This window comes from Streptomyces sp. NPDC088387 (genome assembly GCF_044753385.1).
Lineage (GTDB): Bacteria > Actinomycetota > Actinomycetes > Streptomycetales > Streptomycetaceae > Streptomyces.
Window position 1 is genome coordinate 222,000 of sequence record NZ_JBIVNC010000011.1, and the last position, 55,715, is coordinate 277,714.

At 72.1% G+C, this 55,715-nt stretch carries 51 protein-coding genes and 1 pseudogene (1 of these 52 only partly in view); 28 read left to right on the plus strand and 24 right to left on the minus strand.

Annotated features, from left to right (window positions below):
• The first annotated feature begins 110 nt into the window (after positions 1–110).
• Positions 111–1,574, plus strand: coding sequence for a PAS domain-containing protein (locus ACIQAC_RS28200; RefSeq protein ID WP_402195536.1), 1,464 nt, complete (start codon positions 111–113; stop codon positions 1,572–1,574).
• Positions 1,575–1,714: 140 nt separating this feature from the next.
• Here ACIQAC_RS28200 and ACIQAC_RS28205 read toward each other — a convergent pair whose 3' ends face one another.
• Positions 1,715–2,470 (minus strand): SIS domain-containing protein, encoded by a 756-nt coding sequence (locus ACIQAC_RS28205; protein WP_402195538.1) that lies wholly within the window; start codon positions 2,468–2,470, stop codon positions 1,715–1,717.
• A gap of 253 nt (positions 2,471–2,723) precedes the next feature.
• Between ACIQAC_RS28205 and ACIQAC_RS28210 the strand changes: the two genes are divergently transcribed.
• Positions 2,724–3,416, plus strand: coding sequence for a metal-dependent transcriptional regulator (locus ACIQAC_RS28210; protein ID WP_020130217.1), 693 nt, complete (start codon positions 2,724–2,726; stop codon positions 3,414–3,416).
• A 572-nt stretch (positions 3,417–3,988) separates the two neighbouring features.
• The gene (locus ACIQAC_RS28215) at positions 3,989–4,864 is read left to right on the plus strand and encodes an alpha/beta fold hydrolase (protein ID WP_402195540.1); all 876 of its coding nucleotides are present in this window, start codon (positions 3,989–3,991) and stop codon (positions 4,862–4,864) included.
• 117 nt (positions 4,865–4,981) lie between these two features.
• Here the strand turns inward: ACIQAC_RS28215 and ACIQAC_RS28220 are convergent, their stop codons facing one another.
• The 3 genes from ACIQAC_RS28220 to ACIQAC_RS28230 form a co-directional block, all read right to left on the minus strand.
• Positions 4,982–6,589, minus strand: a complete 1,608-nt coding sequence (locus ACIQAC_RS28220; protein ID WP_402195541.1) for a transporter — start codon at positions 6,587–6,589, stop codon at positions 4,982–4,984.
• Positions 6,586–7,356 carry an ABC transporter ATP-binding protein gene (locus ACIQAC_RS28225; RefSeq protein WP_402195543.1) on the minus strand — a complete coding sequence of 257 codons (771 nt, stop codon included), beginning with the start codon at positions 7,354–7,356 and terminating at the stop codon, positions 6,586–6,588. The genes ACIQAC_RS28220 and ACIQAC_RS28225 overlap by 4 nt, the downstream gene beginning before the upstream one ends.
• 153 nt (positions 7,357–7,509) lie before the next feature.
• Complete coding sequence (locus ACIQAC_RS28230; RefSeq protein ID WP_402195545.1) at positions 7,510–8,163, minus strand: bifunctional DNA primase/polymerase; 654 nt, start codon at positions 8,161–8,163, stop codon at positions 7,510–7,512.
• Between the two features lie 329 nt (positions 8,164–8,492).
• On the opposite strand from ACIQAC_RS28230, the gene ACIQAC_RS28235 reads away from it, so the two are divergent.
• Together ACIQAC_RS28235 and ACIQAC_RS28240 are read left to right on the plus strand one after the other, a co-directional pair.
• Positions 8,493–9,878: a transcriptional regulator gene (locus tag ACIQAC_RS28235; protein ID WP_402195546.1), complete on the plus strand. Its 1,386-nt coding sequence runs from the start codon at positions 8,493–8,495 to the stop codon at positions 9,876–9,878.
• Between the two features lie 201 nt (positions 9,879–10,079).
• Positions 10,080–12,008, plus strand: a complete 1,929-nt coding sequence (locus ACIQAC_RS28240; protein WP_402195547.1) for a hypothetical protein — start codon at positions 10,080–10,082, stop codon at positions 12,006–12,008.
• Positions 12,009–12,033: 25 nt separating this feature from the next.
• Here the strand turns inward: ACIQAC_RS28240 and ACIQAC_RS28245 are convergent, their stop codons facing one another.
• A complete protein-coding gene (locus tag ACIQAC_RS28245) occupies positions 12,034–13,344 on the minus strand; it encodes an ABC transporter substrate-binding protein (RefSeq protein WP_402195549.1) in 1,311 nt (436 codons plus the stop codon).
• A 117-nt stretch (positions 13,345–13,461) separates the two neighbouring features.
• Between ACIQAC_RS28245 and ACIQAC_RS28250 the strand changes: the two genes are divergently transcribed.
• Together ACIQAC_RS28250 and purU are read left to right on the plus strand one after the other, a co-directional pair.
• Positions 13,462–13,962 (plus strand): hypothetical protein, encoded by a 501-nt coding sequence (locus ACIQAC_RS28250; protein ID WP_402195551.1) that lies wholly within the window; start codon positions 13,462–13,464, stop codon positions 13,960–13,962.
• A gap of 67 nt (positions 13,963–14,029) precedes the next feature.
• The gene (gene purU, locus ACIQAC_RS28255) at positions 14,030–14,911 is read left to right on the plus strand and encodes a formyltetrahydrofolate deformylase (RefSeq protein WP_402195552.1); all 882 of its coding nucleotides are present in this window, start codon (positions 14,030–14,032) and stop codon (positions 14,909–14,911) included.
• Between the two features lie 361 nt (positions 14,912–15,272).
• On the opposite strand, the gene ACIQAC_RS28260 is transcribed toward purU, so the two are convergent.
• Both ACIQAC_RS28260 and ACIQAC_RS28265 read right to left on the minus strand, forming a co-directional pair.
• Positions 15,273–16,751 (minus strand): zf-HC2 domain-containing protein, encoded by a 1,479-nt coding sequence (locus ACIQAC_RS28260; RefSeq protein ID WP_402195555.1) that lies wholly within the window; start codon positions 16,749–16,751, stop codon positions 15,273–15,275.
• The gene (locus ACIQAC_RS28265) at positions 16,748–17,326 is read right to left on the minus strand and encodes a sigma-70 family RNA polymerase sigma factor (RefSeq protein ID WP_402195557.1); all 579 of its coding nucleotides are present in this window, start codon (positions 17,324–17,326) and stop codon (positions 16,748–16,750) included. Before ACIQAC_RS28265 ends, ACIQAC_RS28260 begins: the two co-directional genes overlap by 4 nt.
• 380 nt (positions 17,327–17,706) lie before the next feature.
• Between ACIQAC_RS28265 and ACIQAC_RS28270 the strand changes: the two genes are divergently transcribed.
• The gene (locus tag ACIQAC_RS28270; protein WP_402195558.1) at positions 17,707–18,111 is read left to right on the plus strand and encodes an STAS domain-containing protein; all 405 of its coding nucleotides are present in this window, start codon (positions 17,707–17,709) and stop codon (positions 18,109–18,111) included.
• Positions 18,112–18,276: 165 nt separating this feature from the next.
• Positions 18,277–18,789, plus strand: coding sequence for an EF-hand domain-containing protein (locus tag ACIQAC_RS28275; protein ID WP_402195560.1), 513 nt, complete (start codon positions 18,277–18,279; stop codon positions 18,787–18,789).
• On the opposite strand, the gene ACIQAC_RS28280 is transcribed toward ACIQAC_RS28275, so the two are convergent.
• The gene (locus ACIQAC_RS28280) at positions 18,773–20,287 is read right to left on the minus strand and encodes a class I adenylate-forming enzyme family protein (RefSeq protein WP_402195561.1); all 1,515 of its coding nucleotides are present in this window, start codon (positions 20,285–20,287) and stop codon (positions 18,773–18,775) included. The genes ACIQAC_RS28275 and ACIQAC_RS28280 overlap by 17 nt on opposite strands.
• Positions 20,288–20,432: 145 nt before the next feature.
• Between ACIQAC_RS28280 and ACIQAC_RS28285 the strand changes: the two genes are divergently transcribed.
• From ACIQAC_RS28285 to ACIQAC_RS28300, 4 genes are all read left to right on the plus strand, one after another.
• Positions 20,433–21,629: an amidohydrolase family protein gene (locus ACIQAC_RS28285; protein WP_402195563.1), complete on the plus strand. Its 1,197-nt coding sequence runs from the start codon at positions 20,433–20,435 to the stop codon at positions 21,627–21,629.
• The gene (locus ACIQAC_RS28290) at positions 21,629–22,762 is read left to right on the plus strand and encodes an acyl-CoA dehydrogenase family protein (protein ID WP_402195566.1); all 1,134 of its coding nucleotides are present in this window, start codon (positions 21,629–21,631) and stop codon (positions 22,760–22,762) included. Before ACIQAC_RS28285 ends, ACIQAC_RS28290 begins: the two co-directional genes overlap by 1 nt.
• A gap of 44 nt (positions 22,763–22,806) precedes the next feature.
• Positions 22,807–23,700, plus strand: a complete 894-nt coding sequence (locus ACIQAC_RS28295; protein ID WP_402195569.1) for an acyl-CoA dehydrogenase family protein — start codon at positions 22,807–22,809, stop codon at positions 23,698–23,700.
• Between the two features lie 508 nt (positions 23,701–24,208).
• A complete protein-coding gene (locus ACIQAC_RS28300) occupies positions 24,209–24,700 on the plus strand; it encodes an ATP-binding protein (RefSeq protein ID WP_402195711.1) in 492 nt (163 codons plus the stop codon).
• A 401-nt stretch (positions 24,701–25,101) separates the two neighbouring features.
• Here ACIQAC_RS28300 and ACIQAC_RS28305 read toward each other — a convergent pair whose 3' ends face one another.
• Positions 25,102–26,028 carry a cyclase family protein gene (locus tag ACIQAC_RS28305; protein WP_402195571.1) on the minus strand — a complete coding sequence of 309 codons (927 nt, stop codon included), beginning with the start codon at positions 26,026–26,028 and terminating at the stop codon, positions 25,102–25,104.
• A gap of 84 nt (positions 26,029–26,112) precedes the next feature.
• On the opposite strand from ACIQAC_RS28305, the gene ACIQAC_RS28310 reads away from it, so the two are divergent.
• The 4 genes from ACIQAC_RS28310 (at position 26,113) to ACIQAC_RS28325 (ending at position 30,285) form a co-directional block, all read left to right on the plus strand.
• Positions 26,113–27,024, plus strand: a complete 912-nt coding sequence (locus ACIQAC_RS28310; protein ID WP_402195573.1) for an SDR family NAD(P)-dependent oxidoreductase — start codon at positions 26,113–26,115, stop codon at positions 27,022–27,024.
• Between the two features lie 306 nt (positions 27,025–27,330).
• Positions 27,331–28,473, plus strand: coding sequence for an acyl-CoA dehydrogenase family protein (locus ACIQAC_RS28315; RefSeq protein WP_402195575.1), 1,143 nt, complete (start codon positions 27,331–27,333; stop codon positions 28,471–28,473).
• A 12-nt stretch (positions 28,474–28,485) separates the two neighbouring features.
• Positions 28,486–29,535 (plus strand): Zn-dependent alcohol dehydrogenase, encoded by a 1,050-nt coding sequence (locus tag ACIQAC_RS28320; protein WP_402195577.1) that lies wholly within the window; start codon positions 28,486–28,488, stop codon positions 29,533–29,535.
• 159 nt (positions 29,536–29,694) lie between these two features.
• Positions 29,695–30,285 carry a flavin reductase family protein gene (locus ACIQAC_RS28325; RefSeq protein WP_402195580.1) on the plus strand — a complete coding sequence of 197 codons (591 nt, stop codon included), beginning with the start codon at positions 29,695–29,697 and terminating at the stop codon, positions 30,283–30,285.
• Positions 30,286–30,375: 90 nt separating this feature from the next.
• Here the strand turns inward: ACIQAC_RS28325 and ACIQAC_RS28330 are convergent.
• Positions 30,376–31,682: pseudogene (locus ACIQAC_RS28330) on the minus strand (MFS transporter).
• Between the two features lie 215 nt (positions 31,683–31,897).
• Here ACIQAC_RS28330 and ACIQAC_RS28335 point away from each other — a divergent pair.
• A complete protein-coding gene (locus tag ACIQAC_RS28335; protein ID WP_402195581.1) occupies positions 31,898–32,938 on the plus strand; it encodes a GlxA family transcriptional regulator in 1,041 nt (346 codons plus the stop codon).
• Positions 32,939–32,966: 28 nt separating this feature from the next.
• Here the strand turns inward: ACIQAC_RS28335 and ACIQAC_RS28340 are convergent, their stop codons facing one another.
• The 4 genes from ACIQAC_RS28340 to ACIQAC_RS28355 all read right to left on the minus strand — a co-directional run bounded on the left by ACIQAC_RS28340 (position 32,967) and on the right by ACIQAC_RS28355 (position 38,649).
• Positions 32,967–33,965 (minus strand): hypothetical protein, encoded by a 999-nt coding sequence (locus tag ACIQAC_RS28340; RefSeq protein WP_402195582.1) that lies wholly within the window; start codon positions 33,963–33,965, stop codon positions 32,967–32,969.
• A gap of 142 nt (positions 33,966–34,107) precedes the next feature.
• Positions 34,108–34,974 (minus strand): enoyl-CoA hydratase/isomerase family protein, encoded by an 867-nt coding sequence (locus tag ACIQAC_RS28345; RefSeq protein ID WP_402195583.1) that lies wholly within the window; start codon positions 34,972–34,974, stop codon positions 34,108–34,110.
• Between the two features lie 16 nt (positions 34,975–34,990).
• On the minus strand, positions 34,991–37,261 hold the full coding sequence (locus ACIQAC_RS28350; RefSeq protein ID WP_402195585.1) for an acetate--CoA ligase family protein: 2,271 nt from the start codon (positions 37,259–37,261) through the stop codon (positions 34,991–34,993).
• A 164-nt stretch (positions 37,262–37,425) separates the two neighbouring features.
• A complete protein-coding gene (locus tag ACIQAC_RS28355) occupies positions 37,426–38,649 on the minus strand; it encodes a flavin-containing monooxygenase (protein ID WP_402195587.1) in 1,224 nt (407 codons plus the stop codon).
• A gap of 210 nt (positions 38,650–38,859) precedes the next feature.
• Between ACIQAC_RS28355 and ACIQAC_RS28360 the strand changes: the two genes are divergently transcribed.
• Complete coding sequence (locus ACIQAC_RS28360) at positions 38,860–39,309, plus strand: DoxX family protein (RefSeq protein WP_402195590.1); 450 nt, start codon at positions 38,860–38,862, stop codon at positions 39,307–39,309.
• An 11-nt stretch (positions 39,310–39,320) separates the two neighbouring features.
• Entirely contained in the window at positions 39,321–39,749 is a 429-nt protein-coding gene (locus tag ACIQAC_RS28365; RefSeq protein WP_402195591.1) for a Zn-ribbon domain-containing OB-fold protein, read from the plus strand.
• Between the two features lie 39 nt (positions 39,750–39,788).
• Here ACIQAC_RS28365 and ACIQAC_RS28370 read toward each other — a convergent pair whose 3' ends face one another.
• The 3 genes from ACIQAC_RS28370 to ACIQAC_RS28380 form a co-directional block, all read right to left on the minus strand.
• Positions 39,789–40,454 (minus strand): pyridoxal 5'-phosphate synthase, encoded by a 666-nt coding sequence (locus tag ACIQAC_RS28370; RefSeq protein ID WP_402195593.1) that lies wholly within the window; start codon positions 40,452–40,454, stop codon positions 39,789–39,791.
• 121 nt (positions 40,455–40,575) lie between these two features.
• A complete protein-coding gene (locus tag ACIQAC_RS28375; protein ID WP_402195595.1) occupies positions 40,576–40,998 on the minus strand; it encodes a pyridoxamine 5'-phosphate oxidase family protein in 423 nt (140 codons plus the stop codon).
• Positions 40,999–41,180: 182 nt separating this feature from the next.
• Entirely contained in the window at positions 41,181–42,356 is a 1,176-nt protein-coding gene (locus ACIQAC_RS28380; protein ID WP_402195598.1) for a thiolase C-terminal domain-containing protein, read from the minus strand.
• 116 nt (positions 42,357–42,472) lie between these two features.
• On the opposite strand from ACIQAC_RS28380, the gene ACIQAC_RS28385 reads away from it, so the two are divergent.
• Both ACIQAC_RS28385 and ACIQAC_RS28390 read left to right on the plus strand, forming a co-directional pair.
• Positions 42,473–43,729 (plus strand): acyl-CoA dehydrogenase family protein, encoded by a 1,257-nt coding sequence (locus tag ACIQAC_RS28385; protein ID WP_402195600.1) that lies wholly within the window; start codon positions 42,473–42,475, stop codon positions 43,727–43,729.
• Between the two features lie 17 nt (positions 43,730–43,746).
• Complete coding sequence (locus tag ACIQAC_RS28390; protein ID WP_402195713.1) at positions 43,747–44,232, plus strand: nitroreductase family deazaflavin-dependent oxidoreductase; 486 nt, start codon at positions 43,747–43,749, stop codon at positions 44,230–44,232.
• A gap of 44 nt (positions 44,233–44,276) precedes the next feature.
• Here ACIQAC_RS28390 and ACIQAC_RS28395 read toward each other — a convergent pair whose 3' ends face one another.
• Positions 44,277–44,900, minus strand: coding sequence for a LysE family translocator (locus ACIQAC_RS28395; protein WP_402195603.1), 624 nt, complete (start codon positions 44,898–44,900; stop codon positions 44,277–44,279).
• 82 nt (positions 44,901–44,982) lie between these two features.
• Here ACIQAC_RS28395 and ACIQAC_RS28400 point away from each other — a divergent pair, with 82 nt between their 5' ends.
• Positions 44,983–45,435: an Lrp/AsnC family transcriptional regulator gene (locus ACIQAC_RS28400; protein WP_402195604.1), complete on the plus strand. Its 453-nt coding sequence runs from the start codon at positions 44,983–44,985 to the stop codon at positions 45,433–45,435.
• Between the two features lie 157 nt (positions 45,436–45,592).
• Here ACIQAC_RS28400 and ACIQAC_RS28405 read toward each other — a convergent pair whose 3' ends face one another.
• Positions 45,593–46,228: a TetR family transcriptional regulator gene (locus tag ACIQAC_RS28405; protein WP_402195715.1), complete on the minus strand. Its 636-nt coding sequence runs from the start codon at positions 46,226–46,228 to the stop codon at positions 45,593–45,595.
• A gap of 133 nt (positions 46,229–46,361) precedes the next feature.
• Between ACIQAC_RS28405 and ACIQAC_RS28410 the strand changes: the two genes are divergently transcribed.
• The 4 genes from ACIQAC_RS28410 to ACIQAC_RS28425 all read left to right on the plus strand — a co-directional run bounded on the left by ACIQAC_RS28410 (position 46,362) and on the right by ACIQAC_RS28425 (position 50,768).
• Positions 46,362–47,087 (plus strand): VOC family protein, encoded by a 726-nt coding sequence (locus ACIQAC_RS28410; RefSeq protein WP_402195606.1) that lies wholly within the window; start codon positions 46,362–46,364, stop codon positions 47,085–47,087.
• A 200-nt stretch (positions 47,088–47,287) separates the two neighbouring features.
• Positions 47,288–49,651: a PQQ-binding-like beta-propeller repeat protein gene (locus ACIQAC_RS28415; protein WP_402195608.1), complete on the plus strand. Its 2,364-nt coding sequence runs from the start codon at positions 47,288–47,290 to the stop codon at positions 49,649–49,651.
• A gap of 182 nt (positions 49,652–49,833) precedes the next feature.
• Complete coding sequence (locus ACIQAC_RS28420; RefSeq protein WP_402195610.1) at positions 49,834–50,199, plus strand: peptidase inhibitor family I36 protein; 366 nt, start codon at positions 49,834–49,836, stop codon at positions 50,197–50,199.
• Positions 50,200–50,279: 80 nt separating this feature from the next.
• Positions 50,280–50,768 (plus strand): hypothetical protein, encoded by a 489-nt coding sequence (locus ACIQAC_RS28425; RefSeq protein WP_402195716.1) that lies wholly within the window; start codon positions 50,280–50,282, stop codon positions 50,766–50,768.
• A 15-nt stretch (positions 50,769–50,783) separates the two neighbouring features.
• On the opposite strand, the gene ACIQAC_RS28430 is transcribed toward ACIQAC_RS28425, so the two are convergent.
• The 3 genes from ACIQAC_RS28430 to ACIQAC_RS28440 are packed head-to-tail and all read right to left on the minus strand — an operon-like array spanning position 50,784 to position 53,117.
• A complete protein-coding gene (locus tag ACIQAC_RS28430; protein WP_402195613.1) occupies positions 50,784–51,554 on the minus strand; it encodes an enoyl-CoA hydratase/isomerase family protein in 771 nt (256 codons plus the stop codon).
• Positions 51,551–51,961 (minus strand): Zn-ribbon domain-containing OB-fold protein, encoded by a 411-nt coding sequence (locus tag ACIQAC_RS28435; RefSeq protein WP_402195616.1) that lies wholly within the window; start codon positions 51,959–51,961, stop codon positions 51,551–51,553. Before ACIQAC_RS28435 ends, ACIQAC_RS28430 begins: the two co-directional genes overlap by 4 nt.
• A gap of 7 nt (positions 51,962–51,968) precedes the next feature.
• Positions 51,969–53,117 carry a lipid-transfer protein gene (locus tag ACIQAC_RS28440; RefSeq protein ID WP_402195617.1) on the minus strand — a complete coding sequence of 383 codons (1,149 nt, stop codon included), beginning with the start codon at positions 53,115–53,117 and terminating at the stop codon, positions 51,969–51,971.
• 91 nt (positions 53,118–53,208) lie between these two features.
• On the opposite strand from ACIQAC_RS28440, the gene ACIQAC_RS28445 reads away from it, so the two are divergent.
• The gene (locus ACIQAC_RS28445) at positions 53,209–54,774 is read left to right on the plus strand and encodes a FadD3 family acyl-CoA ligase (RefSeq protein ID WP_402195620.1); all 1,566 of its coding nucleotides are present in this window, start codon (positions 53,209–53,211) and stop codon (positions 54,772–54,774) included.
• 23 nt (positions 54,775–54,797) lie between these two features.
• Here the strand turns inward: ACIQAC_RS28445 and ACIQAC_RS28450 are convergent, their stop codons facing one another.
• Together ACIQAC_RS28450 and ACIQAC_RS28455 are read right to left on the minus strand one after the other, a co-directional pair.
• Positions 54,798–55,004, minus strand: coding sequence for a DUF397 domain-containing protein (locus ACIQAC_RS28450; protein ID WP_402195622.1), 207 nt, complete (start codon positions 55,002–55,004; stop codon positions 54,798–54,800).
• Positions 55,001–55,715, minus strand: partial view of a Scr1 family TA system antitoxin-like transcriptional regulator gene (locus ACIQAC_RS28455; RefSeq protein WP_402195624.1) — the 3' portion only. 149 nt of this gene lie beyond the right edge of the window; the window shows 715 of its 864 coding nt (coding positions 150–864); its start codon lies off the right edge, out of view; it ends in the stop codon at positions 55,001–55,003. The genes ACIQAC_RS28450 and ACIQAC_RS28455 overlap by 4 nt, the downstream gene beginning before the upstream one ends.

Here is a 55,715-nt window from a genome sequence, read left to right on the forward strand (position 1 = left end):
CGGCAATCTTGTGGGAACCAGATGTGGGCTGCGTCACGTTCGAGTTGAATGATTGCAAGTGAGCGAACCGACGCGCCGTTCGTGCGGACGCAAACCTGTAGGGGGTTCAGGTGAGTGCTTCCCGGCGTAGTGGAACCACGGACGAACTCGGTCCGGAGGGTCCTGACGGTCCCGACGGGCCGGACGGACCGGACGACTCCGGTGCCGGCGGGCCCGACGGCACCCGTGGGCCCGATCTGCTCGCGGCCCTGCTGGACGGCATGGACGCGGCGCTATGCGCGTTCGACGCGGACGGGGTCGTGACGCACTGGAACCGTGAGGCCGAGCGGATCCTCGGCTGGACCGCGGCCGAGGCGGTGGGCCGGCACGGTCTCGCCGGGTGGGCCGTGCGCAGCGCGGACGCCGAGGAGGTCGAGGGGCGGCTGCTGTCGGCGATGCAGGCGCCGGGCCGGCAGGTGCACGAGTTCGCGCTGCTGACGAAGGACGGCGGCCGGGTGCTCGTACGCACGCAGTCGGCGGCCGTGCGCGGCCCTGACGGCAAGCCCGCGGGCGTGTACTGCGCGTTCAGCGAGGTGCACGCGCAGATCGACCTGGAGCGGTCCATCGCGCTCAGTGAGGCGTTGTTCGAGGACGCGAGCTGGGGTGTGGTGCTGGTCGACGTGGATCTGCGGCCGGCCGTGGTGAACGCGCATGCCGCGCGGGCGCTCGGTACGGGGCGTACGTCGGTGCTCGGGCGGCCGCTGGGGGAGTTGCTGGCGGCGGGTGTGGAGGAGCTGGAGAGCGCGCTGACGCATGTGCTCGCGGAGGGCGCGCCGCCGGCTCCGGCCGAGATCTGGGTGAGTGTGCGCACGCCGGAGGGCGAGAAGCGGCGCTGCTGGCTGAGCGGGTTCGTGCGGCTGGCGTCGCCGCTCGCGGAGGAGCCGGTGCCGCTGGGGGTGGGCTGGCTGTTCCAGGACGTGACGGAGGCGAAGCAGGGCGAGCAGGAGGCGTCGTTGCTGCGGTTCCGGACGAACCAGCTGCACCGCGCGGCGCGGGCCGCCGCCGAGTGCGAGGACCCTGCGGAGGCGGCGACGGTCCATCTGGACTTCGCGCTGGCCGGATTCGCCGACCACGCCGTGCTCGACCGGGTGGCCGGTGGTGCGATGGCGGACGGCGCGCCGGGGCCGGTGCGGCTGGTACGGGTGGCGGAGACGCCGATGGGGGCGCCGGGGCCGAGCCGGCTGGGGGGCCGGGCGGGGCTGCCCGCGCGGTATGCGGCGGGGCATCCGGCGTTGCAGTGTGTGGAGCGGGCGGGGTCCGTGCGGGCGAGCGCCGGGTCGGTGGCGGCGGAGCAGGCGCGTACGTGGGCCGTGGCCCGGCAGTGGCCGGGGGACACGGTGCATGTGCTGTGCTCGGTGCTGCGGAGCCGGGGGCGGACGCTGGGGGTCGTGACGTTTCTGCGGGGTGGGGGGCGGAACCAGTTCGAGCGGTCGGACAGTCTGTACGCCGAGGATGTGGCCGTGCGGATCGCTGTGGCGCTGGACCTGGCCGAGGTGGTTGCCCTTGCAGGGCGGGCCGATGATGCGGGGGAGTGATCGGGCGGTCGGGCGGTCGGGCCGTGCGGGTCCGTTGTGGCTGGTCGCGCAGTTCCCCGCGCCCCTTGAAAGCGTCGGTCGGCTGCGGGTCCCCGTGCCCCTGGCAGGCGGCTGCGCCGCCTTCGGGGGGTCCGCTTGTGTCAGTGGCGGTAGAAGATCCTGTCGCCGTACTGCTGCATGACCTTGCTGTTCCATTCCAGGCCGCCGTCCACGTTGCCGGAGCGCAGGAGGGGCGGTTCGATGCCGCGTTCGGCGAGGGAGCCGGCGGCGGTGGCGAGGACGGCCTGGAGGAGGGCGGTGGTCACGACGGTGGACGCGGGGGCGAAGGGGGCCGGGACGTTGTCGAGGGTGAGTTCGGCGTCGCCGACCGGGATCCTGGAGTCGAGGACGATGTCGCAGTGGTCCTTGAGGTAGGTGCCGGAGACGTGCCGTGACGTGGTCTCGGTGGCGTAGGCGACGGAGGTCACGCCGATGACGTGGACGCCGAGCTCGCGGGCCTTCGAGGCCATCTCGACGGGCAGGGCGTTGCGGCCGGACAGCGAGATGATCACGAGGACGTCGCCCTCGCGGAGCGGCGAGGACTCGAGGACGGCACTGGCGAGTCCGTCGACGCGCTCCAGGGCGGAGCCGAGCGTGGCGGGCATCACATCGACGCCGACGACGCCGGGCACGGTGAGCAGGTTCATCAGGGCGAGGCCGCCCGCGCGGTAGACGATGTCCTGCGCGGCGAGCGAGGAGTGGCCGGCGCCGAACGCGAACAGCCGCCCGCCCGCGGCGACGGTGTCGGCGAGCAGGTTGCCGGCGGCCGCGATGGGCTCGGCGTCCTCGTCGCGTACGCGTCGCAGCAGGTCGATCGCGGCGTCGAAGTACTGGTCGGCCAGCTTGCCGTCACCCATGCAGAGCCCCTTCGCCCTTTGCGGTACCTGACGATGTGTCGCGGATCACCGTGCGGTCTGGACCAAGGCCGTGTCAATACGGCGGTGCGGGCGGTGCGCGTACGGTGGTGGGGCCGGCGGGCGAGCCCTGTGAAACCGCCTCGTTTCCCCGGCGAGGCACGCTTGTCAGTGGTATGCGTCAGAATTGAGTCCAGGGCCAGCGCACGCGCCGAAGAGCCGTCGAGCCTTCGGCAGAGCTAATCGAGGGGCACGTATGTCCGGACTGATCGATACGACGGAGATGTATCTCCGCACCATCCTCGAGCTGGAGGAGGAAGGTGTGGTCCCCATGCGCGCCCGGATCGCCGAGCGGCTCGACCAGAGCGGGCCGACGGTCAGCCAGACGGTGGCGCGGATGGAGCGCGACGGTCTGGTCTCGGTGGCGAGCGACCGGCATCTGGAGCTGACGGACGAGGGCCGTCGGCTGGCGACGCGCGTGATGCGCAAGCACCGGCTGGCCGAGTGTCTGCTGGTCGACGTGATCGGCCTGGAGTGGGAGCAGGTGCACGCGGAGGCGTGTCGCTGGGAGCACGTGATGAGCGAGGCGGTGGAGCGTCGCGTGCTGGAGCTGCTGCGGCATCCGACCGAGTCGCCGTACGGCAATCCGATCCCGGGCCTGGAGGAGCTGGGCGAGAAGGACGGCGCCGATCCGTTCCTGGACGAGGGCATGGTCTCGCTGGCCGACCTCGACCCGGGTCTGGAGGGCAAGACGGTCGTGGTGCGCCGGATCGGTGAGCCGATCCAGACGGACGCGCAGCTGATGTACACCCTGCGTCGGGCGGGTGTGCAGCCCGGTTCGGTGGTGAGCGTGACGGAGTCGGCCGGTGGTGTGCTGGTCGGCAGTGGTGGCGAGGCGGCCGAGCTGGAGTCGGACGTGGCGTCCCACGTCTTCGTCGCCAAGCGCTGAGCCGGGAGGCGGCCTGGCCGGTGGCCGGTGGCCGGTAGCCCGTTGTCAACTCCCGTGAATCGGGCGGGAGTTGTGCGGTGCCGCCGATCCGTCGATTCTGGAATCCGGCTGTGCCGAACGGCAGCGTACCGACGGTTCGCGTGCAAGGCTGTCGCCTAGGCATAGGACCGACAGGGGGCGGGCGGATGTGCCGTGAACATGGTGAGGGCCCCGGCGCCGTGCGGCGCCGGGGCCTGTCCTCCCCTTGCCGACCCGGAGCCCCGAGCTCCCAGGGTCGTCCCCCGGCGGACCGGTTTCCCCGAGCGGCCCGCCTCCCGCAGAAGGTCTCCCCTGGGCTGCGGCGATCATTCCTTCCGGTGGGTCACTCGAATGAGGGGTGTTGGCCGCGGAAGCAGCAACTTCGAATGTGCATTCGATAGTCTGCGGTTGGTGTGGCGGGCGGGGAATCGCCGTCGAAGCCGCGGGAAACCGACAGGAAAGCGGTACTTACGGCAGGCAGTACGCGGTGGACTGGACCGACCGCTTCGTGGGGAGCGGGCCGGCCGGGCGGAGCTTGGGGGGTGCCAGGACCAATGGTGCGGCGCATCGACGTGACCGGTACGGGTGGCGTACGCCTGGCCGCCTGGGAGTTCGGCGACCCCCCGAAGACCGTCCCGGGGAGCGAGGGGGTGGCCGGGGCGGGCGACTCCCCGGCGGTGCTGTTACTCCACGGCCTGATGGGCCGGGCCTCGCACTGGGCCTCCACCGCCCGCTGGCTCTGCGAGCGGCACCGTGCCGTCGCGCTCGACCAGCGCGGCCACGGCCAGAGCGACAAGCCCCCTCAGGCCGCCTACACCCGCGAGGCCTACGTCGACGACGCCGAGGCCGCACTCGAACAGCTCGGCCTCGCCCCCGTGGTCCTCATCGGCCACGCGATGGGCGCGCTGACCGCGTGGCAGCTCGCCGCGAAACGGCCCGACCTGGTGCGGGGCCTGATCATCTGCGACATGCGCGCGTCGGCGCTGGGCGCGGCCTCGCAGCGGGAGTGGGACGAGTGGTTCCGGTCCTGGCCGCTGCCCTTCGCGACGATCGCCGACGTACGGAAGTGGTTCGGCGAGGACGATCCGTGGGTGGAGCGGCCGAACGCGGCGCGGGGGGAGTTCTACGCCGAGGTCATGCACGAGTCGGCGGACGGGTGGCGGCCGGTGTTCGAGCCGGAGCAGATGCTGCGGACGCGGGAGACGTGGGTGTACGACGCGCACTGGGACGAGTTGGCGCAGGTGCGGTGTCCGGCGCTGGTGGTGCGGGGGCTGGACGGGGAGCTCGGGCGGGCCGAGGCGCAGGAGATGGTGCGGGTGTTGCCGTTGGGGCGGTATGCGGAGGTGTCTGATGCGGGGCATCTTGTGCACTATGACCAGCCGTCGGCTTGGCGGGGGGCTATTGAGCCGTTTCTTGAGTCGTTGGGGTAGGGGTGGGGGCGGGGGCGTCTGCCTTGCTGGGGTCTGAGGGCGGCTTTCCCGTCGTCGTGGCTGGTCGCGCAGTTCCCCGCGCCCCTAAAAGCCTTGCAGGCGCCCCGGAACGTCTGGTTAGGCCTTGCTTACTGCTGTGAGGATTTCTGGGAGGTGGCGGGACGTTCTGGGGGCCGCCAGGCGTAGGCCGAGGTAGGCGATGGCTGTGCCGTAGGCCGTGCCTGTGGGGAGGAGGAGCCAGGTCCAGGCGTCTCCGTCGGGGCTGGTGTGCAGGACGATCGTCAGGGCGATGACCGGCGCGCAGAGCAGCGCGGCGGCGACCATTCCGCCGAAGATCGAGACGAAGGCGAGCCCGCTCTGGCCGGGGGCCACGTTCTTGTAGCCCTCCTGCGGGATGGAGTACGGGAACCGCGCCGACGTCCACGCGCCAGTGGCCAGCATCGCGCCGAGCAGCGCGAACGACAGCCCCAGCACCTCCGGCAGCCGCGCCCAGTCGCCGAGCAGCGCGGTGGTAAGGACGGTGACGAGGGCGGCGTACGGCAAGGTGATCACCAGCAGGGCGTACGCCCGCGCGCGCAACTCGACGTAGGCGTCACGGGTCGACGAGATGGTCATCGCGACCATCCAGAACGCCGAGGTGTCCTGGCCGAACTGGTTGTACATCTGGATGCCGAGCATTCCGGCGGCGAAGCAGGCGAAGTAGATGGAGCCGGTGCCCTGGAGGGCGTTGAACACGGGGACGATCAGACCGATCGCGAGCGAGGTCACCCAGGCCGCCTTGGTCTTGGGATCGCGCCAGACATAGCGCAGGCTGCGTTCCATGACCGTCCCGGTGCGCCCGGCGGGCAGCAGCCGGCTGCGGGACGGGCGGTCGCGGACGGTCGTGTCGCCGGCGGCCTGGAGCGTGGAGCCGTCCGGCGAGGTCATCAGCCGGTCCAGATGCCGCGCCCACACGGCGACCAGCGCGGCCACCGCACCGGCGGTGAGGGCGAGTTGGAGGACGGCGATCCCGTACGACCCGTCGCTTGCCGCGTCCACCGCGGCGATCGCCGACGCGGGCGGGATCCAGCGCAGCACGTCCGCGGCCGGGTCGAGCTGCCCCAGCCCGGACGAACCGATGCGCTGCGCACCGAAGTTGACGACCTGCGCGCCGACCGCGACGACAAGTCCGCTCAGTACGGCGAGGTCCCGGCCCTTGCGGCTGGTCAGCAGCCGGATGTTGGCGGCCGCGACGGCCCGCGCGAGCGCCACGCACACCAGCAGCGCGAGCACGATCGCGAGGACCCCGACGACGTACGCCGCCGGTCCGTGCGCCACCGCGATCACCGATCCGACGAACAGGCACAGCGTGAACAGCGGCCCGATGCCCACCAGCGAGGAGACCAGCAGGGCCCGTACCAGCGGCCGGGTCCGCAGCGGGAGCATCACCAGCCGGGTCGGGTCCAGGGTCTCGTCCCCGCCGGGGAAGAACAGCGGCATGACCGCCCACCCGAGCCCGAACACGGCCACCAGCAGCACGACCACGGAGTCGGCGTGCTCGACCCCGCGCAGCGCGATCAGGCCGAGCAGTTGCAGCGCGGCGAAGAGCAGTACCACGACCGCGGAGGCGATGTAGGCGGCCCGGCGTCCGGCGGACTGACGCAGTCCGTTGCGCAGCAGCGACAGCTTCAGCCGTACGAAGGTCGAGGTCAGGGTGGTCGCCGGGCCGGCCGTGCGGCCGGTCACCGGGCGCCTCCGCCGAGCCAGTCGAGGTCGGATCCGGCGGTACGGCCGTTCGCGCCGACCAGCTGGAGGAACGCCTGCTGGAGGGTGGGGGAGTCACCGCGGACCTCGGCGAGCGAGCCGTGTGCGCGGATCCGGCCGGCGGCCATCACGGCGACCCAGTCGCACAGCGACTCGACCAGCTCCATCACATGGGAGGAGAAGACGACGGTCGCGCCGGAGGCGGTGTACCGCTCCAGGACGCCCCGGATGGTCTGCGCCGACACCGGGTCGACGCCCTCGAACGGCTCGTCCAGGAAGAGCACCTCGGGGTTGTGCAGCAGCGCGGCGGCCAGTCCGATCTTCTTGCGCATACCGGTCGAGTAGTCCACGACCAGCTTGTGCTGGGCGCCCGCCAGATCGAGTACGTCGAGCAGCTGGGTGGCCCGCTTGTCGACCTCGTCGCCCGGCAGGCCGCGCAGCCGTCCCGTATAGGCGAGCAGTTCCCGCCCGGACAGCCGCTCGAAGAGCCGCAGCCCCTCGGGGAGCACACCGATCCGTGCCTTGACCTCGACCGGGTCGCGCCACACGTCGTGCCCCACGACCTCCACGGACCCCTGGTCGGGCCGGAGCAGCCCGGTCACCATCGACAGGGTCGTGGTCTTCCCGGCCCCGTTGGGTCCGACGAGCCCGATGAACTTCCCGGCGGGCAGATCGAGATCGACCCCACCGACAGCCACATGCTCCCCAAACCGCTTCCAAAGCCCAACCACACGAACAGCAGAGGTCATATCCGCACCCTACGGTGCACCAGCGCGCCTGGAGGGGCGCGGGGAACTGCGCGCACCGACCACGCACACGCGAAGGGGCGCGGGGAACTGCGCGAGCAACCACGGACAAGGGACGGCCGCCCCTCAACAGCACCCCGGCAGACGAAACCGCGCCTACCGATCCCGCCCACAGGCGTAGGCCAACGGCGAGATCAACTCCTCCGCATCCGGCAACCACCGATTCGCGGGCGTAGGCCGACACGCCCACTGCACAGCCCCCCGAGACCCGAACCGCGTAGGAGGCGCGGCCACGAACCCACCCTCCCCCAGCGCGACCAGGTCGAGAGACCCCGGCACCCACCCCAGCTTCCGCACAAGATCCGGCACCTTCACCGACCCACCCGGCAGCACGAAGAACTGCATCCGCCGATCCGGCGTCAACGTCACCGGCCCCAGTGTCAGCTCCATCCGCTCCATCCGCGCCAGCGCGAGGAACCCCGCCGTCTCCGGCACGGAGATCGCGTCGAAGGTCCGCCCCGTCGGCAGCAGAATCGACGCGTCCGGCTGCTTCTGCCACATGCGGCGCGCGACGGTCGCGCTCCCGGTCGCCTGGGTCGCCCAGTCGGGGCGCGTCGGATGCGCCCCCGGCGCACCACAGGCCGGGTCCGCGCACGAGCAGCGCTGCACCCCTTCGACAGGTTCCAGCCAGGTGCCGGGGAACACGTCCCAGTGGCGTTCCTCTGCGTAACGTACGGCGGTCTCCAGCAGCGACTCCCCCCGCTGCTTCGGAATCTGTGCTGCCTCGGTGCCCTGGATCGTCTCTTCCACGCTGAACACAACTCCCAGGCCAACCGGGGGTTACGGGCGTATCGCGCGCCGGGGAGGGGCATCGGTCCGGCGTCCGGGGCGCATCGATGCATGGACGGGGGCGCGCAGGAGGATCCGCGGCGGGAGCTGGGTAGCCAGGTGTGGGGGCGGCATCCGCCTTTACCCCGGCAATCCACCCATGCTTCGCATTAGCGGTAAGTCCACGGGGCATTGATCTTCAAGGCCGGATCTTTTCGGCGGTCCCGGGCAGGGGGCGGCGGCTGGGTGCGGCAGGGAAGTCACGTCAACTCGGTGCGCGGGCAGGCACCGTTGTCATTGGGGGTAAGCCCATGGCCGCCAGGCCTCTCGTCGCGCGGCAGCCGAACGAACGGTTGCAGGCGCTCATCCAGGAAGCGGGCTGCTCGAACGCCGGGCTGGCCCGCCGGGTCAACATGTGCGGCGCGGAGCACGGACTCGACCTGCGTTACGACAAGACGTCCGTGGCCCGTTGGCTGCGCGGACAGCAGCCGCGGGGCCGGGCCCCGGCGATCATCGCGGAGGCGCTCGGCCGCAAACTCGGCCGTACGGTCACGATCGACGAGATCGGCATGGCCAACGGCAAGAACCTCGCGTCCGGCGTCGGCCTCCAGTTCTCGCCGACCGTGCTGGGCGCGATCGAGCAGGTCTGCGAGCTGTGGCGCAGCGATGTCGGGCGCCGGGACTTCCTGTCCGGTTCGTCCGTCGCCGCCTCCGCGCTCGTCGAGCCCAGCCGCGACTGGCTGATCTCGTCGCCGGACACGCAGGTCGCGCGCTCGGCGGGCCCGCGCGTGGGCCAGTCCGACGTGGCGGCGGTGCGGGCGATGACGCAGGCGCTCGTGGACCTGGACCACCAGTACGGCAGCGGGCACGTCCGCCCGGTCGTGGTGCACTACCTCAACAGCGTCGTCTCCGGACTGCTGGCCGGCTCCTACCGGGAGGCCGTCGGACGGGAACTCTTCGCGTCGGTGGCCCGGTTGACCGAGCTCGCCGGGTACATGGCGGTCGACACCGGGCAGCCGGGCCTCGCCCAGCGCTATTACATCCAGGCCCTGCGCCTGGCCCAGGCCGCGGGCGACCGGGGTTACGGCGGCTATGTGCTGGCGGCCTCCATGAGCCACCTCGCCGCGCAGCTCGGAAACCCGCGTGAGATCGCGCAGTTGGCGCGCGCGGCGCAGGAGGGCGCACGCGGGCATGTCACTCCGCGCGCGGAGGCGATGTTCCACGCCGCCGAGGCGCGCGGGCACGCGCTCCTGGGCGACGCGCGGTCGGCACAGGCGGCGTCCGGGCGGGCGCTGAGCGCGCTGGAGCAGGCCGAACCGGAGTCCGGCGACGACCCGGTGTGGATCGCGCACTTCGACGAGGCCTATCTGGCGGACGAGTTGGCGCACTGCCACCGCGACCTCGGCCAGGCCGACGCGGCGGCCCGGTACGCCCAGGAGGCCCTCGCCGCCCATCCGGAGACCCGGGCGCGCCGCCGGGCCATCGGTTATGTCCTGCTGGCCACCGCGCAGGTGCAGAAGCGCGAGATCGAGGAGGCCTGCCACACGGGTCTGAAGGCGGTGGAACTGCTGGAGTCGGTGCGTTCCAACCGGGGCGCCGAGTATCTGGAGGATTTCCAGCAGCGGCTGGAGCCGTATCAGGAGGAGCCCGTGGTAAGGGAGTTCGGGGCGCGGATCGATCTCCAGCCGGCCGCGTGAACGGCTGCCCTGCGGAAGTGTGAACACGCGGGAAACGCAGGCATGTCGGGTGGGAGGTGGGATTCGGAAGCCGGAGCGGGCCCGGCGCGTTAGGCCCGTCACAGGGCGCGTGGTCACGCCCTGTGCTGCGTGGCACCGGGCTCCGGGGACCCGGTAGCGTGAGCCGACGATTCCGATGGTCCCCCATTCGTAGGAGTCCCGGTGACGCAGAGTGGACAGGGCGAGGAGCCCTCGGCGCGGCGAGCGCACGAAGGCATCGTGCTGCCCTCCGACGGCGGTGAGCCCTTGCTGCCGGGCACGCTGAACCACGGAGGGGGCCCCACGCCCGTACCGCCCGGCGGCCCGATACCGGCCTCGGCGCCGCCCGGCGCCCAGGCCTGGGACCAGCCGTGGGGTCCGGAGCAGCCGACGGCCCCGCCGGCCGACCAGCCCTGGCCCTCCGCCCAGCAGGGGCAGCCCTGGAGCAACCAGCCCGAGCAGACATACGGCCCCGCCCAGCCCCACGACGGGGGCGGGCAGTCCTACGACGGTGGCGCGCAGGCGTACAACGCGGGCGGGCAGGCCTATGACGCCGGCGCGCAGGCCTACAGCGGCGGACAGCGGTACAACGGCGACGGACAGCAGCAGTACAACGGCGACGGACAGGCGTACGGCGGCGGGCAGGCGTACGGTCCTGGCGGGCCGTACGCCAACTCTGGGCCCTCGGGCCCGCAGGGGCAGGACGACGGCCGTACGCAGGGCTACGGGGCGCCCCAGGGGCCCTCGCACGCCGGTGCGATGCCTCCGGCGCAGCCGATGCCCGGTCAGGGGCACCCCGGTTCCCTGCCCCCCGTACAGCAGCACGGGCAGGCCCTGCCGCCCGCCGACGAGGGCGCCACGCAGTTCCTGCCGCCCGTTCCGGCGCACGGCGGCCCCGGTCCCCTGCCGCAGCACCAGAACCAGCACCCCGGTCCGATGCCCGAGCAGGGCGCCCCGCGGCACGGCGCCGCGCAGCCGCCGCTCGACGAGGGCGCCACGCAGTACATTCCGCCGGTGCAGTCCGAGGGCGCGACGCAGTTCCTGCCGCCGGTCGGGCCCGGGGCGCTGCCGCCCGAGGTGCCGCAGGGCGGCCGGCACGGCGGTGGGGGCGCCCAGAGACCCGCGGAGTCCACGACCTTCCTGGGCCGCACCCCGCAACAGCCGCAGCCGCATCAGCAGCCCCACCAGCAGTACCAGGGCGGCGGTCCCGACGCGGAGGCCACCCAGTTCATCCCGCCGGTGACGGACGGCGGTCCGACCGCGCCGCCCGCCGAGTTCGCCGGTCTCTTCCGCGACGAGCCCGCCGAGGGCGCGGCCTCCTCCACCCAGCAGATGCCCCGCTTCCAGCAGCCCCGCCCCGGCCGGCACGGCGGCGGCGGGTACGCGCCCCAGCCGGCGCCCTCGTACGACGGACCGGGCGGTGGCCGTGGCCGCCGGGCCGGGCACGACGACGAGGGTGGCGGCGGGCGCCGGGGCGGCCGTACGGGATCCAAGGTGCCGCTGATCGCCGCGGTCGGGGTCGCCATCGCGGTCGTCGGGGTCGGTGCGGGCGCGCTGATGAGCACCGGTGGCGGCGAGAAGAAGGAGGACCCGGCGCCGGTCTCGGCCACCGGGCCCGCGGAGAGCGAGGACGCCGCGTCGCCGGCGGCCGACCCGGCCCGCGCGCAGGCCGTGGAGCTGGACAAGCTGCTCGCCGACAGCGGGGACAGCCGTTCCGCGGTGATCAGCGCGGTGGCGAGTGTGAAGTCCTGCGACAACCTCGGCAAGGCCGCCAAGGACCTGCGGGACGCGGCCGGGCAGCGCAACGACCTGGTGACCCGGCTGTCCGGTCTCACGGTGAACAAGCTGCCGGACCACGCCGCCCTGACCACCGCGCTCACCAAGGCCTGGCAGGCGTCCGCGTCCGCCGACGACCACTACGCGGCCTGGGCCGACGAGGTCGCCGCCGACAAGAAGAAGTGCCGCAAGAAGCAGGCCGCGTCCACCGGCAACACGCAGGCCGGCAACGCCGCGAGCGGCACCGCCACCACCGAGAAGGGCAAGGCGGCGGCGCTGTGGAACGCGATCGCGAAGGAGTACGGCCTGACCGAGCGCACCCCGACCCAGCTGTGAGCGGGCCGGGGGTGCGCCGCCCGACTCAGGTGTCGGCGTTCGCCAGGGTCTTCGTCACGTCGACGAAGCCCTTGCGGGCCGCGACCAGCTGACCCTTCTTCACCTGCTGGAGGGTCACGTCGGCGTTGACCAGGCGGGGGAAGCCGACCGACGCGAGCTTGTCGGAGAACTGCCAGCGCAGGGTGGGTGTCAGCCCGCCGGTGTTGATGTTCATGCCGGAGTCCAGCGTGCGGCGCACGCTGTCGGCGGTGACCTCGCCGCCGCCGATCCTGTCGAGCACGGCCTTGAGCACGGTGTACGCGATCCAGGTGGTCTGTACCCCGGTGTCGCCCGCGTCTATCCGGGTGTCGGTGAAGGCCTGCTCGCTGATCACCTTCTTCATCGGCGCCCAGTGCGGGTCGGTCGCCACCGGGTACCAGCCGGTCACGTACGAGCCCTCGTAGGGGCCGGACCTGCCGCCCGAGGCGTCTATGACGGTCTGGTCGACGCTGCCGAGCACGGTCCCGGTGCGCACGTCGGGATAGTCCTCGCGGACCCGGCGGAAGGAGTCCATGAAGGTGCTCGTGCGGTCGCCCAGGGCGGGGACGACACAGCCGTCGTCCGTCGGGTCCGCGGTGGCCGCCTCCAGCGCCTGCGCGGACTTGCCCGCGTACTCGGTGGCGTCCTCGGGCGCACGGACGTCGGAGGCGTCGTCGCGGTCGCCCGCGTTGAGGCCCGCGTTGAGCAGGACGGGCAGTTCGTCGCCGGCGATCGTGTCGGGCCGGACCAGGGAGGTGGTGTCGCAGATCTTGGCGAGCTCGTTGCCGAGACCGGCGAGCAGCGCCGGCTGGCCGCCGTTGACGGGGTACGACAGCGGCGAGGTGAACTCCGCGGTGGTGGTGCCGTAGCCGCCCACGTACGGGATCCCGGCGCTCTCCAGGATCGGGAAGAAGGAGTTGGCGTACTGGCTGTAGGAGCCGACGACGGCGACCGCGTGCTCCTTGACCGCGCGCCGGGCGCACTTCGCGGCGCCCACACTGTCGTTGTGGTCGTTGCAGGTCAGCACGCGGAGTTTGCGGCCGCCGAGACCGCCCTCGGCGTTGATCCACCGGGCGTAGGCCTGCGCGAAGGCGGGCATTCCGGGCTTGTTGGTCGCGCTGGTCTCCTGTGGTGCCCAGGTCATCACTGTGATCTGCGCCTCGTCGTCGCCGGCCAGGCCGGGGACGACTCCGCAGCCCGCGGTGAGCGCGGCGCACGCGAACAGGGCGGCCGCGGCGCGTACGCCGGTTCTCGTCCGCCCGGTCCGGGCCGGGGGAGCGGTGGGGAATGTGCTTCGGGTGGGGCGCCTGCCGGTCATGGTTCCGCACGATTCCGGCACACCGCTAACCAAGACGTCACCTCTGATCAATGAGGGGTGGCGTGCAGGTGAATTGCGGGGGTCGGTGCGGGGTTCGGCCTACGGAACGTACGATCGGTGACCGTGCAAGGTTCGGAGAACTCTTCCCGTCGCGGCCGTCGCTCCCCCACCATGGGCGGCATGCCACAGAACGACATGCCCTGGTGGCGCTGGCGCAGCAATGTGCGCTCCGCGCTGCACATGCTCTCCGACCCCGCGTTCCAGCAGAACGTCTGGCTGGCCGGTATCGACGGATACGGGGACGTCACCGACGCCGTGTACCGCCTGGTCGAGGACACCTGGCTCGACAACTGGTCCGCCGAGAAGTACGTCGGCACGATATTCCGGGACTCGCAGGAGGCGGCACTCGTCGACACCGCCGTACTGCGGGTGCTGCGGATCATGCACCAGGTCGGCCCGGACGCGCCCGTCTCCTCCTACGTCGACCACGAGGCCTGGCCCGAGGCGGTACGGGCGGCGCGCGACGCCCACGTACGGATGGCCGTGAGCGACGGCGAGGACCCGGACACCCCGCCGCGCACGCTGGAGGTGCTCCAGATACTCACCCGCTCCGGGTGAGCCTCCGGGGCGCCTCGGTACGTGGACGCGTGCCCTCCGCTCAGCCGTGTATGGGACCCTGTCCTGCATGAATGAGCAGTCCACCCGAGCCGCGGCGCCCGCCGACCAGTACGTCCTCACGCTCTCGTGCCCGGACAAACAGGGCATCGTGCACGCCGTGTCGAGCTACCTCTTCATGACCGGCTGCAACATCGAGGACAGCCAGCAGTTCGGCGACCACGACACGGGCCTGTTCTTCATGCGCGTCCACTTCTCGGCCGAGGCCCCGGTCACCGTGGACAAGCTGCGGGCCAGCTTCGCCGCGATCGGCGACTCCTTCCACATGGACTGGCAGCTCAACCGGGCCGACGAGAAGATGCGCGTTGTGCTCATGGTCAGCAAGTTCGGGCACTGTCTGAACGACCTGCTGTTCCGCGCGCGTACCGGGGCCCTGCCGGTGGAGATCGCCGCGGTGGTCTCGAACCACACCGACTTCGCGGAACTCGTGTCCTCGTACGACATTCCCTTCCACCATGTTCCGGTGACGAAGGAGACGAAGGCGGACGCGGAGGCGCGGGTGCTGGAGATCGTCCGCGAGGCGGGTGTCGAACTCGTGGTGCTGGCCCGGTACATGCAGGTCCTCTCCGACGACCTCTGCAAGGAGCTCAGCGGACGGATCATCAACATCCACCACTCCTTCCTGCCGAGCTTCAAGGGCGCGAAGCCGTATCACCAGGCGCATGCGCGCGGGGTGAAGCTCATTGGTGCCACCGCGCACTATGTGACGGCCGATCTCGACGAGGGGCCGATCATCGAGCAGGAGGTCGAGCGGGTGGGGCACGACGTGACGCCGGAGGGGTTGGTGGCGGTGGGGCGCGACGTGGAATGCCAGGCGCTGGCGCGGGCGGTGAAGTGGCATGCGGAGCGGCGCATTCTCCTGAACGGCCGCCGAACTGTGGTCTTCGCCTAGCCGGCGGGGGTCTTCCCGCTGCGAGGGCGACCGCGGGCCCGGTGGGGGTTGGTCGCGCAGTTCCCCGCGCCCCTTGAAAGGTCGTCGGTTGGCCGCGGGCCCGGTGGGGGTTGGTCGCGCAGTTCCCCGCGCCCCTTAAAGGTCGTCGTTCGACCGCGGGCACGTCGTGGCTGGTCGCGCCGTTCCCCGCGCCCCTGAAAGCCCGCGTAGCCGCGGGCAGTCGTGCCGCTCGAGCGAAGCCGAGAGTGGGGGAGGGTGGGTGCGGCGGCAGCCCGTCGCGCCGGGGTGCGCAACGTTCTCCGGCCAGGCCCCACGCCGGGTGCAGGGCAGCGCACCGGGCCCCCTACGCCGGGGCGGCCAGTTACATGCGGCTCAAGCCTGCCGTGGCGTACAGGAGTTCTCGGATGGCGTTGCGGTCGCCGAGTTGGCCTGCCGCGGCCTCCTCCGGAGAGACATGCCCTGCGGCCAGCCGGCAGAACTCCACCCCGTCCAGCGCGACATGCGCCACCTCGTGGTCCACCGACCCCACCGCCGCCGGAGAGTCCAGCGGGATCAACCACTCCCCACCGCCCAGCCCCTCGATCTCCAGCCGCAGACTCCGCCCCGGCTCCCCGGCGGCCACCAGATGCCGCGACACCCCCGGCGCCGCCAGCCCCGACTGCCGCCGCGCGGCCAGCGCCCCCGGCAGCATCCGCGCCGCGAGATCGATCATGTCGTGCAGATGCCGCGGCGCGGGCGGCGCGTACGGATATTCCACCGCGTCCGCGATGTCCTCCGCGTGCACCCAGCACTCGAACGCCCGGTCCGTCATCGCGTCATGGAGCGGCAGCTCGAAGTCGCCGTAGGACACCCCGAGCTTTCCGGCACCGCCGCCGGTGAAGGCCACCGTCCGCACGATGCCGTGCACCTGCTCCCGCCAGCGCCCGCGCACGGACCGCGTCGGCGGGAAGTGCGCCGCGCGCCAGTACGCCTCCGTGCGCCCCGCGGGCGTCGGGTCGCCGGACGGCGCGCCGCCCAGCGGGTCGTCGAGGCCGAGCGCGAGCCCGATCAGGCCGTCCACGGCGAGGAGATGGGCGATCACCCCGGCGACGGTGGTGCGCCGGCTCGTCGCCTCCGTGTCCTCGAACCAGCGCAGCCGCACGGGCGCGTGCCACTCCGCGTCGCCGAAGTCCTGGAGCAGCGCGTCGAGCCGCGCGGTCTCCGCGTCGTACGGCTTCGCCCAGGCCGGCACCGGGATGCGCGGCGGGCGCCGGTCGAGGCAGCTCTCCAGGACGCGGGTGCGCAGCGCCGGGTCCAGGTCGAGGCTCTCCGGCGGATGCAGCAGCCCCACGGCCTCGCGCAGCCGCAGCGCCTCGTCCGCGCAGGTGCCGCACGAGCCGAGGTGCTCTTCCACGGCCATGGCCTCCTCCGGCGAGCAGGCGGCCAGCGCCCATGCGCCGAGGAGTGATTTCAGGACGTGATGCTCCAGTTCGAGTGGGGCTCCGGCTCCCGCCGGTGGCAGTTCCTCCAGGTCCGGCAGGGGGCGCCCGCTGTCCTCGACGGACGCGCGGGGCATGGGTATCCGGGGCGGCCGCCGCGGCTCGCCGCCGGCACCCTCACCGGGCGTACCGCCCGCTCCGCCCGCTCCACCCGTACCGCCCGATCCGCCCGGGCCGTCGGACCTGCCGGCGCCCGATCCGTCGGCCTCCGATCCGCCGGCCCCGGCCGGGTCGCCGTACACGAAGTCGTCGTCGCGTTTGTCGTCCCCGGGGCCCCGGAACTCCCCGCCGTCCCCCTGGTCCCCGCGATCTCCCCGGCCGCCCTGCTCGTCGTACGCCTCGAACCGTCCCGCGTCGCTCACGCCGCACCCCCGTACCCGGGTGGTGCGCCGGGGGTGCCGGCGTCGTGGGCGGTGGCGAGGAGCTGGAGGCCGAGGCGGAGGCGGCGCCGGGCCTCGTCCTCGGTGACGCCGAGGTCGGTCGCGGTCTGGCGGTAGTCGCGCCGCTGGAAGTAGGCCAGCTCCAGGGCGGCGCGCAGGGGCGCGGGCATGGACTGCACGATGTAGTCGGCGCGCGCGGCGACGGACGCGCGCCGGACCGTGCGCTCCAGGTCCTCCGCGGTGCCGCCGCCCTGCGCGAGCGCGGCGGTCTCGGTGGCGCGCAGCCGCTGCACGGCCAGGCGGTGGGTCAGGGTGGCCACCCAGGAGCGCAGGGGGCCCTGCTTGGGGTCGTAGGCGTCGGGGTGCTCCCAGACGTGGGCGAAGACCTCGCGGGTGACGCCGTCGGCGGCCCGCTCGTCGCCCAGGACGCGGTGGGCGAGGCCGTGCACGAGGGAGGCGAAGCGGTCGTAGAGCTCGCCGAGGGCGGCTGCCTCGCCGCGGGCCAGGCGCTGCTGCATCTTCCGGTCCCAGCGGGGCGGTGTGTCCCTCTGTGCCATGCGGCCCCCTCCCCGTGCTCGTTTCCGTCCCGTGACCAGCGTGCGTCCGTCCTGCTTTCGAATGTAGTCGGCACGTCTGACAACGCACGCCCCTTTGTGGCAATGCGCGCCCCCGACGGGCCGGGGGCGTCAGCGGATCTTTGTTACACCTCCCGGCCTGTCTCGCGCCTACCCACCGTCCGAATGATCAGACACATATCGAATGCGATCGAACAGGATCGAAGGCGACTGAAACAAGCCTCTTTCGACCGTTTCCCGTTTTCGGGGCGGTGTTTGTGGGAACGGCCGCTGGGCAGCCGCGCTGAAAGGAAGCGAAGGCAATGCTTCCGTTTCCGCCTGGTTCCGGGGGAATTACCCGGGCGTTCCGGCGAGCGAAGGGCATGGTGGTGACGTTCAAAGTGACCGGCGGAGAGCACGGTGAATGGGCCGTGCTCCAGGTGTCCGGCGAACTGGACCTGGTGACGTCACCCGTGCTGCGGCAGCGGGTGCACGACGCGGTGGCCGAGGGCCGCCACTGTGTGGTCGTCGACCTCTCCGACGTGGTGTTCTGCGATTCCAGCGGGGTCGGCGTGCTGATCGCCACCCGCAGACTGCTGCGCTCCTGCCAGGGCCGGCTCCGGCTGATCCTGCCCGCGCAGGGGGCCGCGTCGGGGACCAGGCCGGGAACCCACGTCAACCGGGTGATCAACGCGCTCGGCGTGCGCCGGCTGTTCGACGTGCACCCCGATCTCGACTCGGCCCTCGCGGAGGACGACTCCAGCGAGGCGGGACCCCTGTCGGCCTGAGCGGGACACCACCGCGCGGGGGGCAGGTCTCGGGCGTGCCACGCCGTTGTTCCAAATTTCCCCCTGTCTTGGCACAACCGTCGTTTTCCCGCTCCGCGAGCGCGTGCGACGTCGTACGCTCCAGCTCAGACGGCACCCACCCGACGTAAGGCGGCCCGAGGAGACATGGTCAGCAGCGAGTACGAGCGCAGGATCGCGGCCCGATTCGCCCTCTTCGACCAGGACGGCAACGGCTACATCGACCGCCTGGACTTCAGCGGCGCGGCCAAGGCAGTGCTCGCGGAGTTCGGCACGGCGGCGCGCTCCGACAAGGGACAGGCCCTGTACGGCGGCGCCGAGGCGTTCTGGCAGGGCATGGCCGGCATAGCGGACCGGGACGGCGACCAGCGGATCACCCGCGAGGAGTTCGTCAACGGAGCCGTGAAGCGGCTGCGCGACAACCCCGACCGGTTCGCCGAGATCGCCCGCCCGTTCCTGCACGCGGCCCTCGCGGTCGCCGACGCGGACGGCGACGGCTCCGCCACGGTCGAGGACACCGCGCGCGTGCTGCGCAGCCTGGGCGTCCCGGAGGACGCCGCGCGGGCGGCCGCGGGCACGCTCGACACCGACAGCGACGGCCGGATCGGCGAGGCGGAGATCATCTCGGCGTTCGCCCGCTACTTCACGGTCCCGGAGTAGCCCCCGCGAACCGTTCGCGCAGCCGGTACTTGAGTACCTTGCGCAGCGTCTCGTTGCGCGGAAGGGCGTCGACCACCTCCAGCCGCTCCGGCAGCTTGTGGACCGACAGCCCTTCCGCGCGGAGATACGACGTCACCGCCGCCAGCGTCAACACACCTGCCCCCGGCGGCTGTTCGACGACCGCGCACACCCGCTCCCCGGCCTCCGCGTCCGGCAGGCCGATCACGGCCACGTCGCCGACCGCCGGATGCCGGTGCAGCAGATCCTCGATCTCCTGGGCGGAGATGTTCTCGCCCTTACGGATGATCACGTCCTTGAGCCGCCCGGTCAGCACCAGATGTCCGCTGTCCGTCAGCCGCCCCAGGTCCCCGGTGCGCAGGAACCCGTCCTCGTCGAAGGCCGCCGCCGACTGCTCCGGGTCCAGATAGCCCCGGCACACCGCCTCGCCGCGCAGCCGCACCTCGCCGTCCACGATCCGGACCTCCATCGCGTCCGGCGGCCGTCCCTCGTTCGTCGCCAGGTTCTCGGGCGTGTCGTCCGGCGCGCCCATGGTGATCATCGGCACCTCGGTCATCCCGTAGCCGTGCGTGAGCTGGACCCGCATCTCCCGGACCACCTCGTGGTACAGCTCCGGCGGCTTGGGCGCGCCGCCGCCCGCGAGCAGCCGCAGCGTCGGGATCACCTTCTCGCCGGGCTGTTTGCGCTGCTCGGCGAGGAACATGGAGTAGAACGCCGTGGAGCCGCCGGCGATCGTGACACCGTGCCGGCGGTACTCCGCCAGCGCGTCCGGCAGCGCGAACTTCTCGAAGAGCACGGCCGGGAAGCCGTACAGCAGGACCATCACCAGGTAGTCGGGGCCGCCGATGTGGGCGTACGGGAAGGCGATCGAGCCGACGTCCTCGGGGGCCGGGCGCAGCGCGTGTCCGAGGCACGAGCCGCCCGCGATCAGTGAACGGTCGGTGTGCAGTACGCCCTTGGGGTCCGAGGTGGTCCCCGAGGTCCAGTAGATCCAGCGGACGTCCGTGCCGTCGGCGGGGGGCGGGGGCAGTACGGCGGGGTCGCCGTCGGGCAGGTCGTCGTACGCCTCGAAGACGCCCTTGGCGCCGAGCCGCCGTGCCATCTCCGTGTGGTCGAAGCCCCGCCACTCGCCCGGCACGGCGAAGAACTCGGCCTTCGACTCCCGCAGCGCGAAGCCGGCCTCGCGGTCCCGGTAGAACGGGATGACGGGCGACTGTACGGCGCCCAGGCGGGCCAGCGCGAAGGACAGCAGGGCGGTCTCCACGCGCGTGGGCAGCTGCCAGGCGACGACCGTCCCGGGGCGCACGCCCATGCCGTACAGCCCGGCGGCCACCCGCTCGGCGCGGTCGCGCAGTTCGCGGAAGGTGAGGGTGCGGTCCTCCTGGAGCAGGACGGGCCGGTCGGGCGTCAGGCCGGCGCGGCGGTCGACCAGGTCCCAGAGCGTCCGGCAGTCGCCCAGCGCGCGTGCGGTGTCGTTCACGGGAACCCCCTGTGGAACTGACGGTGTGTCAGATCGTGCCGTGAGCGTAGGGCTCTGCGCCTTGTCGGTCCAGGGGTGCGGGACTAGCCTGCTTGCGGAGCCGTATCTGACGGTCCATCAGATAACCGCCCGGCGGAGGGGACCCATGGCGAGCGAACTGCCCCGCATTGTCAGCGTCGACGACCACGTGATCGAGCCCGCGCATCTCTTCGAGACCTGGCTGCCGCGCAAGTACCACGAGCGCGGCCCGCGTCCCCTCACCGCCGGCATCGGCGAACTCGCCTACGTCGGCGGCAAATACCAGATCACGATGGACCCGGCCGGTCAGATCACCGACTGGTGGATCTACGAGGACCTGAAGTTCCCGTACAAGCGCAACATCGCCGCCGTCGGCTTCGACCGCGACGAGATGACCCTGGAGGGCATCACACGCGAGCAGATGCGGCCCGGCTGCTGGGACCCCGCCGAGCGGCTCAAGGACATGGACCTCAACCACGTCGAGGCCTCGCTCTGCTTCCCGACCTTCCCCCGCTTCTGCGGCCAGACCTTCGCCGAGGCGCACGACAAGGAGGTCGCCCTCGCCTGTGTGCGCGCCTACAACGACTGGATGGTCGAGGAGTGGTGCGGCGACAGCGGCGGCCGTCTGATCCCGCTCTGCCTGATCCCGCTCTGGGACATCGACCTCGCGGTCGCCGAGATCCGGCGCAACGCCGCCAGGGGCGTCCGCGCGGTGACCTTCTCCGAGATCCCCACCCACCTGGGACTGCCGTCGATCCACTCCGGGTACTGGGACCCGTTCTTCGCCGTCTGCCAGGAGACCGGCACGGTGGTCAACATGCACATCGGGTCCTCGTCCCAGATGCCGGCCGCCTCCCCGGACGCCCCGCCCGCCGTACAGGCCTCGCTGTCCTTCAACAACGCGATGGCCTCGATGATGGACTTCCTCTTCAGCGGCGTCCTGGTGAAGTTCCCCACGCTCAAACTCGCCTACTCCGAGGGCCAGATGGGCTGGGTCCCGTACGCCCTGGAACGCGCCGACGACGTCTGGGAGGAGCACCGCGCGTGGGGCGGGGTCCGCGACCTCGTCCCCGAGCCGCCGTCGACGTACTACTACCGGCAGATCTTCTGCTGCTTCTTCCGCGACAAGCACGGCGTGGCGTCCATCGACGTCGTCGGCCGGGACAACGCCACCTTCGAGACCGACTACCCGCACGTCGACTCGACCTTCCCGCACACCAAGGAGGTCGCCCTCGACCACGTCAAGGGACTCGACGACGAGACCGTCCACAAGCTGATGCGCGGCAACGCCATCCGCATGCTCGACCTCGACCTGGACCGCTAGTGGACCTGTCGTACACGCCCGAGGAGGAGGAGTTCCGGGCCCGGCTGCGGGAGTGGCTCGTGCGCGTGCTGCCCGCCCTGCCGCCCAAGCCGTCGCCCGACGACTGGCCGGGCCGCCGCGCCCACGACCTCGGCTGGCAGCGGCAGTTGTACGACGCCGGGTACGCGGACGTGCACTGGGACGCCTCGCCGACCACCCGCCTGATCTTCCTCGAGGAGACCGAGCGGGCGGGCGCGCCCTATGTGGGCGCCAACTTCGTCGGCCTGCTGCACGCGGGTCCGACCATCGCCGCCGAGGGCACCGACGCCCAGCGGGCCCGCTGGCTCGCGCCGATCCTGCGCGGCGAGGAGGTGTGGTGCCAGGGGTTCAGCGAACCGGACGCCGGCTCCGACCTCGCGGCCCTGCGCACGCGCGCGAGGCGGGACGGCGACACCTATGTGGTGAGCGGGTCCAAGATCTGGACCTCGCACGCCGAAGTCGCCGACTGGTGCGAGCTGTTGGTGCGCACCGACCCGGACGCGCCCAAGCACCGCGGGATCAGCTGGCTCGCCCTGCCCATGGACACGCCCGGCATCACCGTCCGGCCGCTGCGCACCCTCGCCGGGTCCGCCGAGTTCACCGAGATGTTCCTCGACGAGGTGCGGGTGCCGGTCGCCAACCGGGTCGGCGCCGAGCACGACGGCTGGCGGGTCACCATGGTCACGCTGTCCTTCGAGCGCGGCACCGCGTTCGTCGGGGAGGTCGTCGCGTGCCGGCGGGTACTCGGCGAACTGGCCCGCGAGGCCCGCAAGAACGGCCGCTGGGACGATCCGGCGCTCCGTAGACGGCTGGGCACGCTCAACGCCGAGTTCCGCGCCCTGTGGCGCCTCACACAGTGGAACGTCAGCGAGGCGGAGGCCTCGGGAGGAGTGCCGGGAGTCGGCGGTTCGGTTTTCAAACTGAGGTACTCGCACGCGCGCCAGGACCTCTACGACACCGCCGCCGACGTCCTCGGCCCGGACTGTCTGGACCTGGACCGCCCCTGGATGCTCGACCGGCTCTCGTCCTTGTCGTACACGATCGCCGCCGGCACCTCCCAGATCCAGAAGAACATCGTGGCCGAACGGATCCTCGGCCTGCCCAAGGGGCGGTGAGCGGTGACGCGTTGCACGGACCGGCGAAGAGCGGTGAGGTGCATATGAGATTCCAACTGACGGAGGACCAGCGCGCGTTGCGGGACGGCGTACGAGGGCTCCTGGAGCGGCGTTTCGACCGCGAGGCGCTGCGCGCGGCCGTCGGCTCCGGACGGCTCGACCGGGCGCTGTGGCGGCAGTTGGGCGAGGCGGGGTTCTTCGCCCTGCGCCTGCCCGAGTCGTCCGGCGGGGTCGGACTCGGGCTGGCTGAGGCCGTGTTGGCGTTCGAGGAGGCCGGACGGGCGCTGCTGCCGGGGCCGTTGATCGCCACCCATCTCGCGGCCGGCGAGGTGCCGGGCGCGGCGACGGGGGAGACGGTCGTCGCGGCGCCCGACGGGCCGCTCGTGGAGTGGCTGGCGGACGCGGACGTGGTCCGCGGGGAGACGGCGGGCGCGGTGCCCGTACGGTCCGTCGATCCGCTGACACCCCTGCACCGGTTGCCCGAGCCGGCCACGGCCGCCGTCACCGCCCCTGCCGCCGGCCCCGTCGCCGTGCTGCTCACCGCGGCCGAGCAGTTGGGCAGCGCGGGCCGTACCTGCGACCTGGCCGTGCAACACGCCCGGCTGCGCGAACAGTTCGGCCGGCCCGTCGGTGCGTTCCAGGCGGTGCAGCACCTGTGCGCGGACATGCTGGTGAGGGTCGAGGTGGCCCGCGCGGCGGTCTACGCGGCCGCCGTGACCGCCGACCCGGTGGACATCGCCGCCGCCCGGCTGCTCGCCGACGACGCGGCCGTACGCGGCGCCCGCGACTGTCTCCAGGTGCACGGCGGCATGGGGTTCACCTGGGAGTCCGAGGTGCACCTGCATCTCAAGCGGGCCTGGGTGCGCACCCGACGTACCGGAGGTGTCACGGAGAGTGCCGAACTGCTCGCCGCGGACCTCGCGGCCGAGCCCGTCTGACCGGCCCCTGCCTGCGGTGACACGTGTGCACAAGGAATTGATGTCGCGGATCGTGGCACTTGTGTGTCACGCAGCGTTGATATCGGGTTGTGTCCTGAGTGAGACTCGTCACGTCCCGGAACGGGCGATGGGCTCCGGTACCTTGTGTGAGATGCGAGTGGTTCCGAGCACGAGCCATGCCGGTGTGACTCCTGGGGCATCCCCGGACCAGGCCGTGTGTGCCGCTGCTCGCGCGGGAGAAGAGTGCCGCGGTTCCGCTCGTTCGACTCCTGGGAACGAGCGTCGCACAGTATGCCGCACAGGTACTCCTTCGCGCTGGAATATGCCCGAAGCGCTTGTTGTGGTGACAGAACGTCAATCAAGCTGTCTCGTAAGGGATTCACGTTCCGTGAACCTTGCTCAGGCCATTGTTCTGCGCATGCGGAAAATGGCTACGATCGTGGCCCTCGTGAGGCGTGAGCCTTGGTGTCCGCCGGTTCGGATGGTGTGAGCGGTGCAGGTGCTTCAAGTGCAGCTGGAGGTCCGGCCCGACCCCGCGGAGGTGGGGCGCGCCCGGAGGTGGGCCCGGTCGCGGCTCGCCGGTTCGGGCATAGAGGCCGACGAACCGCTCGCCGAGACACTGATCCTGCTCGTCTCCGAACTGGTCACCAACGCCGTGGTGCACACCGGCCATCCGGCAGTGCTGCGGCTCTCCCTGCCGGGCGCCGCGACCGAAGAGGCCACCGTGCGCCTGGAGGTGGCCGACAGCAGCGACCGGGCGCCCGTGCCGCGCTGGGTGGACGGCGACGCGACGGGCGGCCGCGGACTCGCCCTCGTCGACGGTCTCGCCGACCGCTGGGGCTGGAACCGCGAGGGTGACGGCAAGCGCATCTGGTGCGAACTCGACCGCTGCGGGCCCGGCGGTACCGCGCTGGCCTGCGGAGGCGGCGCCGGCTACGAGGAGTTCGAGAACTACGAGGGCTCCGAGGGCTTCGAGGGGCTGGCGTACGAGGCCGTGTAGCCGCCGGCGGCTCACCGCCCGGCGCATGGGCGGGGCCCGCGCGGGTCGGGCCTTGTCCATGGCGTGATCTGTGCGCCCTGGTGTGCTCCCGTGCGCGGCCGCTGCGATTCGGGCGTAAGTGATAAATCCCCGATCGGGTGTTGACGCGACGTGTCCGTTTGATCACGCTTGTGGTCAGCGATTCGCCGTGAGGGGACGGCGAGGGCTCCAGTGACGGGGGTCCTCGGCGAGTGTGGGTCGTGATTCGGCGCCGGTTCCCTCAGGGCCTTGAGGAACCGGGGCGGGAGCGCCGGAAGTCGGGCGGTGGCGTGTCATGCCGTGCTCGGGAGGGTCGGGTCCTTCCCGTTCGGGCGCGGTCGCGGTGGGGGAGACACGGCACCGTCCGGCTCTTCGGAAGGTGTTCAGAGAACGGCCACGGGTGCCACCGGGGTTCCCGTGCCGCCGGTGAACGGCTCCGGCATCGCCGAGAGCAGGAAGGCGTACCGTCCGGCTTGTCCACAGGCTGTGGACAACTCTTCGAGATTCCAGTTCTGCCCCTGGAGCATCCCCATCTCCACCAGGTGCAGCGCATGGACCGGCAGCCACAGGTCGTCGATCTCGGGCGGGAAGATCTCGAAGGTCAGCGTGTCGTTGGCGACGGCTGCGACATCGCGCGCATGGAACCACTCCGGTGTCCGGATCGAAAGACCGGGCGACGGATAGGCGTACGCGTGCTTGTCCCCGGCGAGCAGCACCCGCACGTGCCCGGTCCGGACGAGCACGATGTCGCCCGCGCGCACGCGCGTACGGCCGAAGTCCTCGGCGGCCTCCAGGTCCTCGGGTGTGACGGCGTGTCCGCCGTCGAGCCGGTCGACGCCCCGCGCGCGTGCCACGTCCAGCAGCACCCCGCGCGAGACGATGTGCCGCGCCTTGTCGATGCCGGAGAACTCGGCGCCGCCGTGGGCCGTGATGGTGCCCGCCGGGCGGCCGTTGTAGATACGCCCTGAGTGCGAGGCGTGGGTGAGCGCGTCCCAGTGGGTGCCCGCCTGGAGGCTCATGGTCACGGCGTCGTCGCTGCACGCCACCGTGCCGGGGCCGAAGATCTCCTGGTTGATCTGCACCATCACGTGCAGCGGATCCACCCGCCCGGGGATCATCCCGGTCTGCACCCCGCCCTGGCGCAGCGGCAGCGCGAGCGGCACACGCCGGCCGGTGCGGACGCAGGCCGCGGCCTCCCGGACCACCTCGTCGGTGACCAGGTTGAGGGTGCCGATCTCGTCGTCGGCTCCCCAACGGCCCCGGTTGCTCACGCGCTTGGCGATCTCGTGGAACGCGTCCGGCAGTGACATCGGTCCCTCCCCGGGGCTTGTCTCCGCACGTCTGGCGGGACATAAAATCTAACGGTCCGTCAGATAACGCGGGAAGGGGCCGGCGTGGGGAGCTTCTTGGCAGGCAAGGTCGTCGCCGTCACGGGCGCCGGGCGGGGCATCGGCCGCGCGGTCGCACTCGGCGCGGCGGCCGAGGGAGCGCGGGTCGTCGTCAACGACCACGGCGTGGCGGCCGACGGCACAGCGCCCACGAGCGAGGTCGCCGACGCCGTGGTGAAGGAGATCGAGGCGGCCGGCGGCGAGGCCGTCGCGGTCGCCGACGACATCTCCACCATGGCGGGCGGCCGCCGGGTCGTGGAGACGGCCCTGTCGTCGTACGGGCGCCTCGACGGGGTCGTGTGCGTGGCCGGCATCCTGCGCGAGCGGATGCTGTTCAACATGTCCGAGGAGGAGTGGGACCCGGTCGTCGCGACCCACCTCAAGGGCACGTTCACCGTGTTCCGCGCGGCGGCCGCCGTGATGCGCGAACAGCGTTCCGGGACCCTCGTCGGCTTCACCAGCGGCAACCACCAGGGGTCCGTCTCGCAGGCCAACTACAGCGCGGCCAAGGGCGGCGTCATCTCGCTGGTGCGCAGCGCCGCCCTCGGGCTGCACAAGTACGGGGTGACCGCCAACGCGGTGGCGCCGGTGGCCCGTACGCGCATGTCGGCGAACGTGCCCATGGAGCTCACCGAGATCGGCGAACCGGAGGACGTGGCCGCATTCGTGGTCTATCTGCTGTCCGACCGCGCCAGGGAGGCCCGCGTCACCGGGCAGGTGTACACGGTCGCCGGGCCCAAGATCGCCGTATGGGCACAACCGCGTGAGCTGCGCGCCGCCTATGGCGAGGGGCCCTGGACGCCGGAGCGGATCGCGGACTTCCTGCCGGGGACGGTCGGCACGGATCCGATGCCGATGCTGGCACGGCTGGAGGAGATGGCGAAGGCCGCGCGCGACGGGGCACGGCCCAACGCGTGACGGTCCGTGCGGGCGGTCCGCGCGGGCGGCCGGCGATGGGAGGGCGGGGCTGTGAGGTCGGGGGTGTGCGGCCCTGCCGGGGTGGGGTTCTTGACGTCGGGTGCGCGGTCCTTGCCGGGGTGGGGTTCGTGAGGCTGTGGGTCGGGTGCGCGGCTTCTGCCGGGGCGGGGGCCTTGAGCGGCCGGGCGCCAGGTGCCAAGTCCCTTCCGGGGCTGGGCCCGTGACGCCGGGTGTCAGTGCTAAGTCCATCCCGGCGTGGGGGCCGTGACGCCGGGACGGTTCGGACGACAGGCCCGGGAGGCCACCGTGGAGTTCGGGTTGGTGCCGCAGGACGAGGAGTTCCGCGCGGAGGCACGGGAGTGGCTCGCCGCCCACGCGGAGGCGGGTCAGGACCGCCGCAGCTGGGAGCGGGCCCTCGGCAAGGCGGGCTGGATCGGTCTCGGCTGGCCCGAGGACGGCTACGGCAACCGGCGCGCGACACTCACCCAGCAGGTCGCGTGGGCCGAGGAGTACGCCCGCTCGGCCGCCCCGCCGCGCTCCGGGCACATCGGCGAGAAGCTGCTCGCCCCGACGCTCCTCGCCCACGGCACCGACGAGCAGAAGGCCCGCTTCCTGCCGCCGATCGCCGCCGGCGACGAACTGTGGTGCCAGGGCTACAGCGAACCCGGCGCCGGATCCGACCTTGCCGGAGTCCGTACGAAAGCCGAACTCACCGCCGACGGCTACCGCGTGACCGGGCAGAAGATCTGGACGTCCCTCGCGCACGAGGCCGACTGGTGCTTTGTGCTCGCCCGCACCGAGCCCGGCTCCCGGCGCCACCACGGCCTGAGCTTCCTGCTGGTGCCGATGGACCAGCCGGGCCGGATCGAGGTCCGTCCGATTCGCCAACTGACCGGAACCGGCGACTTCAACGAGGTCTTCTTCGACGGGGCCCACGCGCGCGTGGAGCATCTCGTCGGCGGGGCGGGCGCGGGCTGGCGTGTCGCGATGAGCCTGCTCGGCTTCGAGCGCGGTGTCTCGACACTGGCCCAGCAGATCGGGTTCGCCGAGGAGTTGGGGCGCGTGGCGCTGACCGCCGTGACGACGGGCGCCGTCGGGGATCCCGTCGTACGGGACCGTCTGGTGCGGCAGTGGGCCGAGCTGCGCACCATGCGCTGGCACGCCCTGCGCACCCTCGGCGGGGCGGGCGACGCGGGCGCGCCCAGCGTGGCCAAGCTGCTCTGGGGCGGCTGGCACCAGCGGCTCGGCGAACTGGCGATGCAGGTGCGGGGCGCGGCGGCGGGCGTCGGCCCGGCGGACTGGTCGCCGGCGGCGCCGTACGAACTCGACCCGGCGCAGCACCTGTTCCTGTTCTCCCGCGCGGACACCGTCTACGGCGGATCCGACCAGATACAGCGCAACATCATCGCCGGGCGTGTGCTCGGTCTGCCGAGAGAACCCAAGGGCTGAGGGGACGCCGTCATGCGTGGTGTGGTGTTCGACGGGAAGCAGGTCCAGGTCGTGGACGACCTGGAGGTACGGGATCCGGGGCCCGGCGAGGTGCGGGTGGCGATCTCGGCGGCGGGGCTGTGCCACAGCGACCTGTCGGTGGTGGACGGGACCATCCCGTTCCCGGTCCCCGTGGTCCTCGGGCACGAGGGCGCCGGGGTGGTGGAGGCGGTCGGCGCCGGTGTGCGGCATGTCGCGCCGGGCGACCACGTGGCCCTGTCCACGCTCGCCAACTGCGGCACCTGTGCGCAGTGCGATCGGGGGCGGCCCACGATGTGCCGGCAGGCCATCGGGCGCCCCCGGAAGCTGTTCACGCGCGGCGGCGAACCGCTGTACCAGTTCGCGTCCAACTCGGCCTTCGCGGAACGGACGGTGGTCAAGGCCGTGCAGGCCGTCCGTATCCCGGAGGACATCCCGCTGACGTCCGCCGCGCTGATCGGCTGCGGAGTCCTCACCGGCGTCGGGGCGGCGCTCAACCGCGCGCGTGTCGACCGCGGGGACACCGTGCTGGTCATCGGCACCGGCGGCATCGGTCTCAACGTCATCCAGGGGGCCCGGATCGCGGGCGCCCTGCGGATCGTGGCCGTGGACGCCAACCCGGCCAAGGAGGCGCTCGCGCGGCGGTTCGGGGCGACGGACTTCCTCACGTCGACACAGGCCGTCCGTGAGCTGCTGCCGACGGGTGTGGACCACGCCTTCGAGTGCGTCGGCCGTACGGAACTGATCCGGCAGGCCGTCGACCTCCTGGACCGACACGGACAGGCCGTACTGCTCGGCGTGCCGCCCGCCACGGCCGAGGCGAGCTTCCTGGTCTCCTCGATGTACCTGGACAAGTCCATCCTGGGCTGCCGTTACGGGTCCTCGCGACCCCAGCGGGACATCGCGCTGTACGCGGACATGTACCGCGCGGGGACGCTGCTGCTCGACGAGCTGGTGACGCAGACGTACGCCGTGGAGGACTTCGCGAAGGCGGTCGCGGACGCGGAGGCGGGGCGGGTGGCGCGGGGCGTGGTGACGTTCTGAGGGAAGGGGCGCTCCACACAGGAGGGGTGTCCCGTGCGGGCGGGGCGCTCCACGCAGGAGGGGCGCTCCACGCATGAGGGGTGTCCCGTGCGGGCGGGGCGCTCCACACAGGCACGGGGCTTCCCATCTGACGGTCCGTCAGTTTCAATGGATGGCGTGATGGGACACGTAGGAATGGCCGCAGCCGCCGTCCGCTATCTCGGGTCGCCGCGCCGCCCCGTGGAGGCCTTGCCCCGCCCCGACCTTCGGTGTGTCGGTGAGGACGAGCGGGCACCGGTCGACCAGGCGGAGTTCCGGCGGGTACTGGGGAACTTCGCGACGGGCGTGACCGTTGTCACCGCACCAGCCACCGACGGTGAGAGCGGCCCGGCCGGCTTCGCCTGCCAGTCCTTCAGCTCGCTCTCCCTCGACCCGCCCCTCGTCGTCTTCATGGTGGGCCGTACGTCGACGACCTGGCCGCGCATCGCCCGCGCGGGCGTGTTCTGCGTGAACGTACTGAGCGCGGGCCAGGGCGAGTTGTGCCGCGGCTTCGCGGTGCGCGGCGGCGACAAGTTCGCCGGCGTGGACCACGATCCGGCGCCGGTCTCCGGCTCCCCGCGCCTGACCGGGGCCCTCGCGTGGATCGACTGCACGATCCACGCGGTGCACACCGGCGGCGACCACCTCATCGTGGTGGGACGGGTGGAGGCGCTGGGGGCGGGTGCGCCGGACACACGGCCCCTGCTGTTCCACCGGGCACGGTTCGTGTGACGCGTGCTGCTCCAGCGGGCACGGTTCGTGTGACGCGTGCTGTTCCAGCGGGCCCGGTTCCGGTTGGTGTGACGGGCCCCCGGCGGTCGCCTACGCCGCCGTCCCGAGCTGCGGCGCCTCCACGACACCCTTGCGCCGGATGACCAGCACCATCAGGGCCGCCGCCGCGCACAGCGCGCCGGACGCGTACCAGATCATGTCGTACGTGCCGAAGACGTCGCGGGCCACGCCGCCCAGGAAGGCGATCAGCGCCGCGCCGATCTGGTGGGACGCGAGGACCCAGCCGAAGACGATGGCGCTGTCCTCGCCGTAGTGCTCGCGGCACAGGGCCAGGGTCGGCGGGACGGTGGCGACCCAGTCGAGACCGTAGAAGACGATGAAGAAGACCATCGGCGGGTGCACGCTCGGCGCGAGCAGCATCGGCAGGAAGAGCAGCGAGATGCCGCGCAGCGCGTAGTACACGGCGAGCAGGCGGCGCGCCTCGTAGCGGTCGGTGAACCAGCCGGAGGCGACCGTGCCGACCACGTCGAACACGCCGATCACCGCGAGCAGCGACGCGGCCGCCGTGATGGGCATGCCGTGGTCGTGCGCGGCGGGCACGAAGTGCGTCTGGACCAGGCCGTTGGTGGACGCGCCGCAGATCGCGAAGGAGCCCGCCAGCAGCCAGAAGGTGCCGGTCCGCGAGGCGGAGGACAGCACCTTGAGCGTGCGCCGGGCGGCTCCGGGCACGGGCGGCGGCTTGGGCACGAACTCCTTGGCACCGTACGGCTTCATGCCCACGTCGGCCGGGTGGTCGCGCAGCAGCAGCCAGACGAACGGGACGACCGCCAGCGCGGCCAGGGACACCGTGACGGCCGCCGGGCGCCAGTCGTGGCGCTCGACGAGCCAGGACAGCACGGGGAGGAAGATCAGCTGGCCCGAGGCCGACGCGGCCGTCAGGATGCCCGTGACAGGCCGCGGCGCTCGGTGAACCAGCGGTTGGTGACCGTCGCCGCGAACGCCAGCGCCATCGAACCGCTGCCCAGGCCGACCAGCAGACCCCAGCACAGCAGCAGTTGCCAGGCCGCCGTCATCCACACCGTCAGCCCGGAACCCAGCGAGATCACCACCAGCGCGACCGCCACGACACGCCGGATGCCGAACCGGTCCATCAGCGCGGCGGCGAACGGCGCGGTGAGGCCGTAGAGGGCCAGGTTGATGGAGACCGCGGCGCCGATCGTGCCGCGCGACCAGCCGTACTCCGCGTGCAGCGGGTCGATGAGCAGGCCCGGCAGGGAACGGAAGGCGGCCGCGCCGATGATCGTCACGAAGGTGACGGCGGCGACGAACCACGCGCGGTGGATACGGCGTACGGGGAAGCGCCTGGCGGGACGCTTTGTCCCGGTGGCGGCACTCATGGCCCCGGTGTCGGCAGTCTGCGCCCCGGTGTCGGCACTCTTCGCCCCGGTGGCGGCGCGCGGGCTCTCCTCGGGGCCGGAGTCGGTGGGGCCGTCGGCGGGGTCTCCCGCGTCGGCGGACGCGGCCTCGGTTGTCTGGGTCACGTCATCCAGCTTGCTGGCCGGGATGATGTCCATCGAGTGGCCCGAGGGACAGTATTCGTTAGGATCGGGCCATGAGTACGAACCCGGAGCCGCCGGCCTTCAGGCCGCACCGCGTGGTCGTCCTGGCCCTCGACGGGCTGCTCCCCTTCGAGCTGGGCATCCCGCACCGCATCTTCGGCCGCCCCCGCGACGCCCACGGACGGCTGCTCTACGACGTCGTGACCTGCTCGATCCGGCCGCCCGGCCCGGTCGTCACGGACGCCGACTTCGACATCCACGTCAGCCACGGCCCGGAGGCGCTGGCCACCGCCGACACCGTGATCGTCCCGGCGTCCTACGAACTGGGCCCGGTCTACGAGCGGGGCGAGCTGACCGAGGAGCTCGCGGCGGCCCTCGCCCTGATCCGCCCCGGCACCCGCCTCGCCTCCATCTGCACCGGCGTCTACGTCCTCGCCGCCGCGGGCCGGCTCCGTGGCCGCCCGGCCACCACGCACTGGTCGGACGCCGCCCGCCTCCAGGCGCTGTTCCCGGACATCGAGGTCGACGCGGACGTGCTGTTCATCGACGACGGCGACGTCCTCACCTCGGCCGGCGTCGCGGCCGGCATCGACCTGTGCCTGCACATCGTGCGCCGCGACCACGGCACCGCCGTCGCCAACGACGTGGCCCGCAGGACCGTCGTACCGCCGCACCGGGACGGCGGGCAGGCGCAGTACATCGAACGCCCGGTGCCCGACCCGCAGCAGGCGTCCACCACCACGGCACGCGCGTGGGCACTGGGGCGGCTCCACGAGCCGATCCAGCTGCGGGACATGGCGGGGCAGGAGGCGATGTCCGTACGGACCTTCACGCGCCGCTTCCGCGAGGAGGTCGGCGTCAGTCCCGGCCAGTGGCTCACCCAGCAGCGTGTCGAACGGGCCCGCCATCTCCTGGAGTCCACCGCCCTGTCCGTCGACCAGGTCGCCAGGGACGCCGGTTTCGGCACCGCCCAGTCGATGCGGCAGCACTTGCAGACGGCGCTGGGGGTGACGCCGACGGCCTATCGGAGGACGTTCCGCGCGGAGGGGGCGGAGGGAGCGGAAAGGGCGGAGGCGGCGGGGAGCCGCGTGTGACCCGGGTGCGATCCGCGCGGGCGCGGGGTCAGTTGGAGATCTCCCACCAGGGGGCCTTGTAGGGCCGGCGCAAACGGATCGGTTCGGGCAGGCCGGCGCTCTGGTGCCGCAGGAGCTCCTCCTCGGTCACGAACCACGGGAGCTCGGGCAGATCGGCCTCCGGGAAGGATTCCCGCACCACGACGTACTTGAAGCTGATGCCGGCCCGGTGGAGCTCCGTGAGCGAGTCCACCGGCGTGTCCGAGGGGCCGGGAAAACCCCGGTCGGCGTCCGTCGGCGTGTCCGGCGTGTCGCGGATCGGGAGAGGGTGGTCGACCAACCGCCGGTAGACGCCGACGACCTCCTCCAGGACGTACCGGTCGTCGGTCAGTTGCACCGGGGGCATGAGGCGGGCGAGCTCTCCGGCCGTGTAGGCGGCCCGCGTCCGGGTCCGCGCTCCGCCGCGTACGGCGTCGAGCCGGGACAGGGCGATCAACCACCGGCTTCCCGACCGCCAGTTGACCAGGGTCAGCACGATCGCGAGCGCCACCAGCAGGCCGTTCCCGCTCCAGTGCAGCCGGGACTCGCCCCACCACCAGGGCAGGACGGCCAGGAGGAGCAGCACGCCCGCGCCCCGGGCCACCCAGGCCGAGGGGTCGTGGGGTGACATCGGGTTGCCGAGCACGGGCCGGCGCCGTGGCACCGCGCGGGAGACCAGTCCGTGCACAAAGGCGTTGGCTCCGGTGGTGATCTCGTCGAACACCCAGCCCGCGCGGTCGGGAGACGGCAGCCGGTCCAGGTACTCGTAGATCTGCATCGCGAGGAACCGTGCGGTGAAGGCGTGCGCGGCCGTCAGCGCGGCGAGCACGATCCACATCCGTCCGACCGGCACGGAGACGGCGGCCACCTGGAGCGTCTGGCCGCCCGCCAGCAGGCGCGCGAGCACCACGGCGACGGCCAGCAGGCCACCGAGGGCCAGAATCCGCTCCGCGTTGCGGGCGCCGGAGACGATGCGCCGCTGCGGGGGACTCGGGTCGGTCATGGTCACCGGGTCACGATGGGTCAGCGGGGACGACCTTGGCAAGCCACCCAGGGCACGCCCTCGTTCCCCGGGCGCGGCCCCGATTCCCCGGGCACGCCCCCCATTCCCCCGCGCACGCCCCCGTTCCTCCCGACACGGCCCCCGTTCGTCACCGCCCCTCGAAGACGGGCGCGCGGCGTTCCGTGAAGCTCGCGAGGCCCTCCTGTGCGTCCCGGGTCGTCATGTTGATCTCCTGGGCGGCGGCCTCGGCGGCGAAGGCCGTGGAACGGTCGCTGTCGAGCGAGGCGTTGACCAGCTGCTTGGTGAGGGCGAGGGCACGGGTGGGACCCGTGGCGATCCGGTCCGCCCACTCGCGGGCCGTCTTGGCGAGGTCGGCGTCCGGCACGACCCGGTTGACCAGGCCGAGCCGTTCGGCGTCCGCGGCGCCGAGCGCGTCCCCGAAGAACATCAGCTCCTTCGCCCGCTGCGGTCCGACAAGCCGCGGCAGCAGATAGGCGCCGCCCGCGTCGGGGACGAGGCCACGGCGTACGAACACCTCGATGAAGCGGGCCGATTCGGCGGCCAGTACGAGGTCGCAGGCGAGCGCGAGATGGGCGCCGAGCCCGGCCGCCGTACCGTTCACCGCCGCGACGACCGGCTTCTCGCAGTCGAGCACGGTGGCGACGAGGCGCTGGGCGCCGAGCCGGAGGGTGCGGGCGACGTCGCCGGGGACGCGTGGCGCGGCGGCGCCCCCGCGGAGGTCCGCGCCGGCGCAGAAGCCGCGTCCCGTTCCGGTGAGGACGACGGCCCGTACGTCGGGGTCCGCGGAGGCGTCCGAGAAAAGTTGGATGAGGCGTTCACGCAGGTCAGGGGTGAGGGCGTTGAGGGCGTCGGGCCGGTTGAGCGTGATGAGCGAGACGTGATTGTCAGTGGCCTGCTGTACGAATGATGCAGCGGAGTTTTCCGGCACTTGGGACTCCGTGGACGTTTGTGTCGGATCTGCGGTGTCGAAGGACTTTTCGGGGGAGGCGGTCATGGGAGTTCTGCGCTTGTTACGACGACTGGTCGGGCCGGTGGGACGGCTGACCGGCGGATGGGCGGCACACCGCGAGCGCGTCCAGCGCCACCGCCCCCTGCCCCTGGGGCAGGACCATCAGCGGGTTGATGTCGAGCTCGGCGAGTTCGTCACCGAGTTCGAGCGCCATCCGCTGGACCCGCAGGACCACCTCCACGAGGGCGTCCAGATCGGCCGGCGGCCGCCCCCGCACCCCGTCGAGCAGGGCCCGCCCGCGCAGTTCGGAGAGCATGTCCCGCGCCTGGTCCTCGCCGAACGGCGGCACGCGTACGGCGGTGTCCCGCAGCACCTCCACCAGGACCCCGCCGAGCCCCACGGTCACGGTCGGTCCGAACAGGTCGTCCTGCGTGACCCCGACGACCATCTCGACGCCCTGCTCGACCATCTGGCAGACCAGGACGCCGTCCAGCTCGACGCCCTCGTAGCGGGCGATGTCGGTCAGCTCCCGGTAGGCGTCGCGGACCTGCGCCGCCGAGGTGAGGCCGATCTTCACCAGCCCCAGCTCGGTCTTGTGCGCGATCCGGGCGCCGGACGCCTTCATCACCACGGGGTAGCCCACCTGACCCGCGGCGCGTACGGCCGCCGCCGCGCTGGTCACCAACTGCTCGCGCGGCACACGGATGCCGTAGGACCGCAGCAGCTGCTTCGCCGCGTGCTCGCTCAACTGCTGGCCCGGGCGCATCAGTTCGCGCGCCTTGCGGAAGGACGGCGACAGGCTGCGGGGGGCCTCGTCGAAGGGGGAGCGGTAGGTGTCGACGAAGCGGTGGTGCTGGAGGTAGGCGCGGACGGCGGTCAGGCAGTTGCCGACGGTGCGGAAGGTGGCCACGCGCGAGGAGCCGAGCAGTACGTCGCGGTAGGCGGGCTCGGTCCCGGCGGGCGAGCCCCACACGACACACACCAGCTTGTCGGTCTCCTCGGCCGCGTCCACCAGATCGCGCACGAGCCGGTCGCTCAGGGGTGGGAAGGGCCCGGTGACCGGACAGACGAGCACACCGACCGCCGGGTCGGCGAGGATCGCGTCGATGATCTTCCGGCCGCGCCAGTCGCCCACCGGATGGCCGCCGTTGTCGATCGGGTTGGCGACGCTCAGATACGCGGGTATCCACTGGTGCAGCTCGGCCTGCCGGGCCTCGGACAGCACCGGCAGCCGCAGACCGGCCGTGGTCGCGAGGTCGGCGACGTGCGCGCCCGTGCCGCCCGAGATCGAATACACGACGACTCCGTCGGCGAGCGGCGGCCGGGCGCGGGCGAGCAGGGTGGCGGTGTCCTGGAGTTCGTCGAGCCCGTCGACCCGGATCACGCCGTACTGGCGCATGGCCGCGTCCACCACCGTGTCCGCGCCGGTCAGCTTGCCGGTGTGTGAGGCGGCGGTGCGGGCGCCGGTCTCGGTGCGGCCGACCTTGACGGCGACGACCGGCACCTTGCGCCGGGCGGCCCGGTCGGCGGCGAGCAGGAAGGAGCGGCCGTCCTTCAGGCCCTCGACGTAGGCGGCGATGGCACCGACCTCGGGCTGTTCGGCGAAGTAGGAGAGGAAGTCGGCGGTCTCCAGGTCGGCCTCGTTGCCGGTCGGCGCCCAGTGGGAGAGGCGTACGCCGAGTTCCTGGAGGGCGAAGACGGGCCGTCCCTGGTGGCCGGACTGGGTGATCAGGGCGATCGCCGGGCCGTCGAGGTCGTCGCGGAACCGCTCGAAGGCGTTGAGGTTGGTGTTCGGCCCGAGCAGCCGGACGCCGGCCCGGCGTACGGCGGTGGCCAGCCGGTCCTGCGCGGCGGCGCCCTCCTCGCCGGTCTCGGCGAACCCGGAGGCGAAGGCGACGGCGAACCTGACCTTGGCCGCGGCGAGTTCCTCCACGACGGGAAGGGGGTCGGCGACCAGCAGTACGGCGAGATCGATCTGCTCGGGCAGGTCGGCGACCGAAGGGAAGCAGTCGATGCCGAAGACGGAGTCGCGGGTGGGGTGCACGGGGTACAGCCGGGCGCCGACCCGCTCGGCCCAGCCGGTCAGCTGCCGGGTGATACCGGTGTTGGGGCGCCCCTCGGTGTCCGAGGCGCCGACGACCGCGACGGACTCGGGACGGAAGAAGCGGTCCAGATCGGGGACGTCCGCGTAGAGCGGGCGGCCACTGACGTCGAGGTCGCCCTCGTCGGCCGTACGGCCGTGGACGGCGGGCCCGGGACGCTGCTCACCGCAGGCGATGACCCGGGCCCGGCGGGAGTCGGTGGTGAGGGTGCCGTGGGTTGATCCAAGCATCGTCCGCCCGCTCCTCTTGTTACAGCACGAATAACTGACGCAGTGTCAGATTACTGAACTGACGCAACGTCAGGAACCGCTGTGCACGCAAAGTTGGCGGGATACGGGGTGTTCGGTTCCCGGTGGGAGCGTTGGACGGGGTGCGGGAGGCCCCCGTAGGGGACTCAGCCCACGACCCTCGATGCCTTCAACTCACCCTTGCGGGCAATGGACTTGGCGATTTTCCGGGCGTCGATCGCGATCTCGCGGAGGTTGCCGCTGATGGGGTTGGTGAAGCCGGTGAAGTAGAGACCGGGGGCGTTCTTCGGGGTGCGGGCGCCGCGGGTGCGGGGGCCGCCGCGCTCGTCGAGGACGTCGAGATGGCCGATCAGGCCGTCGAGGGCGCGGGAGTAACCGGTGGCGGCGACGACGGCGTCCGGGGAGATCCGGGTGCCGTCGGCGAGCAGCACCTTGCCGTCCTCGAAGCTCTCCAGGGCGGCGACGATCTCGACCCTGCCCTTGCGGACGGCGTCGATCAGGCCGACGTCCTGGACCGGGATCGCGCCGGCCCGGACCCGGCTGAGGAGCCCGGTGTCGGGGCGGGGCAGGCCGTGGGCGGCGAGGTCCGGGACGGTGAGCCTGGCCACGGGGCGGGCGAGCCGGTCGACGAGGGCGGCGGGCAGCCGGCGGACGAGTACGCCGGTGTACTGGGCGGCCCAGCCGGCCGTCGAGCGGCGGACGATGTGCGGGGCGGTGCGCACGGACAGCCGTACGCGGGACGCGCCGCCGTCGATGAGGTCGACGGCGATCTCGGCGCCGGTGTTGCCGACGCCGACGACGAGGATGTCGCGGCCGGTGAAGGGGGTGGGGTTGCGGTACTCGGCGGCGTGCAGGAGGTCGCCGGTGTAGGTGGCGCGGCCGGGCCAGTCCGGGACGGTGGGGGTGTGGTTGAGGCCGGTGGCGACGACGACGGCGGCGCCGGTGAGTTCGCGGCCACCGGTGGCGTGGAGCAGCCAGCCCGTGCCGTCGGGGGCGGGCTCGACGCGGGAGACCTCGACGCCGGTGACGATCTCCAGTTCGTGGTGCTCGGCGTACTTCTCCAGATAGCGGACCACGTTGTCGCGGGAGACCCAGCGTCCGAACCGGCGCGGTATGGGCAGCCCGGGCAGGCTGGAGAGCCGCCGGGTGGTGTGCAGGTGCAGCCGGTCGTAGTGGCCGCGCCAGGAGGCGCCGACGTGGTCGGACCGCTCCAGGACGACGGCGCGTATGCCCCGGGCCCGCAGCGCGTGGGCCACGGAGAGGCCGCCCGGGCCGCCGCCGATGACGTAGACGGGGCGGTCGGCGGGCTGCGGCGCGGGGTGCTGCGTGGGGTGCTGCGTGGGGGGTGCGGACGCTGTGGAGTCGGCCATGTTCGGGAGCGTAATCACCCATCTGGTTGATGGGTCTCGGTCAAGGCGGGAATTGATTGCGGGTTGGTCACGGATGGCATGGATTGTGCGGGGTGGTTCCGGTCTGTTGTCCGCAATTGCCACGAGGTTCGTGGTGGACGCCTTGCGTCACCGGCCCGGATCCGCTGAACTGACGTACCGTCAGATATGGCCTCGGGGGCAGGAGAGCGTATGGACACGATCTGGCTCGGCGGGGCGGAGTGGATGGCCGTACTGCGGATCGGGCTCGGGCTGTGGTGGCTGGAGAGCTGGCGGCACAAGGACAAGAAGACGTGGTCCGAGGGGGCGGGGATCGCGTGGGCCGCGGACATGGCGGCGAAGCATCGCTGGACGGCGGTACGTTCCGGTTTCGCGACGGTGGTCGGGCCGCGGCCGAAGGCCGTGGCGTACGTCGTCCTCTACGCCGAGCTGGCGTTGGGCGCCGGTCTGATCCTGGGCTTTCTGACGCCGGTGGCGCTGGTCGGAGGCCTGTTGCTCAACGTCCTCTACTTCACGCTGATGATCCACGACTGGGCCGAGCAGGGGCAGAACTCGATGATGGCGCTGATCTCGGTGGTGGCGCTGTTCGGGATGTCGTGGCAGACGTGGTCGCTGGACGGGGCGCTGGGGTGGTTCCAGTGACGGTGGTTCCGGTGACGGGGGTCCGGTACGACGTCCCGGAGCCGGACGCGTTCACCCGCGTGTACTGGGACGCCGCGGCCGAGGGCCGGCTGCTGATCCGCCACTGCGGCGCGTGCGACCGGAGTCACCACTACCCGCGCGAGTTCTGCCCGTACTGCTGGAGCGACGAGGTCACCTGGATACGCGCGACCGGCCGGGCCACCCTCTACACCTGGTCCGTGGTCCACCGAAACGACCTCCCGCCGTTCGGCACCCGCACCCCGTACGTCGCGGCGGTCGTCGACCTGACGGAGGGCCCCCGCATGATGACAGAACTCGTGACCCCCACCCCGACCACCCTCCACGCCGGCATGCCCCTGGAGGTCCACTTCCGGGAGGGGGTACCGGTGTTCGGGGTGGGCGGGGTTCTCGGTGGACCGAGTACGTCACCAAGCCGCTGACCGCCTCACTGATCTCCCCGTCACTGAGCACCCACCGCGTCACGGCCACAGCAGCCGTCGGTTCCAGCGCTCGCCCTCTCGCCCGTACGTCAGTCGTACGTGCCGTCGTGCCTCGTCGCCCTGGAAGAACTCCACCTCGTCCGGGTGGAGGCGATAGAGGGTCCAGGTCGGGGCCGGGGTGGCCGGATCTGCGGACGCCCGGGTCCAGGACGTCTCCGACGCGCGGTTCAGTTCCTCCAGCGAGGCCAGCGTCTCGCTCTGCCGGCCCGTCAGCGCCGCCGCCAGCGCGCCCGTCGAGCGGGCGTGCAGGTCCGCCCGGCTCTCCTCCGGCGTCCCCGCCGTCACCGGGCCGCGGACGCGGATCTGGCGGCCCAGGAGCGGCCAGTAGAAGCCGAGGGCGGCGTACGGGCAGTCCGTGAGGTGGCGGCCCTTGCGGCTGGTCACATGGGTCGCGAAGGACCAGCCGCGGGCGTCCGCGCCGTGCAGTATCACCGTCCGTACGTCCGCCCGGCCCGTCTCGTCCGACGTGGCGAGGGACATCGTGTGCGGTTCCGGCTGGCCCGCCTCCACCGCCTCGGCGAACCACGTCGTGAAGAGGGGAAGCGGATCGGCGGGCGCGGACTCCGGGTCGAAGACCGGCAGCGTGGTGACCTCCGGGGCCCACACCCGCAGGGACATCAGCAGCTTGTGAAGGTCCGGTTCCATGGTTCGAGTATCCCGGTTCCGGTCCTGGGCGGTCGTACGGTCTTGGGTGGTCGTACGGTCTTGGGTGGCCGTACGGTCTTGGGCGGCCGTACGGTCCCTGGCGGCCGTACGGACGTACGCGCTACGACCCCAGGTCCGTCCCCACCCACCGCTCCGGGCGCATCGTGATCACGACCATCTCCCCGTGGTTCTTCCAGGAGAACTCCACATACGCCTCCGCCTTGTCCGCCGGCAGATAGCGGGCCGCGACCTCGCGCAGGTCCTCGATCCTGGCGGCCCTGGTGTCGACGACCGGCCCCTCCACGGACACGTACCGGACCGTCGGCTCCAGCCGGTCGACCATCAGCGTGAACCGTCCGGCCTCGCTGATCAGCCTGTTCTTACGGGAGTCCAGTCCCGTCAGGATCCACACGTCACCGCCGGGCGCGTACTGGTACCAGATGGGCACCGCCAGCGGAGCCCGTCCCGCGCCCGCGTCCACCGCCAGCGCGGCCACATGTGGCTCGGTCAGGAACTCTTCGCGCTCTTCTCGGGTCAGTGCCATGTGCGGATCGCCTCCGGCGGTTGGGCGGCAAGGACAGGGGCAGCCTCGAAACGGTACGAAATCCGTCAACGGTACGGACGTCGTCCACCGTCTCCTCCGTGGGGCAACCACTCCCACGGCCCACGTGTTCCACCGCCGGGTCCCGCTCCCGCTCCCTCACCCCGCTCCCTCACCCCGCCCCCTCACCCCGCCCCCAGCACCACCGTCCCCGACGAGCAGAACCACCCCCCGGTCCCCGACGCCACCCCCAGCCGAGGCGGCCGCCCGTCCGTCCTCCGCCGCACCTGCCGTGCCCCCGCCTCCCCGCGCAACTGCCGTACCGCCTCCACCAGGAGGAACAGGCCGCGCATTCCGGGGTGTTGGGCCGAGAGGCCGCCGCCGTCCGTGTTGACCGGCAGCTCCCCGCCCTCGACGAGCAGGCGGCCCTTCTCCACAAACGCCCCGCCCTCGCCCTTCGCGCAGAAGCCGAGGTCCTCCAGCGTCACCAGGGTCATGTAGGTGAAGGCGTCGTAGATCTCCGCGAAGTCCAGCTCCGCCGGGCGCACCCCGGCCCGTTCGAAGGCCAGGCGGCCGCTCACCGCCGCCGGGGACACCGTGAAGTCGGGCCACTCGGACATGGTGGCGTGCGAGACGTGCTCACCGGTGCCGAGTACCCACACGGGGGCCGTACGGCAGTCCCGTACCACCTCCTCCGACGCCAGCAGGACCGCCGCGCCCCCGTCGGAGCGGATGCAGCAGTGCAGCTTGGTGAAGGGGTCCGCGATCATCGGGCCCGACAGGACGTCGTCGACCGTGATCGGGTCGCGGAACATCGCGTCCGGGTTCAGCGCCGCGTTCGCCCGCGCCTGCACCGCCACCTGCGCCAACTGTTCGACGGTCGTGCCGTGTTCGATCATGTGGCGGCGGGCCGCCATCGCGTACTTGGCGATCAGCGTGTGGCCGTAGGGGACTTCGAACTGGAGCGGTCCGCGGGCGCCGAAGGAGAGGTTTCCGGTGCGGCGGCCCGCCTTCACGTCCGCGCGGGCCGTCGAGCCGTAGACGAGGAGTACGGCCCTGGCGTGCCCGGCGGCGATCGCGTCCGCCGCGTGCGCCGCCATGACCTCCCACGTCGAGCCGCCGACGGTCGTGGAGTCGACCCAGTTCGGACGCAGGCCCAGATACTCGGCGACCTCGACGGGTGCCAGTACGCCGGTCCCCGCGGAGGCGAAGCCGTCGACGACCTCCCGGTCGAGCCCCGCGTCCGCCAGTGCCCGGCGGGCGGCCTGGGCGTGCAGGGTGTAGGGCGTTGCCTCGTCCACGCGGCCGCAGTCGGAGAGGGCGACACCGACCACCGCGACCTTACGGTTCCCTGGCGACATGAATCTGACGGTATATCAGATGTGGGTGTTGGTGGCAGGTGTCCGGGCTCTGGGAAATCGGATCCGCCCGATCTAATATGACGGCCCGTCAGATACGTTGCTCGAAGGGGATCGCCATGGACGCCGCCTTCACCGCCGAGCAGGACGAGATCCGCCGCAGCGTCCGCGAACTGCTGCGCCGGCGCTGCCGCGGCCAGGACGTACGCGCCGCCGTCGACACCCCGCCCGGCCACGACCCCGCCCTGTGGACGGCCCTCGCCGAACAGCTCGGCCTGCCCGGACTCGCCCTCCCCGAGGCCTACGGCGGTGTCGGCTGCTCGGCGACCGAACTCGCCCTGGTCGGCGAGGAGACCGGCCGGCTGCCGATCCCCTCCCCGCTGCTCGCCACCTCCGTACTCGCCGCCCCGCTGCTGCTCGCACTCGGCACCGAGGAGCAGCGGGAGACCTGGCTGCCCCCGATCGCCGCCGGACGGCTCACCGCCGCCCTCGTGGTCTCCGGGTCCGCCCTCCCCACCGCCCTCGCGCTCACCGGCGCCAACGACGGCCCGTGGGCGGGCGGCGGACGTGCGGGCGGGATCCAGGCCCGCCCGCTGGCCGAAGGCGGCTGGCGGCTCTACGGCGAGGCCGATCAGGTGCTCGACGGGCACAGCGCCGGGCTGCTCGTCGTCCCCGCGCACACCGGCGGCTTCCCCCGCTCCCGCACCCTGCTCTTCCTCGTGACCGGCGACGCGGAGGGTCTCGTACGGACCCGGCAGACGGCACTCGACGCCACCCGGCCGCGGGCGCGGGTCCAACTCCGGGACGTGCACGCACAGTTGCTCGGCGACCCGGCCGGCCCCGCAGGCCCCGGCGACCCCGGCGAGTCCGTCGCGGGCGTCCCCACCGGCCCCACCGCGCCCGCCATCCCCACCGTCCTCCCCGTTCTCGCCGAACTGGGCGACCGGGCCGCCGCGTTCCTCGCCTGCGAGGCCGTGGGGGCCGCCGACCGGGTGCTGGAGGTGACGGTCGAACACGTGGGGCGGCGCGAGCAGTTCGGGCGGCCCATCGGGTCGTTCCAGGCCGTGCAGCACCGGCTGGCCGACGTGTATGTGCAGGTGCAGGCCGCGCGTTCGGCGGCGTACTACGCGGCCTGGGCGACCGCCCACGGCGAGGGGGTCGGCGGGCTCGCGCTCGCGCAGGGGCTGGAGGCGCTGCGCACCGCCGGGGCCGAGGCGATCCAGCTGCACGGCGGCATCGGTTTCACCTGGGAGCACGATGCCCATCTTTACTTCAAGCGGGCCGCCGGGGACGAGCTGCTGTTCGGGCCGGTCCACCGGCTCCGGGCCCGCGCGGCGGAACTGGCCGGACTCTTCGAGGGGCGGGTGGCGGTGTGACGCGCATCGGTGTGCGGATGGTGCAGAAGGTCTCGTCGACCAGGGGGTTCGCGAAGGCCGCGCCCTACGTCGTGCCCGCGCTCGACCGCGGTGTGCACCGGCTCACCCGCGGCAGGCTGATCCTCAGCGGGCTGATGCTGCCCAGCCTCATCCTCACCGCGAAGGGCGCGCGCAGCGGCCTCGAACGCCGCACACCGCTCGCCTGTATGCCGGAGGGGAGTGGTTCCGAGGCGGGCGGGCCGTCGTGGCTTCTCGTCGGCTCCAACTACGGCCGTACCGCCCATCCCTCCTGGACGGCCAACCTCCGCGCCCACCCCGACGCCGTCGTCAACTGGCGGGGCGAGGACATCCCGGTCACCGCCCGGCTCCTGACGGGGGAGGAGCGGGCGGCGGCCTGGCAGGCGCTGCTGGCGTTCTGGCCGCCGTACGCCACCTATCAGGCCCGGGTGGAGCGGGAGCTGCGGGTCTTCCGGCTGGTACGGCGGTCCGTGACGCCGGGCTGATCCGGGGCGGGCGGCGCGGGGCCGGCGGGACTTTCGGGCACGGCTCAGAACGTCGCCAGGCGTTGGATCAGCAGGAACGCCCCAATGCCGAGCATCGCGGCGCCCGACGTCCGGGTCACCGCCCGTGCCGCCGCCGGGCGGGCGCCCAGGACCGTGCGGGCGGCCAGGCCGACCGTGAGATAGACCGCCGCGCAGCACACCATGTGGAGCAGGCCGAGGACCGTCGTCTGGAGGGGCACGGGCAGGTGCGGGCCCTCGGTGACGAGGAACTGCGGCAGTACGGAGAGGTAGAGCAGCAGGCCCTTCGGGTTCAGGCCGCTGATCGTGGCGCCGCGCAGGAAGACCCGGCCGCGCGAGGTCCGCGCGGGCTCGTCCGACGTCTCCGGGGTGGCCGGCCGGCGCAGTACGCCCCACCCCAGCCACACCAGATACGCCGCCCCCGCCACGGTCAGCGCGGTGAGCAGGGCCGGTGAGCCGGCGACCAGTACCGCGAGGCCGGCCGCCGCCAGCAGGGTGTGCACGGCGTAACCGCTGACCAGGCCCGCCACCGCGGCGACGGGGGAGCGGTCGCGCAGCCCCGCCGAGATCGCGTACGCCCAGTCGGCGCCCGGCACGCAGACCAGCAGCAGGTCCACGGCGAGGAAAGAAATCAGCGTTCCCGAGTCCATGGTGGGGACATTAGGCGCGAACGGGCCGAAGGTGTTGCCGAAGTTTGCCCATGATCGGGGGATCCGGGGGAGAATCTTCTCCATGGATGACATGGACCGGAAGATTCTTGCCGAGGTGCAGCAGGACGGGCGGCTGACCGTGACCGAGCTGGCCGCGCGGGTGCGGCTGAGTGTGTCGCCGTGTCACCGGCGGCTGCGGGAGCTGGAACGGTCGGGGGCGATCAGCGGATACCGGGCGGTGGTGGATCCGGCGGCGGTCGGGCTGACCTTCGAGGCGCTGGTTTTTGTGTCCATGCGGCAGGAGGACCGGGAGACCGTGGCGGAGTTCGAGCGGGCGGTGGGGGAGGTGGAGCAGGTGCTGGACGCTCAGCGGCTGTTTGGTGAGCCGGATTATCTTCTGCGGGTGGTTACCGTGGATCTGGGGGCGTTTCAGCGGTTGTACGACGAGCGGTTGGCTACGTTGCCGGGGGTGCAGAAGTTGACCTCTACGTTGGTTATGAAGCACGTCGTCAAGGGGCGGGCGTTGCCTGCGTGAGCCCTGCCGGGGGTGGGGTCGGGTGCGGGTTGTGGTGGGTTGCTCGCGCAGTTCCCCGCGCCCCTGAAAGATGCGCAGTTCCCCGCGCCCCTGAGAAGATTGCGCAGTTCCCCGCGCCCCTGGCGGCATAGGGGTGGCCTGGGAGTATTGATTCCGGCTACTTTGTTGGCTTTTTGCCTGTTACTCCCAAGTGGACCAACAGGGCCAGGTTTGGCTTTAGTTCGGACTGTTTTACTCCCCAGGACTGGAAGCCCTTCTGGTGGGAGGCGACCGCTGCGAGCATGGCGACGATGGAGCCGGCGATGGCGGCCGGGTTGACGTCCTTGTCGACCTTGCCCTTGGACTGGAGTTCGGTGACCGCGTCCGCGAGGGAGTTGTTCACGGAGTTGAGGATCTTCATGCGGAGCTTGTAGAACCGCTTGTCACCCTCCGCCGCGCCCAGGTCGACGACCCGCAGAATCGCGTCGTTCCTGCGCCAGAACTCCAGGAATCCGTCGACGAGTTCCTGTGCCGTCTGCCAGCCCGACTTGCCGGTCCACGACCGCCCTTCGAGGAGCTGGGTCAACCCGGCGCCCTCGGTGGCCATTTGCTCGGCGATCTCCAGGACGGCGCCCTCGACGTCCGGGAAGTACTGGTAGAACGTCGCGGGCGAAGTGCCCGCCTTCCGGGCGACATCGATGACTTTGACGTCCCGGTAAGGGGAGGAGCTGAGCATCTCGCTGAGGCAGTCGAGCAGCTTCTGCCGGGTCGCCTGCCCACGCCGACCCGCCACGCGGCCGTCGACGGTACGCACTTGTCCTGTCATGCCGTCAGCTTACCGAGGGGTGATCGGAGCGCGATTCGGCCGACTGCAAATGGGGTGCGGGGGCCCCGGTGACGGGGTTCCCAGGTCTGCGGGGTGCGTGAGACGCCGTTAGTTTGACGGTATGGCCGAAAACAGGGCATCCGGGTACGTCGAGGGCGTTCCGTGCTGGGTGGACGCACAGCTCCCCGACGTGGCGGCGGGCAGGCGGTTCTACGGTGAGCTCTTCGAGTGGTCCTTCGAGGAGCGGGCGGACGGGTCGGGGGAGTGGGCGTATCTGGACGGCGAGCCCGTCGCCGCGCTCACGCACAAGGCGGACGGCCGGCTGCCGACGGCCTGGACGGTGTACTTCGCGACGCCGGACGCCGAGGCGCTCGGCCGGCGGATCCGCGGGGCCGGCGGGCAGCTCGTCTCGGCGCCGATGCCCGCCGGGGCGCTGGGCACCGCGGCCCTCGCCGCCGACCCCGAGGGCGCCGTCTTCGGGCTGTGGGAGGCGGGCACGCACCAGGGCTTCGGCAAGCGGCACGTGCCGGGCAGCTTCGTCTGGGCGCAGCTGTACGCGCGGGACACCGAGGCCGCCAACGCCTTCTACGGCGGACTGTTCACGGACGCCCTCTTCGGGCAGGACGCCGAGCCCGACTTCGGCAGGGCGCCGATCACCGACCTCTTCCCGGAACGGATGCCTCCGCACTTCCTGGTGCACTTCCGGGTCGAGGACTGCGCCGACGCCCTCGCGACGGTCTCCCGGCTCGGTGGCCGCGTCCAGGCCGACCCGTTCGTCACTTCGTACGGAACGGTCGCCGTCGGTACGGACGATCAGGGGGCTCCGTTCGCCCTCCTGCAACGTTGACCTGCTCCTTTCCCTCCCGTAAGGCTCTCCCGCTGTACCGATAAGGCGGAAGACACCCCGATATGTCACCGGGTTCGCAACCTGGGCGCCGGACAGGAAGAATCGGGGTGCGTGCCGCCGCGGCGGTGCGGTGGTGAGACGCTGCACGGGGTCGCGTACATATGTGGGTGACGCGGCTCGTACGGGGAGGTGGCAGGCAAGTGGTGGATCAGCTGACGCAGCACGATCCGCGGCGCATCGGGCCGTTCGAGGTGCTGGGACGGCTGGGTGCGGGCGGCATGGGGCTGGTCTATCTCGCGCGCTCGGCTTCCGGGCGGCGCGTGGCGATCAAGACGGTGCGCACGGAACTCGCCGAGGACCAGCTGTTCCGGGTCCGCTTCACGCGCGAGGTCGAGGCGGCCCGCGCGGTGTCCGGCTTCTACACGGCCGCGGTGGTCGACGCCGACCCGCGTGCCGCCGTGCCGTGGCTGGCGACCGCGTACGTCCCCGCGCCCTCCCTCGAAGAGATAGTGAACGAGTGCGGGCCGCTGCCGGCCCAGGCCGTGCGCTGGCTGGCGGCCGGGATCGCCGAGGCGCTCCAGTCCATCCACGGCGCCGGGCTGGTCCACCGGGACCTGAAACCGTCCAACGTCCTCGTGGTCGAGGACGGCCCCCGGGTGATCGACTTCGGTATCGCCTCCGGCGTCTCCAACACCCGCCTGACCATGACGAACGTCGCCGTCGGCACCCCCGCCTACATGTCCCCCGAGCAGGCCAAGGACTCGCGGTCCGTCACCGGCGCCAGCGATGTCTTCTCCCTGGGCTCCACCCTGGTCTTCGCGGCCACCGGCCACCCGCCCTTCCACGGCGCCAACCCGGTCGAGACCGTTTTTATGCTGCTGCGCGAGGGCCCCGACCTGGAGGGTCTGCCCGAGGAGCTGCGCCCGCTCATCGAGTCCTGCATGCAGATGGAGGCCCCGGCCCGCCCGAGCCCCGCCGACCTCCAGTCGCAGCTCGCGCCGCACCTCTTCGGCTCCGGCTCCGACGACAGCGGTACGGCGTCGGCCTGGCTGCCCGAGAAGGCGGTCTCCCTGATCGAGTCCCGCCGCGGTGGCCGCCCGGCCCCCAAGCCGCCCGCGCACCCGGGCCGCAGCGGCGGCGGGCGCCCCCCGGTGCCGCCCCCGCCCTCCCACGCGCCGCCTCTTCCCGTCACCGCGCCCGCCCCGGTCGCCGCCCCCGACGGCGGGCCCGTCCGGCTGGCCGGCGCCGCCGTGCCGATCGGCCCCGGTCCGCGCGTCGCCAACGCCCGGGCCGCCGCCGTGAAGGCGCCCCCGCCCGAGGCGGGCCTGGTCGCCGCCTGGGCCAGACCCCGGCCCGGAGTCAACGGCGCCGATCCCGTGGTGGCCGCGAATCCGACGTCCGCGGCGGCGGTCGCGCCGCCCGAGGCCGGTGCGGGCGGCTGGCGTCCGTGGCGGTTCCGGATGTCCAACGACGTGTGGGGGACGCCGGCCGTCGCCGACGACCTCGTCTACGTCACCTCCTTCGAGGTGCACGCCCTCGACGTGGCGACCGGGCGCCGCCGTTTCAAGACCCGCGACGTGGCCTGGTCGATGGCGGTCGCCGACGGCCGCGTGCACGCCTCCGACGGCCCGACCCTGTTCGCGCTCGACGCCCGGCAGGGCACCGATCTGTGGCGGCTCCAGACCGAGGCCTGGGTGTACTCGCTGAAGGCCGAGCGCGGCACCGTGCTCACCGGCACCCGCGGCGGCGGGGTGCAGGCCTGGGAGGCGTCCGGCGGCCAGAAGCTGTGGGAGCTGTCCGGCGCGCAGAGCGACTTCGAGTCCCCGGAGGCCGGCCCCGCCCTGTACGACGGCACGGCCTACGTCTGGCAGGACGCCCGGCTGCGGGCCCTGGACGCCCGTACCGGCGAGGAGCGCTGGTCGTACCCGATCGGTGACGCGGCCTCCTGCGGCGGTGTGCCGGTCCGGCTGACCCCGGCCGCCGACGGCTACGTGTACATCTCCGCCGGGACGCGGGTGCTCGCCGTCGACATCGCGAGCGGCCATGTGAAGTGGCACTTCGAGGCCCCGGCCGTCTTCCTCGCCCCGCCCACCTTCGCGCCGGGCCCCGCCGTCGCCGGCGGCGGTGTCTATCTCGCCGACTACCTGGGCACGGTGTACGCGCTCGACGCCACCGACGGCCGTGACCGCTGGCGGATCGCCACCGAGTCCCGCGCCTCGATCGAACCGGTCCTGGTGGCCGCCGGACACGTCCACGTCGGCAGCGGGACCGGGCTGTACACGCTGGACGCGGTCACCGGCACACCCAAGTGGCGGTTCCAGGCGGGCGGCGACATCGTGGGCGCCCCCTCGGTCGCCGAGGGCCGGATCCACTTCGGCTCGACCGACCATCTCCTGTACACGCTCAAGGCGGACGACGGCCGGCTGCGCTGGAAGCTCGCCACCGGCGGCGAGATCACCGGCTCACCCGTCGTCAGGGACGGCATCGTGTACGCGTGCAGCAAGGACCGCTGTGTCTACGCGCTGGACGCGGAGAAGGGCACGGGAACGGCCCGCACGGCGTAGGCATCCGCCGGCACCGGCGGTGCGGACCCCGCGGCTCTTTGTTTACCAGTGCACCAACTCTGCCCCTTCGCCCATCCGTGAGATCGGATCCCCCGCCCGGGAAGCCACGCGGCCTAGCCTCGCGGGGCGGTGAGCTTCTCGCCGCGTTCCAGTGGGAAAGAAAGGAACCACGGATGTCCTTCGTGAGTACTGCCCGACGCCGTACGGCACTGGTCGGCGCCGCGTGTGCCCTGGCCTCGACGGCGGGTCTCGTGGCGAGCGCCGCCCCGGCCGCCGCCGCCCCCAGCTCGCTCCTGGTCACCGGATACGCCAACCCCAACTTCTCGGGCGGACAGTTCGGCACCACCGGGCCCGCGGTCGCCAGCATCTCCGGGACGCTGAACGACAGTTTCTCCTCCGTGGGCAACAACTCGGCCTATGGGATCTGCTTCTACGAACACGCCAACTACGGCGGCCTCAAGTTCCGGATCGGACCGGGCGAGTGGTGGGCCACCGTGCCCTCGTGGATCGACGACAAGATCTCGTCCTATGCGCCGTGCAATGGGTAGCTGAACCCCGCGACGTATCCCCCGATACGATGATCCACATGATGACTCGGGGGCGTGTTCTCAAATTCACAGCGTTGTCCGTGCTGGTGGTGCTCACCCTGACCGGGTTCTCCACCAGCAGCGGCGGCAAGAGCGGCAAGAGCAGCAGCCGCGGGGGTTCCGGCGGGGGCGGCGGGTGCAGCAGCTCCAAGCAGGACCACGACAGCTCCTCCTCGGACACCTCCGGCGGCTACCGCTACGGCAACACCACCGGCAACACGTCGAGCAGCGGTTCGAGCGGCTCCAGCACCGCGAGCAGCCTCAAGGACGGCATCGCGACCCTGGTGAGCTGCGCGAGCGAGAAGCAGCCGTACGCGACGGTCAAGGTGAGGAACCCCAACAGCCGCAGGGCGCAGTTCGTCGTCATCGTCCGGTTCAAGGACGCGGCGGGCGAGGACCTCGACTACGGCAACGAGTCGGTCACCGTGCCCGCGGGCGGCACCGCGACGGTCAAGCTCGACTTCAACGACCTCTACGTCGACGAACTCGACCGGTGCGAGGTGAAGAGCCCCGAGGCCTATCCGGTCTGACGCCGGGCCGGGCGCTCACCGCGTCCGGAACTCCCCCCGCCGGGCGGTGAACAGCTCCGCCTGGCGGTCCGCCGGCAGGTTCCCCAGCGCGACCAGGTGCGGGGCCTGCGCGAAACACCGGGCCAGGGCGGCCTCCTTGGCCGCCCACAACGCCCGTACGGTCCCCTGCACCGCCTCCGCGGGATACCCGGCGATGGTCGTCGCGCACTCCACCGCCGCCGCCAACGCCCCGCCCGCCGGGGTGACTTCGGAGACCAGGCCGGTCTCGTGGGCGCGCCGGGCGCCGATCCGCTCGGCGGTGCCCATCAGGGCGAGCCGCGCGACCTCCCCGGCCGGCATCCGCTGCGACAGGTACATCGACTCGTAGGCGCTGACCATGCCGTACGTGGTGTGCGGGTCGAAGAAGGTGGCGTGCTCGTCGGCGACCACGAACTCCGCCTCGCCCAGCAGATAGAAGGCCCCGCCGCAGGCCATCCCGTTGACGGCGGCGATCACCGGCTTCCACAGGTCGTTGGCCTTCGGCCCGATCCGCAGCAGCGGGTCGTCCATCATGTACGGCGAACTCGGCTGCGGCACCTCGGCGTCCCGGTCGATGCCGGTGCAGAACGCCCGCTCCCCGGCGCCGGTCAGGACGACGGCCCGTACGGTGTCGTCGTGGCGGAAATCCCGCCAGCAGGCGGTGAGTTCGGCGGCCGTGTCCAGGTCGATCGCGTTGAGCCGGTGCGGCCGGTCCAGGGTGACCACGGCGACGCCGGTGTCCTTGTCGGCGGAGATCCTGAGGCTCATGCGGTCACCCACTGCGGCAGACCGCCGGCACCGAACACCACCTGCACCCTGGCGCCGATCCGTACCCGGTCGGGCGGGAGCGAGTCCAGCCGGGCGCCGGGTCCGGCGACGAGATTGCCGACGAGACGGATCCGCGGGGCGTCGGTCAGCTCCACCACGATCACGTTGTACGGGGCCTGTTCGGCGTACTCGGGCAGCAGCGGCGGGTGCGGGACGACGTACGACCAGATGCGGCCCCGGCCCGACATGAGCCGCCACCGGCTCTCGAAGGACTGGCAGTGGGGGCAGCAGGGGCGGGGCGGGAAGCGGAGTTCGCCGCAGTCGGCGCAGGCCTGGACGCGGAGTTCGCCCCGGGCCGCGTACTGCCAGAAGGGGGCGCCGTCGGCGTCGGTGACGGGAAGCAGCACGGTGGTGTCAACTCCTCAGCAGGAGGGCGGAGGTGGGGACGCCCTCTCCGGCGGTGACCAGACAGGTGGACGCGCCCGGCACCTGGGCGGTACTCGTGCCGCGCAACTGCTTCACACCCTCGTTGATGAGGTTGAAGCCGTGGACGTAGGCCTCGCTCAGGCCGCCGCCGCCGGTGTTGAGCGGCAGCCGGCCGCCGATCTCCAGGGCGCCGCCCTCGGTGAAGGCGCCGCCCTCGCCGCGCCCGCAGAAGCCGTAGCCCTCCAGGGAGAGCGGGACGAGCGCGGTGAACGCGTCGTAGATCTGGGCGACGTCGACGTCCTCGGGGGTGAGGTCGGCGTGTTTCCACAGATGGCGGGCGGCGGTCCAGGCGGGGCCGGTGAGCGGGTCGTCGTTCCAGTAGTTGACCATGCCGTGGTGCTGGGCGGGCAGGCCCTGGGCGGCGGAGTGGACGTAGACGGGGGCGCGGCGGCAGTCGCGGGCGCGCTCGGCGCTGACCACGACACACGCCAACGCCCCGTCGGTCTCCAGGCAGTTGTCGTAGAGGCACAGGGGTTCGCTGATCCAGCGGGCGGTCATGTACATCTCGCGGGTCAGCGGGCGCTCGTACATGATCGCGGCGGGGTTCTGGTTGGCGCGGTTGCGGCAGGCGAGGGCGACGTTGAAGAGGTGGTCGCGGGTGGCGCCGTACTCGTGGAGGTAGCGGCGGGTGAGCATGGCTATCTCGTCGACGGGCCGCAGCAGCCCGAAGGGCCGGGTCCACTGGGCCGGAGTGGGCAGTTGGACGGTGGTGTTGGTCCACGGCCGGGGCCCGCTGCCCCGCTTCCGCGACCGCCAGGCGATCCCCACGGTGGCCTGTCCGCTCGCGATGGCGGCGGCGAGATGGGCGACGGTGGCGCAGGAACCGCCGCCGCCGTAGCCGGCCTTGCTGAAGAAGGTGAGGTCGCCGAGGCCGAGCGCCTTCGCCAGCTCCACCTCGTCGGTCTCCTCCATCGTGTACGAGGCCAGCGCGTCGACCTCGCCGGGTGCGATCCCGGCGTCGTCGAGGGCGGCGAGCGCGGCCCGGCAGGCGAGGGTCCGTTCGTCGTCGGGGAGGTGTTTCGCGAACGGGGTCTGCCCGATCCCGACGATGGCGGTGGCGTCCTTGAGTCCGGCCATGTGCACACCTCCAGGCACGACTTGGCGGCTGACAGTGCGTCAGGCTACCGCTAATCTGACGGGTAGTCAGCTACTGGTCCGGGAGGCCGTTGTGCGCGGTGACGTGGAGTGGGGCAGCATTCCGGGGCTCGTCCGGGCCGCGGCCGAGCGGTACGCGGACACCGAGGCGGTGGTGGAGGGCCGTACGCGGATCTCGTACGCCGAACTGGGCGCCCGCGTCGAGCGGTCGGCCGCCGCCTGTGTCGCGAACCGGATCGTGCCGGGCGACCGGGTCGCGATCTGGGCGCCGAACACCCTGGACTGGATCGTCGCGGCGCTCGGCGCGGTGTCGGCGGGCGCGGTGCTCGTGCCGCTCAACACCCGCTTCAAGGGCGGCGAGGCGGCGGACGTGCTGCGCAGGAGCGGGGCGCGGCTGCTGTTCGTGACGGGCACGTTCCTCGGCACGTCGTACGTGGCCTCGCTGCGGCGGGCGGTCGCGGAGGGGCCGGGGCTGCCGGACCTTGAGCAGGTGGTGGTGCTGTCGGACGACGCGCCCGCGGAGTTCCGTACGTGGAAGGACTTCCTGGCGAGCGGGGACGGGGTCTCGGGGGAGGAAGTGGCGGCGAGGGTGGGCGGGTTGGACGGCTCGGCCCCGTCGGACATCGTCTTCACCTCGGGCACGACGGGCCGTCCCAAGGGCGCGGTGATCACCCATGCGCAGACCCTGCGGGCGTACGCGATCTGGGCCGAGCTGGCCGGGCTGCGGCACGGCGACCGCTATCTGATCGTGAACCCGTTCTTCCACACCTTCGGCTACAAGGCGGGCATCCTCACCTGCCTGATGCGCGGGGCGACGATGATCCCGCAGCCGGTGTTCAACATCGACACGGCGATGGCGAACATCGCGGCGGAGCGGGTGTCGGTCCTCCCGGGCCCACCCACCCTCCACCAGTCCCTGCTGGACCATCCGGCCCGGGACTCCCACGACCTCTCCGCGCTGCGGCTGGTGGTGACGGGGGCGGCGGTGGTGCCGCTGCGGCTGGTGGAGCGGCTGCGGGGGGAGTTGGGCGTGGCGACGGTCCTCACCGCGTACGGCCTCTCCGAGGCCAGCGGCATCGTCACGATGTGCCGGCGCGGCGACGACCCGACGGTCATCGCGTCCACGTCGGGCCGGGCCATCCCCGGCACGGAGGTCCGCGTCGAGGCGGTGCCCGGCGAACCCGGCGAGATCCTGGTGCGCGGCTTCAACGTCATGCGCGGCTACTACGAGGATCCGGCGGCCACGGCGGAGGTGGTGGACGCGGAGGGGTGGCTCCGTACGGGGGACGTGGGCGTCCTCGACCCGGGCGGGAACCTGCGGATCACCGACCGGCTGAAGGACATGTTCATCGTCGGCGGCTTCAACGCGTACCCGGCGGAGATAGAGCAGACGCTGGGTCTGCATCCCGACGTCGCGGACGTGGCGGTGGTCGGCGTACCGGACGCCCGGCTGGGCGAGGTCGGGAAGGCGTACGTGGTACGGCGGCGGGGGGCACTGGTCACCGGCGAGGACCTGATCGCCTGGGCCCGGCGCGAGATGGCGAACTACAAGGTGCCGAGGGCTGTGGAATTCGTGGGGGAACTACCGCGGAACGCCTCCGGCAAGGTGGTGAAGGGGCGGTTGCGGGCGCGTCGGTGAACCCGGGCGCCCGCGGCCGTACGTCAGTGACCGGCGGCGTACGAGACGAAGGCGGCCCAGTGCGGGGTGCTGACCGCGAGCCGGGGGCCCTGGGTGTGCTTGGAGTCCCGTATGTGGATGGTTTCGGGGGCGAAGGCGACTTCCACGCACTCCGGGCCGTCAGCGGTGCTGTAGCTGCTCTTGAACCACTCCAGGGCGGAACCGGTGTCCGTCGTTGGGCTGGTCATCATGTCTCTCCCAGTACTTTCTCGATGAAGGCCAGCGACTCGCGGGGCGTGAGAGCTTGGGCCCGGATGATGCCGTAGCGGACCTCGAAGACCTGGATCTCCTTGGGGTGGGAGATCAGGCGGCTGGTGAGCTGCACCTCGTTGTGCGCCACCGTTTCTCCCCTCTGAAGCCGTAGCAACTGGAGCGATCCGTCTATGCCGGCGTGGTCCTCGCGATCCGTGGGCATCACCTGGATCTCCACGTTTCGGCGACGGCCCACCTCCAACAGGTGTTCGAGCTGCTTGCGCATCACCATTCTGCCCCCGAGCGGACGGCGCAGCGTCACCTCTTCCTGGACAAAGCTGAAGACAGGAGTCGGCTGCCGATCGAAGATGTCCTGGCGGGCGACGCGTGCGGCGACCAGGCGCTCCACCTCCTCCTCGGCGAACGGTGGTCGCCGCGTCTCGAACAACACCCGTGCGTACTCCGGTGTCTGAAGCAATCCGTGGACGACGGCGTTGGCGTAGGCGCACAACTCAACCGCCTCGCCCTCCAGCTTCGCCAGGTCCCGTACCTTCTTCGGGTATCGGGCCTCCTCCGCGTCCCTGCGCAACCCCGAGATCAGCCCACCCGCGTCCAACACCCGGTCCGTCGTGTCCAGGAGCTTCGCGCTCGGCGCCCGCCGCCCCCGCTCCACCGAGGACACCTGCTCCTCGCTGTACCCGATCGCCGTC

Bases quoted from the DNA above. Each gene is read 5' to 3' on its own strand.
- ACIQAC_RS28385 (WP_402195600.1), top strand. From the start codon at position 42,473: ATGGACGCCGCCTTCACCGCCGAGCAGGACGAGATCCGCCGCAGCGTC.
- ACIQAC_RS28395 (WP_402195603.1), bottom strand. From the start codon at position 44,900: ATGGACTCGGGAACGCTGATTTCTTTCCTCGCCGTGGACCTGCTGCTG.
- ACIQAC_RS28205 (WP_402195538.1), bottom strand. From the start codon at position 2,470: ATGGGTGACGGCAAGCTGGCCGACCAGTACTTCGACGCCGCGATCGAC.
- ACIQAC_RS28325 (WP_402195580.1), top strand. From the start codon at position 29,695: ATGGGACACGTAGGAATGGCCGCAGCCGCCGTCCGCTATCTCGGGTCG.
- ACIQAC_RS28360 (WP_402195590.1), top strand. From the start codon at position 38,860: ATGGACACGATCTGGCTCGGCGGGGCGGAGTGGATGGCCGTACTGCGG.
- ACIQAC_RS28225 (WP_402195543.1), bottom strand. From the start codon at position 7,356: ATGACCTCTGCTGTTCGTGTGGTTGGGCTTTGGAAGCGGTTTGGGGAG.
- ACIQAC_RS28265 (WP_402195557.1), bottom strand. From the start codon at position 17,326: ATGGCACAGAGGGACACACCGCCCCGCTGGGACCGGAAGATGCAGCAG.
- ACIQAC_RS28215 (WP_402195540.1), top strand. From the start codon at position 3,989: ATGGTGCGGCGCATCGACGTGACCGGTACGGGTGGCGTACGCCTGGCC.
- ACIQAC_RS28210 (WP_020130217.1), top strand. From the start codon at position 2,724: ATGTCCGGACTGATCGATACGACGGAGATGTATCTCCGCACCATCCTC.
- ACIQAC_RS28295 (WP_402195569.1), top strand. From the start codon at position 22,807: ATGAGATTCCAACTGACGGAGGACCAGCGCGCGTTGCGGGACGGCGTA.
- ACIQAC_RS28390 (WP_402195713.1), top strand. From the start codon at position 43,747: ATGGTGCAGAAGGTCTCGTCGACCAGGGGGTTCGCGAAGGCCGCGCCC.
- ACIQAC_RS28305 (WP_402195571.1), bottom strand. From the start codon at position 26,028: ATGTCACTGCCGGACGCGTTCCACGAGATCGCCAAGCGCGTGAGCAAC.
- ACIQAC_RS28400 (WP_402195604.1), top strand. From the start codon at position 44,983: ATGGATGACATGGACCGGAAGATTCTTGCCGAGGTGCAGCAGGACGGG.
- ACIQAC_RS28370 (WP_402195593.1), bottom strand. From the start codon at position 40,454: ATGGAACCGGACCTTCACAAGCTGCTGATGTCCCTGCGGGTGTGGGCC.
- ACIQAC_RS28450 (WP_402195622.1), bottom strand. From the start codon at position 55,004: ATGATGACCAGCCCAACGACGGACACCGGTTCCGCCCTGGAGTGGTTC.
- ACIQAC_RS28335 (WP_402195581.1), top strand. From the start codon at position 31,898: ATGAGTACGAACCCGGAGCCGCCGGCCTTCAGGCCGCACCGCGTGGTC.
- ACIQAC_RS28355 (WP_402195587.1), bottom strand. From the start codon at position 38,649: ATGGCCGACTCCACAGCGTCCGCACCCCCCACGCAGCACCCCACGCAG.
- ACIQAC_RS28410 (WP_402195606.1), top strand. From the start codon at position 46,362: ATGGCCGAAAACAGGGCATCCGGGTACGTCGAGGGCGTTCCGTGCTGG.
- ACIQAC_RS28380 (WP_402195598.1), bottom strand. From the start codon at position 42,356: ATGTCGCCAGGGAACCGTAAGGTCGCGGTGGTCGGTGTCGCCCTCTCC.
- ACIQAC_RS28275 (WP_402195560.1), top strand. From the start codon at position 18,277: ATGGTCAGCAGCGAGTACGAGCGCAGGATCGCGGCCCGATTCGCCCTC.
- ACIQAC_RS28345 (WP_402195583.1), bottom strand. From the start codon at position 34,974: ATGACCGCCTCCCCCGAAAAGTCCTTCGACACCGCAGATCCGACACAA.
- ACIQAC_RS28235 (WP_402195546.1), top strand. From the start codon at position 8,493: ATGGCCGCCAGGCCTCTCGTCGCGCGGCAGCCGAACGAACGGTTGCAG.
- ACIQAC_RS28245 (WP_402195549.1), bottom strand. From the start codon at position 13,344: ATGACCGGCAGGCGCCCCACCCGAAGCACATTCCCCACCGCTCCCCCG.
- ACIQAC_RS28350 (WP_402195585.1), bottom strand. From the start codon at position 37,261: ATGCTTGGATCAACCCACGGCACCCTCACCACCGACTCCCGCCGGGCC.
- ACIQAC_RS28320 (WP_402195577.1), top strand. From the start codon at position 28,486: ATGCGTGGTGTGGTGTTCGACGGGAAGCAGGTCCAGGTCGTGGACGAC.
- ACIQAC_RS28440 (WP_402195617.1), bottom strand. From the start codon at position 53,117: ATGGCCGGACTCAAGGACGCCACCGCCATCGTCGGGATCGGGCAGACC.
- ACIQAC_RS28285 (WP_402195563.1), top strand. From the start codon at position 20,433: ATGGCGAGCGAACTGCCCCGCATTGTCAGCGTCGACGACCACGTGATC.
- ACIQAC_RS28375 (WP_402195595.1), bottom strand. From the start codon at position 40,998: ATGGCACTGACCCGAGAAGAGCGCGAAGAGTTCCTGACCGAGCCACAT.
- ACIQAC_RS28270 (WP_402195558.1), top strand. From the start codon at position 17,707: ATGGTGGTGACGTTCAAAGTGACCGGCGGAGAGCACGGTGAATGGGCC.
- ACIQAC_RS28430 (WP_402195613.1), bottom strand. From the start codon at position 51,554: ATGAGCCTCAGGATCTCCGCCGACAAGGACACCGGCGTCGCCGTGGTC.
- purU (WP_402195552.1), top strand. From the start codon at position 14,030: ATGAATGAGCAGTCCACCCGAGCCGCGGCGCCCGCCGACCAGTACGTC.